Source organism: Desulfosarcina sp., from assembly GCF_046496365.1.
Taxonomy (GTDB): Bacteria; Desulfobacterota; Desulfobacteria; order Desulfobacterales; family Desulfosarcinaceae; genus Desulfosarcina.
The window spans coordinates 1-52068 of record NZ_JAWOHB010000018.1; the positions used below are offsets into that span (position 1 = coordinate 1).

Annotated in this window: 47 protein-coding genes, 1 tRNA gene and 1 other RNA gene; 25 read left to right on the top strand and 24 right to left on the bottom strand. The window is 56.6% G+C overall.

Going from position 1 to position 52068, the window contains the following annotated elements; genetic code table 11:
• Positions 1–223 (top strand): hypothetical protein (locus tag R6V78_RS00965; protein WP_410287447.1); only part of this gene is annotated, 223 nt, incomplete at its 5' end.
• A 67-nt stretch (positions 224–290) separates the two neighbouring features.
• On the opposite strand, the gene R6V78_RS00970 is transcribed toward R6V78_RS00965, so the two are convergent.
• Positions 291–2036, bottom strand: coding sequence for a YcaO-like family protein (locus tag R6V78_RS00970; protein ID WP_410287448.1), 1746 nt, complete (start codon positions 2034–2036; stop codon positions 291–293).
• Positions 2037–2378: 342 nt separating this feature from the next.
• On the opposite strand from R6V78_RS00970, the gene hisB reads away from it, so the two are divergent.
• The 9 genes from hisB (at position 2379) to ispD (ending at position 11712) form a co-directional block, all read left to right on the top strand.
• Positions 2379–2966 carry an imidazoleglycerol-phosphate dehydratase HisB gene (hisB, locus tag R6V78_RS00975; RefSeq protein WP_410287449.1) on the top strand — a complete coding sequence of 196 codons (588 nt, stop codon included), beginning with the start codon at positions 2379–2381 and terminating at the stop codon, positions 2964–2966.
• 276 nt (positions 2967–3242) lie between these two features.
• Positions 3243–5057, top strand: a complete 1815-nt coding sequence (dnaG, locus tag R6V78_RS00980) for a DNA primase (RefSeq protein ID WP_410287450.1) — start codon at positions 3243–3245, stop codon at positions 5055–5057.
• 275 nt (positions 5058–5332) lie between these two features.
• On the top strand, positions 5333–7063 hold the full coding sequence (gene rpoD / locus R6V78_RS00985) for an RNA polymerase sigma factor RpoD (RefSeq protein ID WP_410287493.1): 1731 nt from the start codon (positions 5333–5335) through the stop codon (positions 7061–7063).
• A gap of 79 nt (positions 7064–7142) precedes the next feature.
• Positions 7143–7215 (top strand) — tRNA-Ile (locus R6V78_RS00990).
• Between the two features lie 162 nt (positions 7216–7377).
• Positions 7378–8496: a Nif3-like dinuclear metal center hexameric protein gene (locus R6V78_RS00995; protein WP_410287451.1), complete on the top strand. Its 1119-nt coding sequence runs from the start codon at positions 7378–7380 to the stop codon at positions 8494–8496.
• Between the two features lie 25 nt (positions 8497–8521).
• Positions 8522–9247, top strand: coding sequence for a zinc ribbon domain-containing protein (locus R6V78_RS01000; RefSeq protein ID WP_410287452.1), 726 nt, complete (start codon positions 8522–8524; stop codon positions 9245–9247).
• Between the two features lie 5 nt (positions 9248–9252).
• An RNA gene (gene rnpB / locus R6V78_RS01005) (RNase P RNA component class A) lies at positions 9253–9632 on the top strand.
• A 68-nt stretch (positions 9633–9700) separates the two neighbouring features.
• The gene (locus R6V78_RS01010) at positions 9701–11005 is read left to right on the top strand and encodes an HPr family phosphocarrier protein (protein ID WP_410287453.1); all 1305 of its coding nucleotides are present in this window, start codon (positions 9701–9703) and stop codon (positions 11003–11005) included.
• A complete protein-coding gene (ispD, locus tag R6V78_RS01015) occupies positions 11002–11712 on the top strand; it encodes a 2-C-methyl-D-erythritol 4-phosphate cytidylyltransferase (protein WP_410287454.1) in 711 nt (236 codons plus the stop codon). The genes R6V78_RS01010 and ispD overlap by 4 nt, the downstream gene beginning before the upstream one ends.
• A gap of 41 nt (positions 11713–11753) precedes the next feature.
• Here the strand turns inward: ispD and R6V78_RS01020 are convergent, their stop codons facing one another.
• The 16 genes from R6V78_RS01020 to oah all read right to left on the bottom strand — a co-directional run bounded on the left by R6V78_RS01020 (position 11754) and on the right by oah (position 30340).
• Complete coding sequence (locus R6V78_RS01020; protein WP_410287455.1) at positions 11754–11984, bottom strand: KH domain-containing protein; 231 nt, start codon at positions 11982–11984, stop codon at positions 11754–11756.
• Positions 11985–12210: 226 nt separating this feature from the next.
• Positions 12211–13401, bottom strand: a complete 1191-nt coding sequence (locus R6V78_RS01025) for a thiolase family protein (RefSeq protein ID WP_410287456.1) — start codon at positions 13399–13401, stop codon at positions 12211–12213.
• Between the two features lie 91 nt (positions 13402–13492).
• Entirely contained in the window at positions 13493–15088 is a 1596-nt protein-coding gene (locus tag R6V78_RS01030) for a class I adenylate-forming enzyme family protein (RefSeq protein WP_410287457.1), read from the bottom strand.
• A gap of 156 nt (positions 15089–15244) precedes the next feature.
• Positions 15245–17317 (bottom strand): acetate--CoA ligase family protein, encoded by a 2073-nt coding sequence (locus tag R6V78_RS01035; RefSeq protein ID WP_410287458.1) that lies wholly within the window; start codon positions 17315–17317, stop codon positions 15245–15247.
• A 48-nt stretch (positions 17318–17365) separates the two neighbouring features.
• A complete protein-coding gene (locus R6V78_RS01040) occupies positions 17366–18613 on the bottom strand; it encodes a 2-hydroxyacyl-CoA dehydratase subunit D (protein ID WP_410287459.1) in 1248 nt (415 codons plus the stop codon).
• 108 nt (positions 18614–18721) lie between these two features.
• Entirely contained in the window at positions 18722–19537 is an 816-nt protein-coding gene (locus R6V78_RS01045; RefSeq protein ID WP_410287460.1) for an acyl-CoA dehydratase activase, read from the bottom strand.
• Positions 19538–19602: 65 nt separating this feature from the next.
• On the bottom strand, positions 19603–20550 hold the full coding sequence (locus R6V78_RS01050; RefSeq protein WP_410287461.1) for a ketopantoate reductase family protein: 948 nt from the start codon (positions 20548–20550) through the stop codon (positions 19603–19605).
• Positions 20551–20619: 69 nt separating this feature from the next.
• Complete coding sequence (locus tag R6V78_RS01055; RefSeq protein ID WP_410287462.1) at positions 20620–21927, bottom strand: phenylacetate--CoA ligase family protein; 1308 nt, start codon at positions 21925–21927, stop codon at positions 20620–20622.
• A 186-nt stretch (positions 21928–22113) separates the two neighbouring features.
• Positions 22114–22707 carry an indolepyruvate oxidoreductase subunit beta gene (locus R6V78_RS01060; protein ID WP_410287463.1) on the bottom strand — a complete coding sequence of 198 codons (594 nt, stop codon included), beginning with the start codon at positions 22705–22707 and terminating at the stop codon, positions 22114–22116.
• A gap of 107 nt (positions 22708–22814) precedes the next feature.
• Positions 22815–24677: an indolepyruvate ferredoxin oxidoreductase subunit alpha gene (gene iorA / locus R6V78_RS01065; RefSeq protein ID WP_410287464.1), complete on the bottom strand. Its 1863-nt coding sequence runs from the start codon at positions 24675–24677 to the stop codon at positions 22815–22817.
• Between the two features lie 79 nt (positions 24678–24756).
• Positions 24757–25830 (bottom strand): 6-hydroxycyclohex-1-ene-1-carbonyl-CoA dehydrogenase, encoded by a 1074-nt coding sequence (gene had, locus R6V78_RS01070; RefSeq protein ID WP_410287465.1) that lies wholly within the window; start codon positions 25828–25830, stop codon positions 24757–24759.
• Positions 25831–25909: 79 nt separating this feature from the next.
• Positions 25910–26680: an enoyl-CoA hydratase/isomerase family protein gene (locus tag R6V78_RS01075; protein ID WP_410287466.1), complete on the bottom strand. Its 771-nt coding sequence runs from the start codon at positions 26678–26680 to the stop codon at positions 25910–25912.
• A gap of 65 nt (positions 26681–26745) precedes the next feature.
• Complete coding sequence (locus R6V78_RS01080; protein ID WP_410287467.1) at positions 26746–27177, bottom strand: Zn-ribbon domain-containing OB-fold protein; 432 nt, start codon at positions 27175–27177, stop codon at positions 26746–26748.
• Between the two features lie 37 nt (positions 27178–27214).
• Entirely contained in the window at positions 27215–28381 is a 1167-nt protein-coding gene (locus R6V78_RS01085; protein WP_410287468.1) for a thiolase C-terminal domain-containing protein, read from the bottom strand.
• 62 nt (positions 28382–28443) lie between these two features.
• On the bottom strand, positions 28444–29193 hold the full coding sequence (locus tag R6V78_RS01090) for an SDR family oxidoreductase (RefSeq protein ID WP_410287469.1): 750 nt from the start codon (positions 29191–29193) through the stop codon (positions 28444–28446).
• Between the two features lie 13 nt (positions 29194–29206).
• A complete protein-coding gene (oah, locus tag R6V78_RS01095; RefSeq protein ID WP_410287470.1) occupies positions 29207–30340 on the bottom strand; it encodes a 6-oxocyclohex-1-ene-1-carbonyl-CoA hydratase in 1134 nt (377 codons plus the stop codon).
• A 412-nt stretch (positions 30341–30752) separates the two neighbouring features.
• Between oah and R6V78_RS01100 the strand changes: the two genes are divergently transcribed.
• Together R6V78_RS01100 and R6V78_RS01105 are read left to right on the top strand one after the other, a co-directional pair.
• Positions 30753–31307 (top strand): N-acetyltransferase family protein, encoded by a 555-nt coding sequence (locus R6V78_RS01100; RefSeq protein ID WP_410287471.1) that lies wholly within the window; start codon positions 30753–30755, stop codon positions 31305–31307.
• 83 nt (positions 31308–31390) lie between these two features.
• Complete coding sequence (locus R6V78_RS01105) at positions 31391–32026, top strand: hypothetical protein (protein ID WP_410287472.1); 636 nt, start codon at positions 31391–31393, stop codon at positions 32024–32026.
• Between the two features lie 121 nt (positions 32027–32147).
• On the opposite strand, the gene R6V78_RS01110 is transcribed toward R6V78_RS01105, so the two are convergent.
• Positions 32148–32801 (bottom strand): hypothetical protein, encoded by a 654-nt coding sequence (locus R6V78_RS01110; RefSeq protein ID WP_410287473.1) that lies wholly within the window; start codon positions 32799–32801, stop codon positions 32148–32150.
• Positions 32802–32919: 118 nt separating this feature from the next.
• On the opposite strand from R6V78_RS01110, the gene R6V78_RS01115 reads away from it, so the two are divergent.
• The 10 genes from R6V78_RS01115 to R6V78_RS01160 all read left to right on the top strand — a co-directional run bounded on the left by R6V78_RS01115 (position 32920) and on the right by R6V78_RS01160 (position 42600).
• A complete protein-coding gene (locus R6V78_RS01115; protein WP_410287474.1) occupies positions 32920–33135 on the top strand; it encodes a pentapeptide repeat-containing protein in 216 nt (71 codons plus the stop codon).
• Positions 33136–33258: 123 nt separating this feature from the next.
• A complete protein-coding gene (locus R6V78_RS01120; protein ID WP_410287475.1) occupies positions 33259–33528 on the top strand; it encodes a hypothetical protein in 270 nt (89 codons plus the stop codon).
• Between the two features lie 98 nt (positions 33529–33626).
• Positions 33627–34469: an ATP-dependent sacrificial sulfur transferase LarE gene (larE, locus tag R6V78_RS01125; protein ID WP_410287476.1), complete on the top strand. Its 843-nt coding sequence runs from the start codon at positions 33627–33629 to the stop codon at positions 34467–34469.
• A gap of 22 nt (positions 34470–34491) precedes the next feature.
• Complete coding sequence (locus tag R6V78_RS01130; RefSeq protein ID WP_410287477.1) at positions 34492–34968, top strand: GNAT family N-acetyltransferase; 477 nt, start codon at positions 34492–34494, stop codon at positions 34966–34968.
• Between the two features lie 80 nt (positions 34969–35048).
• Positions 35049–36284, top strand: a complete 1236-nt coding sequence (locus R6V78_RS01135; RefSeq protein ID WP_410287478.1) for a lipoprotein-releasing ABC transporter permease subunit — start codon at positions 35049–35051, stop codon at positions 36282–36284.
• A gap of 118 nt (positions 36285–36402) precedes the next feature.
• Positions 36403–37110: a DUF6901 family protein gene (locus R6V78_RS01140; protein WP_410287479.1), complete on the top strand. Its 708-nt coding sequence runs from the start codon at positions 36403–36405 to the stop codon at positions 37108–37110.
• A complete protein-coding gene (locus R6V78_RS01145) occupies positions 37100–37624 on the top strand; it encodes a C40 family peptidase (RefSeq protein WP_410287480.1) in 525 nt (174 codons plus the stop codon). The genes R6V78_RS01140 and R6V78_RS01145 overlap by 11 nt, the downstream gene beginning before the upstream one ends.
• Positions 37625–38057: 433 nt before the next feature.
• Complete coding sequence (locus tag R6V78_RS01150; RefSeq protein WP_410287481.1) at positions 38058–39395, top strand: DEAD/DEAH box helicase; 1338 nt, start codon at positions 38058–38060, stop codon at positions 39393–39395.
• A gap of 126 nt (positions 39396–39521) precedes the next feature.
• Positions 39522–40661 carry a class I SAM-dependent RNA methyltransferase gene (locus tag R6V78_RS01155; RefSeq protein WP_410287482.1) on the top strand — a complete coding sequence of 380 codons (1140 nt, stop codon included), beginning with the start codon at positions 39522–39524 and terminating at the stop codon, positions 40659–40661.
• A gap of 19 nt (positions 40662–40680) precedes the next feature.
• Complete coding sequence (locus R6V78_RS01160; RefSeq protein WP_410287483.1) at positions 40681–42600, top strand: ATP-binding cassette domain-containing protein; 1920 nt, start codon at positions 40681–40683, stop codon at positions 42598–42600.
• Between the two features lie 96 nt (positions 42601–42696).
• Here the strand turns inward: R6V78_RS01160 and thiL are convergent, their stop codons facing one another.
• On the bottom strand, positions 42697–43674 hold the full coding sequence (gene thiL / locus R6V78_RS01165) for a thiamine-phosphate kinase (protein ID WP_410287484.1): 978 nt from the start codon (positions 43672–43674) through the stop codon (positions 42697–42699).
• Positions 43675–43884: 210 nt separating this feature from the next.
• On the opposite strand from thiL, the gene R6V78_RS01170 reads away from it, so the two are divergent.
• On the top strand, positions 43885–44436 hold the full coding sequence (locus R6V78_RS01170; protein WP_410287485.1) for a gamma carbonic anhydrase family protein: 552 nt from the start codon (positions 43885–43887) through the stop codon (positions 44434–44436).
• 41 nt (positions 44437–44477) lie between these two features.
• Here the strand turns inward: R6V78_RS01170 and R6V78_RS01175 are convergent, their stop codons facing one another.
• On the bottom strand, positions 44478–45290 hold the full coding sequence (locus tag R6V78_RS01175) for an alpha/beta hydrolase (protein ID WP_410287486.1): 813 nt from the start codon (positions 45288–45290) through the stop codon (positions 44478–44480).
• 306 nt (positions 45291–45596) lie between these two features.
• On the opposite strand from R6V78_RS01175, the gene R6V78_RS01180 reads away from it, so the two are divergent.
• Positions 45597–46205, top strand: coding sequence for a metallophosphoesterase (locus tag R6V78_RS01180; RefSeq protein ID WP_410287487.1), 609 nt, complete (start codon positions 45597–45599; stop codon positions 46203–46205).
• Complete coding sequence (locus R6V78_RS01185) at positions 46189–47268, top strand: Lrp/AsnC ligand binding domain-containing protein (protein WP_410287488.1); 1080 nt, start codon at positions 46189–46191, stop codon at positions 47266–47268. Before R6V78_RS01180 ends, R6V78_RS01185 begins: the two co-directional genes overlap by 17 nt.
• 84 nt (positions 47269–47352) lie before the next feature.
• Here the strand turns inward: R6V78_RS01185 and R6V78_RS01190 are convergent, their stop codons facing one another.
• The 4 genes from R6V78_RS01190 to R6V78_RS01205 all read right to left on the bottom strand — a co-directional run.
• A complete protein-coding gene (locus R6V78_RS01190; RefSeq protein ID WP_410287489.1) occupies positions 47353–49605 on the bottom strand; it encodes a GNAT family N-acetyltransferase in 2253 nt (750 codons plus the stop codon).
• Between the two features lie 29 nt (positions 49606–49634).
• Positions 49635–50636, bottom strand: a complete 1002-nt coding sequence (locus tag R6V78_RS01195; RefSeq protein WP_410287490.1) for a D-alanine--D-alanine ligase — start codon at positions 50634–50636, stop codon at positions 49635–49637.
• On the bottom strand, positions 50627–51652 hold the full coding sequence (locus R6V78_RS01200; protein WP_410287491.1) for a D-alanine--D-alanine ligase: 1026 nt from the start codon (positions 51650–51652) through the stop codon (positions 50627–50629). The genes R6V78_RS01195 and R6V78_RS01200 overlap by 10 nt, the downstream gene beginning before the upstream one ends.
• A partial coding sequence (locus R6V78_RS01205; protein ID WP_410287492.1) for a YkgJ family cysteine cluster protein occupies positions 51561–52068 on the bottom strand: 508 nt, incomplete at its 5' end. The genes R6V78_RS01205 and R6V78_RS01200, both read right to left, overlap by 92 nt.

The window sequence follows — 52068 nt, forward strand, 5'->3', positions numbered from 1 at the left end:
CGAAGTCACCGACACCATGGCCGAGCAGCTGTTGAGCGAACTCACTCCCAAGCTGTCGCAGATCATGGAAAAACATGAGTCAGAAATTGCTCAGTTTGAACCGCAACAGCGAGCGCATTCCCCGTCGCTTGCGGCGGGGTTAGCGAGCGAATCTAAAATAGACCGTATCCTTACGGTCGAAGATTCCTCGCCGCTTGCGGCGAGGTTCTTCAATTCAAGTTAAGGGGCCTGCGGCGGCCTGGCAATACACGAGCCGGAAAAGCCCTCCAAAAAAGGGTCAATTTCTTTGGCTACGGGTGACCGTCGCCGGTGAGCCGTTCCAGGTTGTCGCGGGCAAAACCGATGGACGGGTCCAATTCTAAAGCCAGCCGGTAGTAGCGCACTGCATCGGCCTTTTTTCCCATATCCCGGTAGTTGGATGCGATGTTGGCATAGTCGATGGCTGAGCCGGGATCCAGTGCAATGACCTTTTCAAAACGTTGGATGGCCATTTCGTGCTCCTTGCGCATGAAATGGCAAAACCCCATCAGATTGTATATATCCGTTCGTTCGGGATCCAGGGCTTCACCCTTGGCCAGCACGGCCAGGGCTTTTGCATAATCGCCCATCTCCTTGTAGCAGACTCCCATATAGGAGTAGATGCTGGGGATGTCCTGGTCCGTCGGCGACAACCCAAGGGCCCGGTTGAAGTGCAACAAAGCCGTTTGCGGGTCGCTGCGTGCCAGATGGCAGTTGCCCAGGTAAAACTGGATAAAATATTTGCCGGGAAGCAGCCGGTCCATCAGCGCCAGGTGCCGGATGGCTTCGTCCGGTCCAAAGTGCTCCATGGTGAGTTTGGCGGCGAACATGGCTACGCTGGTGCCGGCGGCACGCTCTCTGAAATGGGCGCCGGGAACGAGGGTGTAAAAGGCTGGCATGGCCAGTTTGGGGTGCATGGTGTCAATCACCAGCACATCCAGGCCCCGTTGGGAAAGGGCCTGGATGCAGGCTTCCACCTCGAGGCGGATGTTCGGGTTGGAAATGTCGGGCAACGCGTTCAGACGGATGGGACCGGGGCCATCGATTACGTACGCGGCGTCTGCCAAACGGGTGAATTTAGGCAGGCCCGAAGCCACGTAGTTGGATCCGGAATTGAAATCGCCGGCCAGTTGGGCCGCTTCCGTCAGGGCGCGGCTGAGGGCTTTTTCCGGGCTGGGTGTGGTGCCGGCGGTCCAGACGATTTCACTTCTGCCGGGGAACGTGGCCGGGTCGTATGCCATGACCCCCACGGACGGAATGCCCATGTCCAGGGTAAAGTCGGTGACGAACACCTTGATGCCCGCCTTGGCGTACTTGTCCAGCATCTCTAAAACCAACCGGTCGGTTGCCGAAGCGGGGTCGATCAGCGGTGTGGAGATACGCTGACGGCTGATCAGGGAGGACACGTGACGCTCGACGATTTCACAGATGCCCTGGCACAAGGCCTCTTCAACACAGTTGCCCGCCGATGGGCCGTTGAAGGCGTTGATGGCATAAAACCAGTCCAGGGGGACCAGCACTTCCTTTTCCCGCGTAAGGTTCCAGGCGCCGGTCCATCTCAGGGGCAGGGATTCAAAAATCTTTCTGGAGATGGCAAGGTCCCCGGATTCGTCGTGCACCGACTTGGCGATTTGGTCGAAGGAGATCGCCTCGTCGGCAAACTGGGCGGTCGTACCCAATCGGGTATGCGCCTGGTTTTTGTAAAAGCTGAAAAAACTGAACCGTTCGACCAGTTCCATGACGGCGCTGGCTTCGGCCTGGGCCGGTGTAGCACCCTTGCCCATCTGTTTTTTTGTGCCGATGACGGACTGCGCATCGTGGCCGCAGGTGCTGAAAAACACAGGAATATCCAGCCGGCCATTGTCGATTCGAATCGTCCGGTCCAAGATATTCAGGTCCATGGCTTGCATGTGTTGCCTGACCCTTTCCACGGTTGCTTCCGGCTGCAATATCTTGTCCTGATCGTCGGTCGCCCGTTTGATGGCATCCTTCATTTTAATGCGGCCCGTGCGCTTCATTGTGTCTCCTCGGTTATGTGCCTGTGGTTGGTAATTTAAGCACGCCTTCTACCTGGTGTCCATCCGGGAATGGCGGATTCTGTTTCGAACCCAGGCTGCAAGGGCGTGTGAACGCCCGCCTGGGTCGATGGAGGCCATTTACGGATAGGTTCTACCGATCCGGGCCGGGCTGTTGCAAGCCTTTTTTGCTGCCGGTGCGAATCAGTGGGGCAAAAAGGACGCGTTTGGTCGAAGCACTTGCTTTCATTTGAGTTTCAAGGTAAAAAGGTCGGGACGCAGCATCATTGCGGCGGTCGTGCAGCGCTTGTAAACCCCATCGCAATTGCATGTAGGAGAACTGCCATGGCCCGGACTTGCCGGATTGAACGAAAAACATCGGAAACCCAAGTAAAAGTCGAAATGAATCTGGACGGACGGGGAACGGCCGATATCCATACGGGTATCGGCTTTCTTGATCATATGCTGACCCTGTTCTGCGTTCACGGGCAATTTGATCTGGACATCCGGGCCAACGGCGATCTGGAGGTGGATTATCATCACACCGTTGAAGACGTGGCCCTGGTTCTGGGGGAGTCGGTATCCACGGCCCTGGACAACCGGTTGGGTATTCAACGCTACGGATTTGCCGTGACGCCCATGGACGATGCGTTGGCAGAAGTGGCCATCGATCTGTCTAACCGGCCTTTTTTAATATTCAAACTGCCGCCGGTGCTGGAATCCGTGGGTCGTTTTGACCGGGGACTGGCCAAGGAGTTTTTCAGGGCCTTTGCCTTCAAGGCCGGCATGAATCTTCACATCAATGTGAAATACGGTGAAAACGAACACCATGTGCTGGAGTCGATTTACAAATCGGTGGGACGGGCGCTCAAACAGGCGGTGGTTGTCGACCCCAACCGCTCCGGTGTGCGTTCCTCAAAAGGGGTCCTGTAAACACCGGTTCAATAAGGACTGCGCCCCTCTGCATATCCAGTGTTTTTTTTGAATGCCGCTACAATATATTGACAAAATGCCTCTGGGGATTTAAATTACCCAATTTAATAAAGGTTGATTCCATGCACATAAAAGCTTCAGGTGCTGTCCAGGCGTTCAGGCGCTTTCTCCACCGCCAATCCGGCTCGTGACGTCTTTAGATGTGAGGATGGCCCGGGTCCTGCCGGAAGGGAACATGATTGAACCCGAATCCATTTGAAATGGAGGCGGCTTTTCTTGGCGGCGTACATTCCTGACGACAAAATTTCCGCGATCAAAAATGCCTCCGATATTGTAGACATCGTTTCGGAGATGGTTTCCCTGCGTCGAGCGGGGCGCAACTTCTTGGGATTGTGTCCCTTTCACGCTGAAAAAACCCCATCCTTTACCGTGAGTCCGGACAAACAGATTTTTTACTGTTTTGGATGCGGAGCCGGCGGCAATGTGTTCAGCTTCCTCATGAAACAAGGCGGGCTTACTTTTCCTGAGGCGGCCAGGGCACTGGCGGTACGCTACGCTATAGACCTCCCTACCCGGGATTTATCTCCCCATGAGAAAAAAAAGTTGACGGAACGGGAAACGATACTAACGCTTAACGATGCGGCTGTGTCCTTTTACCGCAACTGCCTGTTCGAAGACGAGCGGGGAAAACAGGCCAAGGCATACTTGTTGAAGCGGGGGATGATCGAAAAAACCATTGATGAATTTAAACTGGGATTTGCCCCGGATGGCTGGGATAATCTGGCGCGGCATTTTCGTGCACGCAGGAAGCCCGTTGAGATGGCTCTTCTGGCGGGACTGGTGGTCCCCCGGAAAAATGGGGATGGCCACTACGACCGGTTCCGCAACCGCATCATATTCCCCATTTTCAATGCGCAGAACCAACCGGCGGGATTTGGCGGCCGGGTGCTGGACGATGCCCTCCCCAAATACCTGAATAGTCCGGAAACGCCGGTGTACAGCAAGAGCCGATCTCTGTACGGACTGGCGCGCGCCCGCCAGAAGTGCAGGGAGATGCAGACGGTATATGTGGTTGAGGGGTATTTTGACCTGCTTGCAATGCACCAGTGCGGCATCACGAACACGGTGGCCACACTGGGTACCTCTCTGACCGATGACCACGTTCAGATCCTCAAGGGATTCGTGGGCGAGGGGGGCAAGGCGGTTTTGGTTTACGATTCCGATCAGGCCGGTATCAAAGCCGCTCAGCGCAGTGTGTCGGTTTTTCAAAAGGGGCTTCTGGAGGCACGCATCCTGGTATTGCCCAAAGGACATGATCCGGATTCATTTCTCATGGCCCACGGTCCCGATGAATTTTTCAAGGCGGCGGGGCAATCCATGGGCATGATTCCATTTATGGTGGAATCGGCCGTCGAGAAATTTGGGTTGAGCATTGACGGCAAAGTTCGCATCGTCAACGATCTGAAGTCGGCCATTGTGGCCATCGGCGATCCGATCGCCCGGTCGCTGCGGATCAAACAACTGGCAGAACGGATCGGCGTTGATGAAACGATTCTCCTGCAGAAGATTCGGCCAAATCCACCGAGGCCCGCCAGGACAGTTTGGCCGCCGGGTGGGCAGGGTCCCGGTAAAGCGCCTGATCCCGACCCGGTTCGGGGTGAAACGTATCGTCTGGAGCGGCAGATGGTAGCGATGATGCTTCAGTTCCCGGAGATGATCGCCCAGATCAAGGGGCGACGGATCATGGACCACTTCACCGATTCGGTCCTGGCAGAGATCGGGCGCGGCATCATCGAACACTTCGCACAAGTCGGCAGCGATATTGCCGGTCTGGTATCTCAGTGGGAGGACTCGGAAAAAAAGGCGATCGTTGTCCGGTTGTCACTGACCGACGAACACTGGGACCGGGATGGCTGCATGAACCTGATCAACCAGTTTGAAGCCAGTATACACCGTCGGGACAAAGGGTTGTTAAGGCGAATTGAAGCTGCAGAAAAAAGTGGTGATGAAAGTTTACTGGCCGAACTGCTGCAGGAAAAGCAGCGGCAGGCCCGCAAGACCATGGAAAAACACAGCGGTGTGAACCATTGACTGCCGCCCAAAATAGTTGACGGCTTTCAACTTGCTCAGACGGGCAAAGGAACAACAAACGCAACACAGGATGCGGCGCGACCCGATGACGGACGACCAACCATCCTGTTTTGGTTCAGGAGGCAATCGGCATGACCAAGAAATCCGATGACAATCGCGACGGGAAGACCCGGCAGACCGAGAAAAAAACGGCTAAAAATAAAACCGAAGCCGTTGTCAGGGCTGCTAAAGATGCCGCTGCACAGGACCTAAAATCGGAAAAAGCAAAGGGCGCGATGAAAAAGAACGACCAGAAGGCGCTTAAGGCCCTTATAGAAAAGGGAAAGGAGCAGGGTTCGCTGACCTACGACGAGATCAACGAAGCCCTTCCCAACGAGATGATGTCTTCGGAAATGATCGACGACACCCTCATGATGTTCGACGATATGGACATTGAGATCATCGAAAATGATGATTCGCTTTCCGACAAGGAAAGCGCCCCCGAAAAGAAGGAGTCGCAGAACAAGGCAATTTCGGTGTCGGATATCGGTTCCGTTACCGACCCGGTGAAGATGTATCTGCGCGAAATGGGCATGGTTACCCTTCTCAGCCGTGAAGGCGAGGTGATTATCGCCAAGAAGATCGAAGAGGGCGAACAGGATGTTCTCAAGGCACTTCTGGAAACCTCTCTGGGCGTCAAATACATCCTTGAATTTGGTGACTTGATCGAGAAAGGAGCTCTCCGACCGAAGCACGTTCTGCGCGATGTGGATGAAGGCGACGCGTACGTGGATGAGATGGTTCAGATTGAAAACTTTCTGGAAACCATTGCAGCCATCCGCAAGGTGAGTGATGAAATCAAGGCATATCGCGAGCGCATGTTTTCCGAGCAGATGGAACCCGACGAGGCGCGCCGGGTCCGGCGCTGCATCATGCGGCGCAACAACAAGATTTTTGAACTGCTCAGGGGGTGGCGACTGGAAGGCGGTGTCATTGACCGCATTGAAGCGCATATTCGCCGGCTGATCGACTGGTTTGATGCACAGAACAAACTGGTGGCCGTTACCGCCGAGGCTTTCGGCGTAACCATTCGGGAGCTTCGCGAACATCTTTCCAACCGGGTCAAATTCATGAAATGGGCCAAAAAACAGTCCCATCTCGATGATGAGGCCCTGGGGCGCATATACGTCCACCTGATATCCGTGACCGATCAGCTGGTGGAAAAGGAGAATGACTTTAAGGCCAACAACCGCAACCTCAAACGGGTAATGGCCAGTGTAGACGAAGGCCGGATGCGGGCAAAGTTCGCCAAAAGCGAACTCATCCGGGCCAATCTGAGGCTGGTGGTCAGCATTGCCAAAAAGTATACCAACCGGGGACTCCAGTTTCTGGATCTTATTCAGGAGGGCAACATCGGGCTGATGAAGGCGGTGGATAAGTTTGAATACCGTCGGGGGTACAAGTTCAGCACCTACGCCACCTGGTGGATCCGGCAGGCCATCACCCGGGCCATCGCCGATCAGGCCCGAACGATACGCATCCCGGTGCACATGATCGAAACCATCAACAAGTTGATCCGTACTTCCCGTTACCTGGTTCAGGAGTTCGGCAGGGAGCCGCGCCCGGAAGAGATCGCCGAAAAGATGGAGATTCCCATCGACAAGGTCCGTAAGGTGCTCAAAATCGCCAGAGAGCCCATCTCGCTGGAGACGCCCATCGGGGAGGAGGAGGACAGCCATCTGGGAGATTTCATCGAAGACAAGAAATTCATGCTGCCGTCCGAGGCGGCGGTGAGCATGAACCTTGCGGAACAGACGCGGAAAGTACTGGCGACCCTGACGCCCAGGGAGGAGAAGGTCCTACGTATGCGCTTCGGTATCGGTGAAAAGGCGGATCACACCTTAGAGGAGGTTGGCCAGGACTTTACCGTTACCCGTGAACGCATCCGGCAGATCGAGGCCAAAGCCCTGAGGAAATTGCGCCACCCCACCCGCAGCCGCAAGCTGAAAAGCTTTATCGACAATTGATCCGATGTGCACTGGGGGTTCCGATGCTTGACAAATCACCATGGCGGGGGTAGTAAAGCTATCGCTGTTAAACTGATACGGGCCCATAGCTCAGCTGGCAGAGCCACCGGCTCATAACCGGTCGGTCCCTGGTTCGATCCCAGGTGGGCCCACTTCAAGAAAACTCCGGCGCCGTTCGTCAATCCCATGATGCCCGGAGGCCTTGACGATTTTGACTGTTGAGGGAAAAAGGCGATTCGGCGTGGTGAGACTCCGGTTACCGCGCCTTTTTTTTGCCCATTGCCCGTAAACGGTTATCTTTTGAGGAAAATGAGATGACAGCGACCGTGGCGCAATTTATCCGTATTCTCGACCGGCTGGCACCTCCCCGGCTGGCGGAATCGTGGGACAATGTCGGCCTGCAGATTGGGAATCCGAACTGGCCGGTTAAAAAAGTGTGGACAGCCCTCGATCCCCTGCCTGAGGTGGTGGCCAGGGCCTGTGAAAATGGTGTGGACTTGCTGGTTACCCATCATCCGCTATTTTTCAAGCCGCTTCAGCGCATCGATTGCCAAACGCCGCTGGGGCGGATTGTGGAAATGGCGTTGTCCAGGCATCTGGCCATTTTCTGCGCCCACACCAACCTGGACAGTGCGCCGGGGGGCGTCAATGATGTTTTAGCGGAGCGGGTCGGACTGCGCAATGTCCGGGTACTTGCCGGTGCAGGCGACGCCGGCATGAGTAAACTGGTGGTGTTTGTCCCCGCGAACCATGTCAAAACCATCCTCGAAACCCTGTTTGCGTTGGACGCCGGCAGGATGAATAATTATTCATGCTGTTCATTTCGATGCGATGGCGTGGGAACCTTCTTGCCGGGTGTGGGCGCATCGCCGGCCATCGGGAAAACCGGAGCCCTTACCGAGGTCCAGGAGAGTCGGATTGAAATTCTTGTGGACAATGCTGAGTTGAGCAGGGTGGTGGATGCAGTCAAAAAGGTACACCCTTATGAATCCATGGCCTATGATGTCTACCCGCTTGGCATGGGTAACCCGCTTTCCGGTTTGGGGCGGGTGGGGGAGCTTCAATCCCCACTGCCACTGGGCGCCTTCTCGGTTGGCCTTAAAGCCTCCTTGAAGCTGGCAACGCTTAAGGTGGCCGGCAATGCGGACATGATGATTGAGACAGTGGCGGTATGTTCGGGAAGTGGCGCCAGCCTGTTGAGCCAAGCGATTGCATCGGGTGCACAGGCCTATGTGAGCGGAGATCTGGGATACCACTCGGCTTTGGATGCCAACCAGGCCGGCATCGCGCTGATCGATGCCGGACACTTCGGTTCGGAGCATTTGATCGTCGATGGTCTGGCATCGACCATCCGTGAGGCCATGAAGGCATTGCGGATGTCGGCGACAGTGGCAGCCGCTGACATGGAAACGGACCCATTTTCTTACCTGTGAACAGCAAGATGCGAGAAAGGCAGGCATGAGCAATATTCAAGAGCAGATCAACATGCTCATCGACGTGCAGGCGGTTGAGATGGAAATCCTTCAAGCCGGTCGGCATATCCATGTGCTCAGCGGCGAGACGGCTGCCCTCGATCAGGCCGTGGTCGAGCGTGAGGCCCTGGTGGCGGCCGAAAAAAAGGCCCTCGAGGGGATGAAAAAATCCTATCGTGAGCTTGAATCCGAATCCAAGATCAACGCCGGCATGATCGCCAAAAGCAACCAAAAGCTCCGCGCGGTGAAAACCAACAAGGAGTACCAGTCCATCCTTAAAGAAATAGATGAAATCCGCAAAAGGAATTCCGCCGTTGAAGACCGAATGCTCGAGTATCTGGAGACGCTTGAGTCCGCTGAGCAGACGGTTGCTGAAAAAGTGACCGAATTGCAGGATTTCATTGAATATTGCCGCAAGAAGCAGGAAACGATTGCCGCCGACGAACAGCGTGAACGCCAGGCGGTTGAGGCGCTGAATGCGAAGAAGACCCGGATCAGTGTCAAGGCTGATCCGAAAATAATCGGTATCCTGGAGGATGTGAAGAGAAAGGTCAGGGGCATGGCTGTGGTTCCGGTCCAGCAGGCCATTTGCATGGGGTGTCACCTGAACATCCCGGCCCAGCTGTTCAATGAGTTGCAGCGACTGGATGAGATCCGGTTATGTCCCCACTGCCACCGGATTATTTATTGGAAAGAAAAGGATAACGAATAGCGGTCGGAGTAGATCAGACGGTCGCTGGTCCCCCGTTTGGGGGACTGGAGGAAAGTCCGAACACCACAGGGCAGGGTGCTCCATAACGTGGAGTCACGGTGACGTGAAGGCAAGTGCAACAGAAAGCAGACCGCCTTGCCGTTTTCGGCAAGGTAAGGGTGAAACGGTGCGGTAAGAGCGCACCAGTTCTTCGGGTGACCGGAGAAGCTAGGTAAACCCCACCCGGTGCAAGACCAAATAGGGGAGCGTCAGAGGGCGGCCCGTCCGAGCTCCCGGGTAGGTTGCTTGAGGTGCCGGGCAATCGGCATCCCAGATGAATGATCGTCGCCTTCGGACCGGGTAACCGGCCGGGGAAACAGAATTCGGCTTATGGGCTGCTCCGACCGCTTTTTCGTATCCATTTCCAACTCCTCAATTGCCACTGTCGATCTCGATTGACAAACGGAGCGCATCTTGAACGAACCCCACTGCGAAATTTCCTTTTTCGACAAGGCCAGAATCTTCTCATCTGATTACCTTAAATGCTGCATCTATATTTCCGACCGGCAGACGCCCGATTACGTATTTACCAAAAAACTCTATTCCAAACTGATCAGCACCTCCCAGGTGCTGGAAGATTTCCTGGACTTTCACGGGGCGAAAAACAGCGAGGACTGGTATCTGTACCGCGAACTGAGTGCCGCTGTCCGGCATCTGAGTCTGGGAGCCTACTGCCAGAAGCATATCTTAAACCGATTGATATTCTATGATATCAATGACATTGATGTTTTTCGGGAGCGGGGCGAAAAATGCCTCGAATTTTTAAATGACACCCTTAGAAAACTCTCCCCCGTGATCATTGATGAGGCTTCACGGCTGAATATCGCCATGCCGGGGGACAGGTTTGGCCCTGAAGATTTTCCCGGCATTACCACCTGCGAAATGCTTAAATATGACATTGACGATGATGCCAAGGATGTTCAAAAGCGCAATATCGTCAAAATTGCCAGCGAATTCCTTTCCATCACCACCAGTTTTGACCCCATGGGGTTTTACGAACCATACAAGAATGAGGAAATGGCGGCGCTGGTTCCCGAAAAGGTCAACGAGGTCGAAATCCGGCGTTTCGAGATGCTGGTGCACAACCTCCAGTCTTCATTTGACACCTACGTGATTCATGGCGGCTTCCGTTTCGGTGACCGGAAGCTCAAGGCCCTTAGAAGTCATTTCTCAATTGTGTTTCACCTGCTGCAGATGATGGGCCGCCTGCTTCATTTTTACGAACGGCATCTGCATGAGGCCGGCTATAAGAATACCTATAAACGGGTCCAGGACAAACTGTCCTGCCTGGTGGACCCGGTGATGTTGCTGGACCGGACCATCAACTACGGGCTTTTCTATGCCTGCCACTACCTCAATGCGGGCAAAAAAGTGGCTCGGGAAATTCTAAATGACAACATCGAGCGATCCAGCATCAGGGTGGGGATTCCGGTCAAGCTGGGATTTCACAGTCGACCCAGTCTCCTTGTGGCCAAGATTGTTCAGCATTTTGGGGGGCAGGTGGAGCTGGTCGTGGGTCAAGACCGATTCGATGCCAGCAGTGTGCTGGACATCCAATGGGCTGGGGGTAAAATCCAGAAGGAGCGGATTGCAGAGGTGGTCTTCGAGGGTGATACCCGGGCGCTGGCCGATATCCAGATCCTGGCCAGTGTCAATTACGGTGAAGACACCATGGGCAAAGGGGTGCCCCTTCCCCGCGAATTGAATTATCTGCGATGAACTGCGCCGTCATCGTTGCCGGGGGAAGCGGCTCGCGCATGAAGGCAGCGGTGAGAAAACAATATCTCATCCTGGCCGGCATACCCATTGTTGTCCATACCCTTATGGCCTTCGACCGATGCTTTGAGCTGGACCGCATGGTTCTCGTTGTGCCTGAAAGTGACCTTGATTGGTGCCGTTCCACCATTTTGGCGCCCTTGGACCTGGCGCACCCTATCTTGCTGGTGGGTGGTGGACGGCGGCGGCAGGAGTCGGTTCTAAATGGATTGAAGGCTGTGGATGCAGCCGACGGAATCGTCATGATCCATGACGGCGTTCGGCCGTTCGTACGCCAATCCCTCATGGGCGCTTGTATAACCGGCGTGAAGCCAACTGGCGCCTGTATTCCCGTGATTCCCGCCACAGATACCTTAAAACGCGTCGATCCGCACGGGGTGGTCCTTCACACCCTGGACAGACAGCAGGTTTGCCTTGCCCAGACACCCCAAACCTTTTCTCTCGACTTGATCCGGCGTGCCCACCAGTTGGCTCAACAGCGCGGTTTCAACGCTACCGATGACGCTTCTGTGGCCGAATTCGCCGGTGAGCGGGTGACCGTGGTGCCCGGTGACCGGGACAACATCAAGATCACCACCCCGCAAGACCTGTTGCTTGCCCAGGCCATCCTGGACAGGTGGCGCATCGAGCCCTGCGGAAAGACCTCCTGAAGTGGTTTGAACCGCGAACTGAAATTGGAAAGGCTCCAATCTTATTCCAGCAATTCGAGGATGATTCGTTTTTTGGTTTTTCCCGAGGCTGCGTTAAGGATGGTGCGGATGGCCTGAACATTCTGGCCCTTTCGGCCGATGATCTTGCCCAAATCCGGTTTGGCCACCGAGAGTTCGATGACGATGCTCTGCTGGCTTTCGATTTCATGAACCGCCACCTGTTCCGGAGCGTCTACAAGTGCCCTTGCAATTTCCTCGACCAGCTTCTTCATGGCGCTTCTCCCTGTGTTAAAATTAGCGTTCTCGCTGTTGTCACTTCTCTCCAGCTCGGCAGGAAATAATAAGCAGGATCAGGTTTGGTCGTTTCATCATCGGCCGAAATTGATGACAAGTCAATCGATTTTGGTTTGGGTAAAATGAAGCCGCAGAACGAAAAAAGCGGACCGGGTGGGCAACCTCCCGGTCCGCTTTTGCGCCCCCTTGGCAAATGGGCTTAGGTCAGCCGATTTTCAAGATCAGGGAGGCCCCGCAGTCGCCGGCCGCACAGCCCGTCCACAGCAGGTATCCGCCGCCTTGCATGACCGTCTCTTCGATGCCTTCGATGATTAACCGGGTGGCCGTGGACCCTTGGGGGTGACCGTAAATCATCGAGGAGCCGTAGTTGTTGAAGCCATCGGCATCGATCTCCATTTTGCGGGCAAAATTGATATCGTTGACCACGAAGGGATTGTGGGTCTTGATGGTTTTGATGTCGCCGATGGTCAGGCCGGCCTTGTTCAGCGCCATGCGGGCTGCCGGTACCGGTGCCGCGGCCATATAGCCTTTTTTTTCCCGGGCATAGCCATAGGAGATGACTTGGATGGAAACGGATGCGTCGGCGCTTAAACCGGCAGCCTTTTCTTTTGTGGTGACCACCAGGGAGGCATTGCCGTCGGCCGGGTGGGTCTGGGCGCCGAAGCTCAATACGCCGCCGGGTACCAACGGTTTGAGCTTGGCCAACCCCTCGGCCGTGGTGGGCATGATGCCCTCGTCTTCTTCAACGAGGATGCTTTTTTTGCGGGAGATTTGAATTTCAGCGGCGAACATGTAGCGCTTTTGAAAGGCCCGGTTGTCGGCCAGGGCCATCTGGTACTGCTCGTAGCGGCGCAAGGCCAGGCTGTCGCACTCCTCTTTGGTGATGCCCTCCTCCTTGGCCACGTTTTCTGCCGTTTCCACCATGCGCAGGCCAACATTGGGATCGGCATTGAAATTGTCCATCAACCAGTTCTCGCTGATTACCTCGCCGCCTGGACCGTTGGGGTTGGGCCAGATGGTGTGCGGGCCGTTGGATGTCCGGTCCGTGGTGAGAACAAAGGCGTTTTCATAAAACCCGGTCTCGATGCCCATGGCCGCTTGAAAGATGCAGGTGGTGCCGGTGGTGCAGGCCTGACTGAGGGCGACGCCGGGGATGCCGCCGCATCCCATCAGGGCGGCGGCCAGGGGCGCGCTGTAGAACTGGTGCAACTGGCCGATGGTGTTGCCAAAGACCAGGTAGTCGAAGATTTTTGGCTCCCAGCCCTTGTCGCCCAGCCACCGCCCGGCGGTCTTGGCGCCCAGGACGATGGCGTTCTCGTTGGCCATGGCACCCTGCCAGCGGCAGAAAGGGGTGGAGTAGTAGCCCTTGTAGGGGATGAACGCTTTTGTCAGCATGTAGAAGACCTCCTCGTTTTAAATGGTTCGTGAACGGATCATTGAAGCCTGTGGTTCCGGGGGACCGATGACGGTTCCCCCGATGCCGTGATTAGGGTTGAGGCGCCGGGCAGCTGTCGGTCTCCGGAAACACCGGTTTGCCTTCAGCGTACTGTTCCCGCAGGATCCGGTGAAGGATTTTTCCGGTGGCCGTGCGGGGCATTTGGTCCGGGGAGATGAAGATCACCTGCTTGGGACGCTTGTAACCGGCCATCCGGTCCCGGCACCAGTCGAAGATGACCGTTTCGGTGAGATCCGCACCGGGTGCGGGGATGACCACCGCCGCCACTTTTTCCCCCCACTTTTCATCGGGCAGACTGATGGCCGCCACGTCGAAAACATCCGGGTGGCCGCCGATGGTCTCTTCCACCTCGCTGGGATAAACATGTTCACCACCGGTGATGATCATGTTATCCTTGCGATCCACGATCTCGTAATAGCCGTCCTCGTCCATGCGGGCCATATCGCCGGCCGAAAACCAGCCGTCCTTGAATGCGGCTGCGGTTTTCTCGGGCAGCTTGTAGTATGCGTCAAATAACATCGGGCCCTTGGAATAGAGTTCACCCACCTCGCAGGGCGGCACTTCATTGCCGTCCGGGCCGAGGATTTTGACCCGTTCGGTCCCCAGGCTTTCCAGGCCGATGGATCCGAGTTTGCGCATCTGGTCCTCGGGGCGCAGGATGGTGACGATGCCCGCCTCCGTTGAACCATACCCCTCGTATAGCTGAACGCCGGGGAAGAACTTCATGATGGCGGTCTTCATGGTTTTTCTCACCGGTGCTGAACTGCAGAGCAGCTTGGTGATCGAGCGGGTATCCCGTTGGCGGCCTTCGTCGCTGACATTTAGGATCAGGTTGTAGTGGGTGGGGATCAGGGATATGAATGTGATTTTCTCCCGCTCCACGATCTCGAGGATTTCTTCGGGCTTGAAGGACCGTGCCGGGTGAATGTAAACCGTGGCACCGATGTAAATGAAGGTGAAGGTAAAGAAAGTCGAGTTGATGTGACAAAGGGGCATGACATTCATGCACACGTCGCGGGGCGCGAATTCGAAATCCACGGCGTTGATCAGGTAGAAGGCGATGTGGGATTCGTGGGAGCGCATCACACCTTTGGGTTTTCCGGTTGTGCCGGAAGTGTAGATGAGAATCCATGTGTCGGAAGGAGCGACCGGCACATCCGGTTCGTCAACGGGTGCATCGGCCAGCATGGATTCGTATTCCCGGTAGCCCGCATTCGGCTGACCCACCACGATGAAATTGTCGGTTGGGATTTGTTTCAGCCGATCCTTGATGCCATCAACGCAAGGGGTAAATTCGTGGTGCACGGCCATGGCTTTGGCATCGGCATTGTCCACGATGTAGGCCACCTCGCGTCCCACCAGACGGAAATTGACCGGTACGATGATGATGCCGGTTTTGGCAGTGGCCAGATAGAGCTCAATGATTTCGATGCTGTTCTCCATGAGCACGGCCAGTTTGTCCCCCTTTTCCAGGCCCATCTCCATGAGGCGGTGCGCCAGGCGATTGACCCGGCGGTTCACTTCGGGATAGGTGAACCGCCGTCGGGCATCGCACAACGCCACGGTGCGAGGGTACTTCCTGGCGTTCATCTTGAGCTGCTGTCCCAGGTTCATCCAGTGGGCCATGAATTTTTCCTCCCAATGCGATCAGGTGAGTGATCTAAACGGTGAAAGTTGTCTGGCAATACGAATCCCGCTGGACGCGATGACCCCTCCCGAGGTCTTCCGGGTTCAAGGGGAAAAATTCCCGATCAGCTATTCCAGCGAACGCAGCGAACACCTTCACAAGGCGATGCGTGCATCAACGGCCACAGCACCATTTTCGAAGGCCATAACCGGATTCAGGTCCAGTTCCTTGATTTGGGGAAAGTCGGTGACCAGCCGGGACAGTCGCTGTATCAGCACGATCAGCGCTGCTTTGTCGACTGCCTTCTCACCGCGCACCCCGTCGAGCAGGGCGCATGCCTGGATGCCGTCCACCATCTCCCGGGCTTCGGCATCCGTCACCGGCGTCAGGTTGAATACCACATCTTTGAGCACCTCGACGAATATGCCGCCAAGGCCGAACATGATTAGATGGCCCACGCCGGGCTCGGCTTTGGCGCCCAGGATCACTTCCCGTCCGCCGGGGACATATTGCTGGACAAAAAACCGCAGGTTGGGGACATCTATCCGTTCGATCATGCCGGCCACCGCCCTTTTCAGTGCATCGGCGTCGAGCAGGTTCACGGCAACACCGCCCATGTCGCTCTTGTGGACCACGGCTTCGGCATCGGCCTTCACCACCACCGGATAGCCGATGGCCTCGGCGGCGGCCAGCGCGCCATCGATATCGTCCGCCATGCGCCAGTCGGGTACGTCGATGCCGTAGGACTCGAGGAGCGCATAAACCTGGTCGGCAGCCAGTATCTTCCGGGCGGCAGCCCTGGATAGAATCGCCCGGGCGCCATCGGCATCCACATCGCCGAAGGTGCGAACCCGTCCGGCCTTGCGGTCCAAAATACGGCGATAGCGCACAAGGGCCCCCAGGGCGCGGGCCGCGTCACTGGGCAAAGCAAAGCAGGGCACGCCAGCGGATTTGAGAATGGCCACGGTGGAAGCCCACTGTCGTCGGTCGGTCATCAAATTGCAGACCATGGGTTTGATCTGCCGCAGGTTCACCTGGGCAATGGCCCTGGCGATGCTTTCGGTGTCAACGAAGAACGGGGTGACAAAGTTCACCAGGACGCAGTCGAAACTGTCGTCAGCCATCATGGCTTCCAGACAGGCCAGGTAGTGGTCGGCCGTACCGGTGGCCAGCACGTCAACCGGGTTGCTGACCGTCGCCTCGGGGTAGAGCTTCCCGGACAGCATGGTTTTGATATTTTCGGACAGGGGAGGCAGCATCAGGCCGGCATCCACCAGAATGTCGGTGGCGATCACTGCCGGCCCCCCCGTGTTGGTAATGATGCCCACCCGGTTGCCTTTAGGCACCGGCTGTGAGCCGAAAACCGCGGCGGCGTTGATCAGGTGGCCTTCGTCCCGGAAGTCGACGATGCCCGCCTTTTTGAAGATCAGGTCCGTGGCCATGTCCTCCCTGGCCAGACCGCCGGTGTGGGAGGCGGCCGCCTTGGCGCCTTCCATGGTCCGGCCGGCCTTCATGGCCAGCACGGGTTTTTTTGCCGTGGCTTCCCGGGCGGCCTCGAAAAATCCCAAGGGATCCTTGAGGCCCTCAACGTAGGTGACGATGACCCGGGTGCCGTCGTCGTCGGCCAGATAGCGGATGATCTCCGGAATGGAGATGTCGCAGGCGTTGCCGTTGGAGGCGTAAATGCGGGTGCCGACGTCCATGGCGGAAAATCCCTGATGGATCACCTCGGCGACCCCGCCCGATAGGGCTACGATGGAAATATGTCCCGCCTCGGGAAAGGTAAAGGTGAAGTTGCAGTAGGCGCGGACGGCAGGGTCGGAATTGATGATCCCCTGGCAGTTGGGACCGAAAATGCGGATGCCGTACGCCCGGGCCTTTTCCAGAAAGGCGGTTTCAATTTCGGCACCTTCCGGGCCGGTTTCTGAAAACCCGCCGGAGTTGATGATGATATGCCTGACGCCTTTCTTTCCGCACTCTTCCACGGCCATGGGTACGAACTTGGCCGGGATCACCATGTGAGCCACGTCGACCTGCCCGGGAACATCGAGAATGGACGGGTAGGCCTTGATTCCACGGATTTCGTCGGCCTTGGGATTGATGGGGTAGATACCCCCTTTGTAACCGAAATCCAGCAGGTTCTTGATGACCCGGTTGCCGATGTGCAGTTCTTTTCCCGACGCGCCGATGACCGCCACGCCAACGGGATTGAATAGGCTATCAAGCATGGTCTTTGCTCCTTCTTCTTTAGGCGCTGATCCTGATTTAAAAAACCATCATTTATTTTCTGCCAGCTGTTCGATGAAGGCTTCCACGTTGGTTTTGGTCTGTTCGTCGGAAATCAGCCGCAGGTCATTCAGGTCGCCGTTGATGGTCAGGCTGGGGATGCCGGTCTGCCGTTCGATACGCTGGGGCATGCCGTAGCGGCAGTTTGAGTTGTTGGGACAGGTTTTGGCATCATGATAGATGATACCGTCCACCTTGAAGAACTCAAGCATATCGCGGATGTAGGCTTCTTTGGGCGCATCGGCCCTCACGATGAAAAGTTCCGTATAGGCCCTGGCCATGGAGTTGAAAGGATCGTCCGGGTCCAGGGCGGAAAAGATCCAGGAGTTGCAGTAAGTGGATGCCAAAACGTTGGTTTTCAGCCCGGCGAACATTTTGGCATGGGCTGACAGACGGCCCCATACGGGCATGCCGTCCCAGTAAATCCGGAATCGTTCGTCTTCAACGGCACCCTCCTTGTCGGCGATACGCTGATTCAGCTCCGCCAGCAGGGTACGATAGCAGTCGTTGGCCCGTTGGGTTCCGCGGCCCACCACGGCGGCGCCCATGAGGGTGGTCCCGTCGAAGAAGGTGATGGGGGAGGGCACGGCGGCGGCAGTATCCAGCACCTGCTTCCACAGTTCCGAACACTCCCGCGACAGGGACACGGTCTCTTTCAGGCGGTCCATGTCGAACTTGTTTCCGATGATGCGCTCTAAGGGCGGAATCAGATCTTCCATCTGCCGGGCAATGGATGCCACGTGGGATGCTTCCACTTCCAGAACGCCCACATAGGAGTGTACGCCCACCACCGGTACGTCGTACTGCTCACTGTAAAAATTGAACCAGTCCTGTACGTCGCGGCACTGGTTGGTGTTGAACACCAGCACGTCTGGTTTGGGGGGGCCTTGAATGCCCTCAAAAATTTTTGAAAGCGGTGAGACCTTCTCCAGATAGGCACCGACGTCCGCGGTAAGATAAGAGCAGATGTCCGGTGAATAACCGATGGCGTTTGCCTTGGGAATAAGGTCCGTAGCCATGCGTGAGGAGCCCAGCATGGCTGAGTGGGTTTCAGGAAAATAGACCAAAAACCCCAAGGCGCGCAGGATCTCCGCCGGACCCACGCTGGTGCACCAGGCAATTTTTTTCTCACCGGTCTTGGCTGCATTGTCCAACTCGTAGTAGTAATCGGCCATGAATTTACCCAGCACCTTGGACGATTCCAGCCGTTTCAGCTTGATCGTTTTCTCTTCAGACATGCTTAACCTCCGGTCTAAGGATAGCGGAATTGAAAATTAGGGGATTGAGAAACATTTGGATTCAAGATGTTTCAATCAGCAATCTCAAAATTCCCAATGCCTTGATTTTCAATCGCCATGGGTTTCCCTTGCATACAGTGCCGCCCCGAGGGCGCCGGTGAACTGGGGCAGCACCGGCACCAGGATCGGACGATTGATCAGTTCCTGCGTCATCTCCACCAGGTAGGGATTGTGGGCCACGACCCCACCGGTCATCACCACTTTTTCGGTAAAGGCGTCCATCTCCTTGATCCTTGAAATCACCGAGAAGAAAAGCCCCTTGACGATGTCTTCCACCCGTTTGCCCCGCCGGATGTTTTCAAGCACTTCGGTGGCCGAGAAGACCGTGCAGAAGCTGCCCAGCTTGACCATGTCCGTGGACGCCGCTGCAAGGTCGTTCATTTCCGACAGGGGAATGTCCAGGCGGGGAGACATCTCCTCCAGAAACGCCCCGGTGCCGGCAGCGCATTTGCGGTTCATTTTAAATGCAGTCCGCCTGCCGGTGTCATCCAGTTTGATGATTTTGTTGTCCTGGCCGCCGATATCGATGATGGTGATGGCAAAGGGATAATAGTGGAAGCAGCCTTTGCCGTGGCAGCTGATTTCGGTGCGGTGATCGTGGGCATAGGAGACATTCTTGCGGCCGTATCCGGTGGAGATGGTCCGCAAAATCTGATCTTTTTCTATGTTAGCCATGGCCAGTGCCTCGGCCAGGCAGTGGTCTGCCGTCGCCGTGAAATCCGTCCCTGACCGGTCTACATGATAGCCGACCATAAAACCCTCGGCATCGATTATCACCACCTTGGTTCGGGAGGCCCCCACGTCGGCACCCGCGAAATAGGCTGAATTACTGTTGTGAGAAGCTGATCGTTGAGCTGTCGTCATAATCGATTCTTGGTTTGTCTGTTGCCCAGTTCCCTGATGATTGAGCCCACCCATTTCGATTCATATCATAGCCTTGACTCCAACCCCTTCACCAGACTCTGCAGGGTGATGTTATAGGGGGTTTCAATTCCGGCCCGGCGGCCGTATTCCACGAATTTACCGTTGATATAGTCGATCTCCGTGCGGCGGCCGTTTTCGATGTCCATGAGCATGGAGGGTTTGTGGTTGCCGGCGTTGCGCATGTATTCAATGGCGTTTGGGTAATACTCCCAGCCCAGCAGGATTTCATTCGCCCGGGCCACCTTGACGCACTCTTTGACCAGGGCGTCGACGATGTTGAAAATGATCGGGTCGTTCATCGCCTGGGACATGGTCAAGCCGGTGACGGCGCAGACCGGGTTCATGCAGGCGTTGAGCACCCCTTTGCGCCACACCATGGCAACGATTTTTTCCGTGTGGCGGGTGGGCAGTCCGCTGACGGTCAGGGCTTGGGCAATTGCTTCTGCGGCGAATTTCGCTTCCGGGTCGAGCTCCTGGATGTAGTGGGGCGGGTGATGAAAAGGGATGGTCACGTGGGCCGGGCCCACAAGCCCGCAGCCATAGTTGACCACCGCCCGCATCACCGACGGTCTGCCCAGACTGTTGGCCAGCACCAGTTCGGTATCGATACCATTTTGCCAACTCACCACATAAAGGCCTTTTTTATGAAAACCTTCGATGGCCGAAGCGATCAACGGCAGGGCATTGGCCTTGGCGGTGACCATGATGACGTCGGGGTTGTAGTCAGGCAGTGAATCGATGCTGGTGCAGGTGTGGCTGACCTTCTGCGTCAGGGTCTCGGCTCCTTCGATGATGATCCCGCGCTTAGAGGCGGGTTCAAGGAGGTCAGGGACCACGTCGCAGAGGATGACCTGGTGGCCGCCTTTTTCCAGGAATGCAGACACGATACAGCCCACGGGCCCCGCACCGATGACGGCAAAGGTCTTGGGGACAAAGGCTTTGTTATCTGTCATAGTTACTCCTTCCGGCTTTGCGGTGGTTGTCGGGCACCGCCATTGGTGCAGTGGACTTTTTGTGTCTGATCAACGGAACTGTTTGGGGCGTTCATCAACCACACGAAGGGCTTTGCCTTCGCTTCGAGCGATAAATTTGGGTTCCACGAGGTTCACTTCCACGCTGATTCCCATATTGCCGCGGATGTGGGCCATGATTTTGGCCTCCACTTCAAATTTCTTGCGGTCACCGGCCGTATACACGTCCGGTTTCGCTTCGACCTGCACCACCAGTTGATCCAGGTAGCCTTTTTTGCGGACCAGCATGCGGTACTGCGGCTCTACTTCCTCGATATCCAGCAGCAGCGATTCGATTTGAGACGGGAAAACATTAACGCCGCTGATGATCAGCATGTCGTCGGTGCGTCCGAAGATTTTTTCCATTTTGACAAAGGTTCTGCCGCAGACGCATTTCTCGCGGTAGAGGCGGGTGATGTCCTTGGTACGGTAGCGGATCATGGGCATGGCCCGGCGCTGCAGAGAAGTAAAGACCAGTTCACCTTTTTCCCCCAGTGGGACCGGCTCCAGCGTGATGGGGTCAACCACCTCGGCCAAAAAGTGGTCTTCGTTGATATGGATGCCGCTTTGAGCCTCGCAGTCGAAGCCCACGCCGGGGCCGCCCAGCTCGGTTAGCCCGTATGCTTCCATGGCTTTGATCCCCATGCGCGCTTCGATCTCCTCGCGCATGCCCATGGTCCAGGGTTCTGCGCCGAAAATGCCAATTGACAGGGGCAGGCGCTTCATATCCACCTTGAGTTCTTCGGCCCGCTCGGCGATGGTCAGGGCGTAAGAGGGGGTGCTGCATAGCACATGGGTGCCAAAGTCTTTCAGCAGCGTGATCTGGCGTTCGGTGAGGCCTGAACTGGTGGGCACGACGGTGCATCCCAGAGCCGTTGCCCCCTGGTGAAATCCCAGACCGCCAGTGAACAGGCCGTAGCCGTAGGCGTTCTGGACCACATGTTCGGGGCGGGCGCCGGCGGCATAGAAATTTCTCACCATGCACTCGGTCCACTGGGCCAGGTCGTCGGCGGTATATGGGCCGGTGATGGGCTTGCCCGTGGTTCCGGATGAAGCGTGGACCCGAACCACCTCCTTTAACGGAACGGCGCACAAACCGAAGGGGTAGTTGTCCCGCAGGTCGTTTTTTTCTGTGAATGGAAGTTTGGCCAGATCCTCGATGCCTTTGATGTCGCTGGCCTTGACGCCGGCTTCCTTGAGTTTCTTTTTATAAAAGGGGACGCGTTTGGCCACCCAATCCAGGGTTTCCTGGAGCTTTTCCAACTGAAACTGCCGGATTTTGTCCGTCGGCATGCATTCGAACGCTTCATTCCAGGGCATCGTTTACCTCCTTCTCAGTGGTCGGTTTCCCCGGCAAGAAGCCAATGGTCTGCCGGGGGGCACATTCACAGTATACGCAGCCTGGCAACGAAACCAACTTCCGTCTCCAGGCCCGGTGATCATGGATGGTACCGAAAACGGATTAAAAACCGTTTTCGGTATACCATGGGACAATCGAATAGGGTTTCAGGCGTTGCCTGCTGCGCTGAAGCCCATTTCAAAGGCTTTGAGGTTGGCATCTACAAAGGCCTTTTTGGTCGTGGTGCGAATGGCTTGTTCCAGATTCTCCCTGGGGATGGGCAACAGGTTCGTTTGGATCAGTGCACCCAAAAGGACAATGTTGACGGCCATGACGCTGCCTGCCGATCTGGCCAGTTCCACCGCATCGAAGGCGATCAGTCGCTTGGTTTTGGTTTTGATCAGCGTGCGGACCCGGTCCAGGTCCGGATAGGTACCCCTGCCGATGGCAACGGTATAGGGGGGCAGGGGAGCCATATTCGTAATGACGGTGGTGTCCGCATTGCATTTATTCAGCGCCCGCAGGGTTTCCGAGGGTTCAAAACCCACCAGCACATCGGCCTCCCCGTTGGAAATAATGGTGCTTTTCGCATCTCCGAAGACGATGGCGGATTCGACAACCCCGCCCCGCTGGGCCATGCCGTGAATCTCACTCATGCGCACCGGCACGCCTGAAAGCAGGGCTGCTTCACCCAGCACCTTGGAGGCCAGAAGGTTGCCCTGGCCGCCCACCGCCACGATAATCAGTCTTTTTGTCTGCATGATTGTATCCTGTATGCTCGGGGCTGTCGGTTCGCTCGTCCGGTTGCATGAATCTTCCGGATTCACGTCGGCCGCAGCCGCAGGTTCGTGTCTTTCAATTCAGGCGTTCAGCCGGCTTGTTTGGCCTTGACCGGTGTGATGGCATTTTCCGGGCAGATCTGGGCGCAGACGGCGCAACCCACGCAGGTGTTGGGGTTGATCTGAACCCGTTCACCGTCGAGGTAAAATGCCGGACAGCCAATCTGGCTGATGCAGTCCCGGTGGTTTTTACATTTGTCCGTCACCTGGAAGGCCCGCACGTTGAGCTGTTTCAAGCTGCGGGCGTAAAGGGTGCACATCTCCTGGGAAATGATCACCGAAACCCCCTTGTAGTCCAGGGCCGACTTGACCGCTTCAATGCTTTTTTTGACCTTGTAGGGCGAGATGACGGTGACATGTTCCACACCGATTGCCCGCACCAGCGCTTCAATGGAGATGCGGCCGTAACCCGACAGGTTCAAATTGCTCATGTCCACGCCGGGATTGGGCTGGTGGCCTGTCATTGCGGTCGTTCCGTTGTCCAGGATGACCAGGGTGAAGTTGTGATTGTTGTGAACGGCGTTGACCAGGCCGGTCAGTCCTGAATGGAAGAACGTCGAATCGCCGATAAAGGCGATCACTTTCTTGTCCGTGGCTTTGGAGAATCCGCAGGCGGTGCTGACCGACGAGCCCATGCAGATGAGAAAATCACCCATGGACAGCGGCGGCAGAAACCCAAGCGTGTAGCAGCCGATGTCCGTGGGGTAGATGGTTTCTATGCCCTCGGCGGCCTTTTTGACCGCATAGTAGGTGGCCCGGTGGGAGCATCCGGCGCAAAGGTTGGGCGGCCGCTGGGGAATTTCCGGCAGGTCCGACAGATCGGGCGGCTGGCTGTCTGTGTAAGGCACACCGAAATACCCGGCCATCACCCGGCGAACCATGGCCGGGTCGAATTCATACAACCTGGAGAACCGATTTTCACCCTTGCCAACGATGGGCAGGATCAGTCCCGCCTCCTGGGCAATGGCCTTGACGGCCTCTTCCATGACCGCTTCACCCTCTTCAGCGACCAGCACTTTATCGCATCCGTTCAGGAAGGTTCTGATCATTTCAGGCGGCATGGGATGGGAAAAACCCAGGCGTAGGATTCGGGTTTTGTCGGCGATGCCCAACTCCTTCACCGCGTCGGAAACATAGTTGTAACTGACGCCATTGCAGATGATGCCCCAAGAGCCGTTGCCCTCGGTGAAATTGTAGGTCGATGTCTCCGCCAAGGCCTGGGCCTTGTCCCAGTTTTGCAGCAGCCGTACGTGCAGGCGACGGGATACGGCCGGCACCGTGACCAGGTTGAAGGGATCTTTTTTAAAGTCGCCCCTGGTTTTGCGGGGCGTCAATTTACCCAGTTCCACGAAGGCGCTGGAATGGTTGACGCGGGTGGTGGTGCGCAGGATCACCGGTTCACCCAGCCGTTCAGACAGGTCAAAGGCCTCGGCAGTCATTTGGCGGGCCTCTTCCACCGATGATGGTTCAAGTATGGGCAACCCGGACAGCTTGCCATAGTAGCGGTTGTCCTGCTCGTTCTGACTGGAGAACATGAATGGATCATCGGCTGTGAGTATGACCAGTCCGCCGGTCACGCCCACGTAGGCCAGCGTCATCAACGGGTCGGCGGCCACGTTCAGACCCACGTGCTTCATCATGCAGAACGTGCGCAGGCCGCTGTTGGCTGCTGCTGCTGCCACTTCCAGAGCCACCTTTTCATTGGTGCTGTATTCAAAATATAGATCGCTCTGTTGGGAAATCTGGAACAGATTAAGAGAAATTTCCGACGAGGGTGTGCCCGGATAAGTGGTGGCAAACGCAACGCCGGCTTCTATGGCGCCGCGGGCGATAGCCTCATTGCCCAAAAGCAGCATCTTTTTGCCCGGGCTGTCTGCAAGTAATTTGTGCATTGTGGTTTCCTGTAGCGTTATGCTGCAGCAATCTAATTCTTGGCGGCAGCTGCAGCGGCGGTTGTTGTCAACGAATGAGTCAGGGCACCATGATCGCCCGCTGAACGATCTTTTTACTGTGCACCATGTCGAAGACCCTATTGATGTCCGACAGCGGAAACGTTTTGACAAATGGTGCCATGCTTACCTTGCCTGACAGGACCAGGTCCCGTACCGGCGGGTAGTACCGGGTCAGACAGCCCCAGTTCCCGCGGGCGGTGGCGTGAAAGGCCATCAGATTGGAAAGGCGGATATCCACCGTGTCCATGGTAAAGCCGACCACGGAGAGATATCCCCCAAAGTTTATCAGGCCGAAGGCGGTTTTCTGGCCTGCAGCGGTACCGGAGGTTTCGAAAATCTTCCATTCGGTCGGACGCTTGCCGTGCTCCCTGACAAAGGCGGAAACCGCCTTGCGAAGATCCTTGAACGCCATTTCTGCGGCGTTGAAGGTTTTGTCTACATAGGGTGCCAGTGCATCCAGCTTGACCGGGTCGACATCGATGGCAACGACCAGCGCCCCGAAGGCCTTGGCGATTTGAGCGCCGAAGCCACCCACGCCACCGACGCCCACGAAAATGGCCGTGTCATCGGCAGTCAATCCGGCATCGACGATGGCCTGATAGGGGGTGGTCAGCGCATCGGCCACCACGGAGAGTTGGGCCAGGGAAACCGTTGCCTCACCAACGGGCTGGTATTGGTCGTCCACCGGAACCTGGCACAGTTGTCTGGCCGGGACGACGATGTGGCTTGCAAATCCCCCCTGGATATCGTTGCCGGGCATCTTCTGCAGCGTGCAGATGTTGCCCAGATCCCGGTTGCATACATCGCAGTCTCCGCAGGGCATGACTGCGGGGATGATCACCGCCTTGCCTTCCCACTGTCGGGCATCCGGTCCGGCGGCGGTTACGATGCCGCTGATTTCATGGCCCAGGGTCAGGGGCAACGGGGATTTGGTTCTCACACCATTGTAGTAAAAACCAAGGTCGGTGTGGCACACGCCGCAACCGGCCACCTTGACCAGGACTTCGCCGGGACCGGGTTCTGGAATTGGCGTTTCCACTTTAACCAGAGGTTTTCCGGGTTCCGCCATCTGCCAGGATATCATGGATGCCATTGCTGGTTCTCCTATGGGTTAAGGGTCAGTGATGAATTTTCAATCGTCCAATGCCTAAGGTCGCTCATGGGCCTCTTGACTACCTGTTTTTCCATGCCGGGGGACGTTTTTCCTCAAAACTTTTTATACCTTCCAGGGTGTCCTCGGTTTTCATCAGGGTGTTGAGGAACAGGTCGCTGACGTTGGAAAGCGCCCGATTGAAATCCATTCCTATATGGGCGTTGACGGCCTGTTTGTTGAGCCGGATGATCAGCGGACTGCAGGCCTTGATTTCTCCCACGATTTTGCCCACCGTTTCCGAAAAGTCCGTCTCCCCGGAAAGGTGGCTCACCAAGCCCATGCGGTGTGCCGATTCAGCCGGGTAGCGACGGCCTGTGGTGCATATCTCCACGGCCCTGGCCGGACCCACCAACTGAGGCAGCCTTATGGCTGCGTAAGGCGGAAAGAATCCCAGCTTGATCTCGGGCTGACCGAACACGGCCTTGGGTGATGCCACGATGATGTCACAGGCCATGGCAACTTCCATGCCGCCTCCCAGGCAGGTGCCGTGAACCGCTGCGATGGTGGGCACCGCCATACGATGAATCAGCTCGAAGATGCGGTTGAAGGTGGCGATCATGTCGTCCACCATTTCCGGTTTGTGGTCGGCCACCTCTACGCCGGCGCACCAACTGGGGCCGTTGGCAGCCAGGACCACACACTTGAGCGAGCCGTCGTTGGCCAGCATTTCCAGCTGACCGTTGAGTTCGTTCATCATATCGATATTGAGTACATTATGCTTGGGCCGGTCGAAGGTCAGGGTGGCTACACCTTCAGTGATTTCATGCGCAATGAATTTCAGATGTGACATTTCTTTTTCCTTGCCGGTAAGTTCTCCCGTCCTCTCAAGGGCGGGGAAGGTGGGTGGAAAAATTATCAGGGCTTATGAAACACGTAATTGAAACGTCCGTCGTTCAGGGGGTTGGCTTTGGCCGCCAAAACCATGCCGATGGACAGTTCGGATTCGGCGATGCCGCCGGCGATGCGTCCGAAAACCTTGTACGACCCAAAATCGACCAGGGCAATGGTGTAGGGCAGATCCCCCTCGAAGCCCTTGGGGCCGAAGGAGAGCGTACTGTAGGTGATCAAACTGCCTGTTCCCTGGACATCGAACCATTCCATTTGCGATGACCGGCAGGCGTTGCAATCTGCGCGGGGCGGGAAAAATGATTTCCCGCAGGACCGGCAACGGGTGCCGGTAACCCTGCCCTGCTCGAGATGGTCGATGAAGTCGTTGACCCGGGTGGTGCCGGTAAAGCTCACCGTGCCGAATTTCCTGAATCGTTCGTCCTTTTCCTTCTTTCCCATGAATTGATTTCCTTTTGCAGACGTGGCTGGAATAATCTTATCTGGCCAGAATGGTTACATTTCCGTATAGTCCCACACCACCGATGTTGTGCACCAGACCCATGCATGCATCGGGCACCTGGATCTGACCGGCTTCACCGCGCAGTTGAAGCACGATGGTGCGGATCTGGCTCCCGCCGGTGGCACCGATGGGATGGCCTTTGGAGAGCAATCCGCCGTCGACGTTGATCGGAATGCTTCCTCCCAGATAGGTTTCCTTAGCCTGGATCAGGTGGCGGCCTTCACCGGGATCGGCGAATCCTAAATCTTCGTAGGCCATCATCTCGGCAATGGTAAAACAGTCGTGGACTTCGGCCACGTCGATATCCTGGGGGCCGACACCGGCCATTTTGTAGGCCTGTGCGGCGGCCTGCCGGGCCACGGCCAGGCCGGAGAAGAGATCCCGGCCGGCCAAGTTAACCGGTGCGGATGCCGATCCGATACCACGGATCCACACGGGCTTGTCACACAGTGATTTTGCCCTTGCGGCGCTGGCCACGATGATACAGGAGCTGCCGTCGGCATTGGCGCAGCAGTCCCCCACCCGCAGGGGGGAGGCCACGGATCCGCTCATCATGTTTTCAGGGTCTGCGAACATCTCGGCGGTAACGGCTTTGCGGTAGACGGCACGATCGTTGAGTTGGCCGTAGGTGGAGGCTTTGACCCGGATGGCAGCCAGATCTTCGGGCGTGGTGCCATGGGCGTTCATGTGGGCGCGGGCGTACATGGCGTAGTAGGCGGGCATCATGGTACCGAAGGGACTTTCCCACTGGATGTCCGCACCCCGGCCCATGCGCTCCTGGGTTTCCGCTGAGGAGATCTCCGACATCTTCTGGAAACCGACCACGGCGACGACATCGTGCAGCCCCGATTTGATCAGACTGTAGGCCAGCTTCAAGCCCGTACTGCCCGATGAGCACAGGGTTTCCACATAAAAGGTCGGTCCCGGGTTGAGTCCCAGGTATTCCGCGAACACCCCGGCCGGCGACCGCTGCAGGTCGTATTCCGGAGCTGAACAGACCACCGATGCATCGATGTCGGCGGCGGTGATGCCGGCATGTCCCAGTGCATCGGAAAAGCCTTCGAAGGCCAGTTCACGTACCGATCCCGGATAGAATCGTACGAAGCTGCTTTGTCCCGCGCCGATAATGGCAACGTCATTCATTGGGAAATCCTCGGTGATTTTGTTGGTGTTAATTTATTTGGGCAGTCATTGGACTAGCGAAACTATATATATTGCCCGCCGTCCACCTTGATTATTTCACCGGTGATGTGGCGGGCTTTGTCCGATGCCAAAAAGGCGATCACCGCTGCCAGGTCTTCTGGCTGGCCCACCCGCTTCAACACGATTTCGGCCATGGCCAGGTCGACAATTTTATCACGGGCATCCGATTCCTTGAGCATGGCGGTTTCGATCAAGCCCGGGGCTACGGCGTTGACATTGACCCCAAAGGCGCCCAGTTCCTTGGCCACGGCTTTGGTGTAACCGATGATACCGGCTTTGGAAGCCGAGTAATTGGTCTGCCCGAATTTTCCTCGCATGCCGTTAATGGAAGTGACATTGACGATCTTTCCATACTTCTGTTCTTTGAGCAAGGGTGCCACATGACGGGTGAAGTTGAAATATCCCTTCAGGTTTACAGCGATTACCCGGTCCCACTGCTCCTCGGACATTTTCCAGCAGACCCCGTCCCAGTTCATGCCGGCGTTGTTAACCAGGATGTCAATGCGTCCAAAGGCCTCAACGGCTGCTTTGACCGCATTTTCGGCTTCGGCAAAGACGGCGATATCGCAGGCCACGCAGATCGCCCTGCGCCCCATTTTTTCGATCTGGTCCACGACGGCTTTGGCTTCATCCGCATGACGGCGGTAGGTCAGGCAAACGTTGGCGCCCTCAGCAGCCAGCTCTATACTGGCGGCCGTGCCGATACCCTGTGAGCCGCCGGTGACAATGGCATTTTTCCCTTCGAGCAGCATATGTGATTCTCCTTTATGTCGTTGGGCGGCCAAGCACGGCTGCCATAAAGTCCACATCGAAAGCATCGCCTGCGGCCTGGCGTCGGCGATACGCGATGAAGTCGATGGTATCCTGGCCGGTGAGCTTTTTGGTGTTAAAGGCGTTGAATCCCAGGTAGGCTTCGTGGTTCATGTTGGCGGCCAGCCAGTGGCGGTTGATGACCTTGGCCTGGTCCCAGAAGAATTTCTTTTTCAGCCGGATGCCTTCCACGCTTTTGATCAGACAACCGGGGAATAGGTTGGTGTAGGTCCACAAAATCTGGTTGACTTCATTGTCAAGCAGCAAGAAATCGGTTTGGGCCGATTTTACATAGGCGCGGGCCTTTTTGGCGGCCTCGCCGGTCTTGTATTCGCCGTAGACGATTTCACCGTCGGATAGGTAGTGATCCGTCTCGATGGCGGGGTTGCGCACCCAGCCATCGGCATCCTTGATGACGGGGACACACTTGGATATCAGACCCAATCGTTTCATTTTGTAGGCGCTCCACATTTCACAGGAGACGCAGTTCCACATGGCCAGTTCCATGGGCAGCATCCAGGGCAGAAAATCGGTGCTGCCGCCGTCCGGTGCGCTGCCATGCCGGGGACCGGCCTGGCCGAAGATGGCCAGGTCACTTGACAGGGTCAGGTCGCAGGCCATGCCGATTTCCTGGCCGCCGGCCACCCGCATGCCGTTGACCCTGCAGATGGTGGGTTTCTTACAGCCGAGAATGGCATCCACCATGGCATTGAAAAGATCCATGTACAGCCCGTATTCGTTGGGCCGATTGGCATAATACTCGGCATACTCTTTGGTGTTGCCGCCGGTGCAGAAGGCTTTGTCTCCCATGGCGGTGAAGACGGCTGCCACAACCGAACTGTCCGCCGAGGCACGCTGGAATCCGGCGATGACGCCCTTGACCATCTCGGTGGTGTAGGAATTGTACTGCGTCGGATTGTTGAGGATGATCCAGGCGGAAAACAGGCCGTCAACCTGGCTCCCCGACGGATCCAGAATGGGACGCTTTTCAAACATGACTCCCGGCGCGTCAACGGAAAAGTGTTCCTCACCCCACAGGTGATGGTTCTTCAGGCCGGATTCTCTCGGCAGCCAACTCAGGTCGCTCATCATTGCCTCCCTTTTGGCGGCGCGCAAGCGTGCCGCGGGTTTAGGAATGTCTTTTTCCGGTAAAGCCGGGGCCGGTTTTTCAATTCCAGGCGGGACATTCTTCAGCATGAAACAAAAGTCAAAAAATGGACAAAATTCATTTGCTATAAGGTTACATATTAGCTATATATTAGCTACGAATGGGGTTAGTCAAGAAAAAAAACCAGCCTGTACAATATCCTGATTTGACGGCACGCGGTTTCCTTGATCGCCCCGCCTGGGGGCCGCGTTGCCCGTCGGTTGCTATGACCGGCGGTTCTCCTCAGGAGATCCGTGTACGAAGACCCTTGAAACCTTGACAGCGTCGCTCCGGAACGGAAGGTGACCACCCTTTTCGGAGCCGGCTGACACCACCGGCAAGGAGGTCGAGACTGTGAGATACCCGAAAGAGTGCGTCCTTAAGGAGTGCGTTGAGGCAGTGATCCGCCCGCTGGAGCCCGGCGACCGGCCGCTGCTGGACGCCTTCTACCAGCAGATTCCCGAATCGGACCGCTGGTTCATGAACTACGATGTGATGGACCCGGCCATCATGGACAAATGGTTCGAAGCCGTTGAAAAGGGCAGCGTCCGCTCCATCCTGGCCTTGTGCGCGGAGACGGTCGTGGGTCAGGGGAGTCTGTATATACGCGGTTTCGGAGCCACCAGCCATGTGGGCCGATTCCGCATCGTGGTGCTGCCCGAATTCAGACAGAAGCGGCTGGGAACCTGGCTGCTGCTGGACCTGATTCAACTGGCCATGGATCAAGGGCTGGAGACGCTCCGGGCGGATCTGGTAACCGGCGTCGAAGACGGCGCCATCGAAGCCGTCCAAAAGTTTGACTTTTTCAAATTTGCCGAACTCAAAGAATATGTGAAGGATATCAACGGCAATCGCCAGGACCTGGTGATCATGATTAAACGGCTGCACAAAGGGTGGAGTGATTTCTGACGGGAATCCGGTCAAAACTGCCAAAACATCAAAGCCGTCGAAATCTGCCCTGATTCAAATCACCCCGGAGAAGGCAGACACTTTTGAACGACCCAATCCCAAAGCAGGTTGTCAGGCACACGCCTGCCGGACTGATCCATATCCGGTCTTTCTGCACGCCCGGTGAGATTCAATCCTATCGCTTTGACGATCAGTTCGGCATCCACGCACAGTACAAATCCATCTATACCAAAAGGGAAACCCTGGAAAAGCATGCCGGGAAAGCGGATGCCAATGTGGTACTCGCTCTGACGGAGAATCAACAGATTGTGGGGTTCGGCGTCTTCAGCCATCCGGATGCCGATGAGCGCTGGACCGGATTGGGGCCGGGTATGATGATGGAAGTAAAAGCGGTGGAAGTCAGCAGAAACCTGCGGTCCTGCAAGCTTGCCGGCGATTTGGTCCGTCTCATGCTGGCCCATCCGAGGATCGAACAGATGATTGCCTACATGGTCGGATATTCATGGACCTGGGATCTGGACGGGTCGGGCATGAACGCCCAACAGTATCGCAACATGCTCATCCGCCTGTTCTACCCCCACGGGTTTATCGAACTGCAGACCAACGAACCGAATATCTGCCTGAAACCCGAAAACCTCTTCATGGCGCGTATCGGCAGTGCGGTTTCAGACCCGGTGCGCCAGAATTTCAAGTGGCTTCGGTTCGGCATTACTCCTTGAGCTGCGGCGGACCCCACCGGCTGCCGACCCGCTTTACATACAGAAAACTTAAAAAATCAGAGGGAATCGCCGACACGCATCCGACGATTCCCCCCTGGGTTGGTTCAAATCCTGAAACCGATTAGTGGTTTGAGGTGTCTGGCGCAACGGTTTGCCCGGTCTCCGGGGGCACTTCAGATTCCGAATTGGACGTTTCAGCGGTGATCGCTTCGGCTTCGGCCTGTTCAGCGGCAGCCTGCTCTTCCAGTAGTACGGCAATCGCGGCTTCATGGCCTTCAATTTTCTGGGCGATCAGGGTTTCCTGAGCCGTATCCGTGGTTAACCGGTCGGCTTCTTTGAGCAAGCCGATGGCGGAGGTCAAGTCGTCGATGCTTCCTCGACTGGCGGCGACATCGGCTTTATAGATGAGAATCAAGCGGTCGATATTATCGAGGCGTGTGTAGGCGATTTCACGCAGGGTATTGGTTGATCCATATTCAAGTGCGGCTTGCAGGGCCTTTTTGATACCTTCGAAGTCCGGTATTCCAGGTACGTCCAACAGCGCGTCTGCCTTGTCAATGTAGTACTGAAATATCAGGGGGTAGACGTCACCGGCACTGTATGTGGCTTTGCTTGTTTGGGGCGCAGGGGTGCCGGGCAGGGCGATGACCATTTTTTTACCCATGGGGGCGAACTTGCCTTTCCAGATCTCCAGGGCACCCTGGTGTTCCGTCAGATAATACTTGAATGAATTTGATGCGCTCGCACCGACAACCAGCAGAATAAGAAAAGCCAAACCGGCAGCAATGAGTTTGATGGTGTTGTCAACAGGGTCGGATGGTTTTTTAACCGCCTTTTTTACGGGAGGTGGTTCATAGGCAACTGTTACCTCTGATTTCTGGGCGGCGGCTCTCTTGATCGCTTCAGCCTTTTCGGCGGCGGCCTTTTCAGCGGCGGCCTTTTCAGCGGCGGCCTTTTCAGCGGCGGCCTTTTCAGCGGCGGCCTTTTCGGCGGCGGCCTTTTCAGCGGCGGCCTTTTCGGCGGCGGCCTTTTCAGCGGCGGCCTTTTCGGCGGCGGCCTTTTCGGCGGCGGCTTTTTCAGCGGCGGCCTTTAATTCTTTCTCACCATAGACATTGAACAGCAGCCCTTTAATGCGTTGGACATCTTTTGAATCAAAGCCGGCGAGGCGTTCCGGTGCTGCGAATAAAGGCTTTCCAACCATTTTTGCGGGAACGGTGTAGCGCACTTCAGGGGTGACAATCTCAAACTTCCGCCACAAAAGATCTTTGATCGAAACCGGTGTTGGATTGGATGTCGGCGCTGTATTCTTAGGCGGTGTCGATTTGGGTGCAGGTTTTTTAGTGGGTGCAGCCTTATTTGCAGCAGCCTTTTTTGTCGTCTCGACCGCAGATGCGGCTTTTTTCGGCGCACTCTTCTTGGAAGTCGATTTGATAAGACTTTTTTTCCCCATGAAAAACCCCTTTGAATTTGAATTTGGATTGGCCTATAATAAAATGGAGTGACAACCATGGCTTATAATGGATTACGTGTTGATTGTAAATAATTTTTTAGAAGCCTTTGGCACAGTTGAACATCTATCCGAACCGGGGAAGCGTTTTCTATGCAGATATCACTCAAAACCAAAACAAAGTGCCTGGCAAGGATTCTCAGGCAATACGATCATCTTGCGGTTGCACTTTCGGGGGGGGTGGACAGCGCCGTTCTGCTGGCCGAAGCCCATGCTGTAATGGGAAACCGGGTGACTGCCGTGACCGCGCGATCCCCGATTCATCCGCACCGGGAAGTCGCCGACGCGATAAAGATCGCCAACACAATAGGCGTTCCCCATTTGATCGTCGACTCCAGTGAAATCGAGCAGCCCGATTTTCTTGCTAATACCCCCCAGCGATGCTACATCTGCAAAAAAGCTGTATTTGGGCACCTGTTGGCCCGGGTAAGGGAGAAGGGAATCCAGCACCTGGCCCATGGTGCCAATCTTGATGACCTTGGGGACTATCGCCCCGGCCTGGAAGCCGCCCGGGAACTGGGCGTGGCCGCGCCGCTTATGGATGCGGGTTTTACCAAGGAGGATATCAGGCAGGTCGCCAGGGATAGGGGCTTGTTCGTCTGGGACAAGCCTGCCATGGCCTGTATCGCCACCCGATTTCCCTACGGCATGCCCATCAGCCTGGCCAAGGTCGAACAGGTCAAAAAAGCCGAGGAGGTGCTTGCTGCGGCAGGACTCGTCGGTTGCCGTGTGCGTCATCATGGGGATGTCGCCCGAATCGAAGTGCCAGTGGACAAGCTGCGGAATCTGGTGGCCGATCCGTTGCGCAGCCGCATCGTTGATCAATTGAAAGACATCGGTTTTCTGCATGTCTGCACGGATCTGGAAGGCTATGTTTCCGGCAGCCTGAACCGCGCCCTTGACATCGGCAATGGCCGCGGCAGTTCCAACCCTTGAAAATTCATCGTGGATGATGATCATGACTGACCTGCTTGTAAAGCTTTATGATCTGCCAGACCCGGGGGCCGATTTGGCCGCGTTGGCCGCCAATGAAATTGTTGTGCGCCGGTCCATGGCCAGTGAGAAGCGTCAGGTTGTCGGATGGGTGCAGAACCGGTTTGGAGACGGGTGGGCTGCCGAGTGTGACGTGGCCTTTGCCCGCCAGCCCATTGCCTGCCTGCTTGCGGTCTCCGGCGGCCGGTTGGCGGGGTTTGCCTGTCACGACAGCACCTGTCGAAATTTTTTCGGGCCCATCGGTATCGATCCCACTATTCGCCTCAGGGGCGTTGGCCGGGCGCTGCTTTTGGCGACTTTGAATGCCATGGCCCATTGCGGCTATGCCTATGCCATTATCGGCGGTGTCGGACCGATGGTTTTTTTCGAGAAATGTGTGGGCGCCTTTCCCATACCCGGATCGACACCGGGTATCTACCGGCCACCCATCAATAAATATTGAGGCCGGGCGATCAACCGCCCTTTGCAGGATTCGTGTTTATGCACCATCCATTTCGTGCGCCCGCATGAGGAAACGCCCAAATGTCCTTTACATGGTTTGTTGGCACCCGCTATTTCAAATCCCGTCAGAAACAGGCATTCATTTCGCTGATCACTTTTCTGGCCACTGCGGGTATCGCCGTGGGTGTAATGGCGCTGATTGTTGTTATCGCCGTGATGACCGGGTTCGAATCAGAACTGCAGAACCGCATTCTAGGCATCGAATCCCACGTTCTGGTGATGCGCTACGGGGAATCGGTTGCCGACATCGCGGCGACGGTGGATAAGGTGGAATCTATTGACGGGGTCCAGTCGGCCGCTCCGTTCATCTATTCGCAGGTGATGCTGAGAAGCTCCCATGGGGTGACGGGGGCGGTTTTAAAGGCACTTGATCCATCCCGACCGGGGCCGCCCATTTTTGTCGCCAAAACGCTTTCGCTCAGCGATGCGCTCGCTGGCGCTGCTCCTGACGATGCCGCCGGCAAAGCACCTGGTTTGATTCTCGGGCAGGTGACGGCTGAAAAATTGAAGGTCACGGTTGGCGATCCCATCTATCTCATCTCGCCTCTGGGAAAAGGTTCAGCCGGCAACCAGATGCCTACGGTAATGCGATTTTCCGTGAGCGGAATTTTCCAAACCGGAATGAACGAATACGACGGCGCCATGTCCTTCATCCGGCTGGATGTCGCCCAGCACCTGCTCCAGATGCCGGGTCAAGCCAGCGGCCTGGAAGTGCGTGTCGCCGATATTTACCGTGCCAAACAGATTGCCGATGCCATTGTCGGCCGCCTCGGATTTCCCTTCTGGGCGAGGGACTGGATGCAGATGAACCGCAACCTGTTTTCCATGCTGCGGCTTCAAAAAACAGTGATGTTCATCATTTTGACCCTCATTGTGCTCGTGGCCGCTTTTAATATTGCCAGCGCCCTGATCATGATGGTGATGGAAAAGACCAAGGATATTGCTATTTTAAAGACAATGGGGGCCACCAATCGACATATCCGGAGAATTTTTGTGTTCAAAGGGCTGGTGATCGGATGCCTGGGTACGGCGGTTGGCGGTATTCTGGGCTTTATCCTGTGCGCTATTTTAAAACGTTATCCGTTCATTAAATTGCCCGGAGATGTCTACTTTTTGACTACATTGCCGGTGAGCCTGCGAGCCGTTGATGTGGCGACCATCGGCCTGTCTACGGTGGTGATCTGCTTTGTGGCCACCCTTTACCCGGCGGCCAGCGCGTCAACCCTCGATCCGGTGGACGGGCTCCGTTATGGTTAAGCGCCAAGTGGCGCGTATTTTGCTGAAAACATTCCCATGATCAAAAAATCGGTTGGCTGGTTTTTGCGCCGCATGGTCATGCGAAATCGCGCTTCAACATCTGGATCGAGAGACGCCCATGAGTGAAAATGCATATTGGTTCGACTATCATATTGAACTGGAAGACGGGCAAATAACCCGCTTTCACATCGCACTGGACCCGGCAACCCTGACCATGCTGCCGGCCTCCCCAGAGCCCTATCCACCCTGGACGCAACTTTCCTTCAAGCAATGCAAAAGCTGCCCCCTTTCGCCCAAAACCAATCTTTACTGTCCCATCGCCGTGAACATCACGGAACTGGTGGACCGGTTCAAGGACATTCTGTCGCATAAAAACTGTATGGTCGTCTGTGAAACCGTCGATCGCACCTATTCAAAAAAAACTTCGGCCATGGAGGGCTTGACCTCGGTATTCGGCATTATCATGGCTACCAGCAACTGCCCGGTGATGAACTTTCTAAAGCCCATGGCCCGCTTTCATCTGCCATTTTCATCCGTTGAAGAGACCACGGCCCGCAGCACCTCTCTTTTTCTCCTGGGCCAGTATTTCGAGTACAAAAAAGGCCGGGTAAGCGGCTTTGACTTCGATCAGCTTGAAAAAAGTTATGCCCGGGTTCAATGGGTCAATGAGGGACTGCTGTCGCGCATCCGCAGCCTGGGCAACCAGGATGCGGATAAAAATGCCATCATTACCCTGCACTCCCTATCCCAGTTTCTCTCCATGGAGATGGACTTCAGCCTGACAACCATTGCCCATCTGTTCGAAGGGAGGACCGATGGCGGCTGACAGCGCCATCCACAACGGCGTTTACCGATCCACGAACAACTGGTGCACAGGTTGCCTGACACTGGTCGTGATCTCGCTGCTGACCGCAGGGTGTGTCACCACGACAGTTCCGGACGCTGAACCGGAACGGTCGGTGGTCGCTGGTGGACAGACCGATCAGATGCTGCGCGCCGAAATCCGGTTCTGGTTGGGCACCCCCCACCGGATGGGTGGCATGAGTCCGCGCGGGATCGACTGCTCCGGGCTGGTGGTGGTTGTGTTTGCCGATCTGTTCGACATCCGCCTTCCCAGAACCACGACTGAATTGATGCGCACCGGTCGACGGGTGGAAAAAAACAACCTGACTGCCGGGGATCTTGTTTTTTTCAGGCCTGACCATAAAACCCATCACGTGGGCATATACCTGGATCGCGGTGAGTTCGTCCACGCCTCCACCAGGCACGGGGTGATAATATCGCGGATGGACGATGACTTCTGGCATCGCTGCTATCTGACCAGCCGGCGATTCCTGTAGATCGATTGGGCAATAGCCCTTGCAATTCATTGTCGATATTCGTATATTGCGGCGGGCCTCAATCTCAGGCCCGCTTTTTTTGGGTGTGCGGCCAAAGGTCCCCGCAAACGGGTCAACCCGCCGCCAACAGACATGAAAGGAATTGCAGGTTAACTGAATTTTGATAGGAAAACTGATTCAAGCCATACGGAGCAGGCTATTCAATCCAAAGGACTCCGACGCAACCGACCCGACCGATATCACCGGTCCAAGGAGATCCGCTGACGGTTCAAGCCGTCAAGCGGTTTCGAAAAAAGCTAACCCACCCCGGCGTAAAACCGAAGCCCAGGAAATCAAACGCCATCCGGTTTTGGCTGATCCTCTGCAGGGCGGAGTCTTACCATCCAGCGACCCGTCTGCAGCGCGGCAGTCGGGAGCCCGTCAGGTTGCGGCGGTGTCGGGAAAGACCCGGTTCCAGGATCTTGGCCTTCCGGATACGATCCTGCATGCCATCGCAGATGCAGGATTTCAATACTGCACGCCTATCCAGGCCGAGATTCTGCCGGCGACCTTAAGGGGCAGGGATGCATTCGGACGCGCTCAGACCGGTACCGGCAAGACCGCCGCTTTTTTAATTACGGTGCTGACCCGCATGTTGGCCAACCCTCGCATGGGTAAAACGCCTGCCGGCACACCCCGGGTGTTGATTATCGCACCAACCCGTGAATTGGTGCTGCAGATCGCCGACGAAGCCAATCTGCTGGCGGCTTATTGTCCTTTTTCCATTGTCAGCATATTTGGTGGGATGGATTATGAAAAACAGCGGCGGCAGCTTCATGGCAAACCGGTGGACATCGTGGTGGCCACACCGGGACGACTGCTCGATTTCAAGCGCCGCAAGGATCTGGACTTGAAGCAAGTGGAAATCCTGATATTAGACGAAGCGGATCGCATGCTCGACATGGGATTCATTCCCGATGTTCGCCAGATCGTGTTCAGCACACCCCAAAAAGACAAGCGTCAAACTCTTTTTTTCAGCGCCACGCTTACACCGGAAGTCACCCGGCTGAGTGCCAGTTGGACCCGGGACCCACTCTCTGTAGAGATCGAACCGGAACAGGTCGCGGTGGACACGGTGGACCAGGTGGTCTACATTATTACCACGGACAAAAAATTCGCCCTGACCTATAATATCATCACCCAGCAAAACCTGGAGCGGGTGCTGGTATTTTGCAACCGGCGGGATGAGACCCGTCGGCTGGCGGAAATGCTGGAGCGGCGCCAGATAAACTGTGCCGTTTTGTCCGGTGAGGTTCCGCAAAACAAACGGATTCGAACGCTGGAAGCCTTCAAAGCCGGTAAAATCCGCGTACTGGTGGCTACGGATGTGGCCGGCCGCGGCATTCACATTGAAGGCATGGACTACGTCATCAATTTCACGCTGCCCCACGACCCGGAGGATTACGTTCACCGCATTGGCCGCACCGGCCGTGCCGGAGCAGCCGGCACCTCCATCAGCTTTGCCTGCGAAGATGACTCTTTTTACCTGCCCGCTATAGAAGAGTTCATCGGTCGTCCGCTGCACTGCATTCAACCGGAGGAAAAATTGCTGGAAATGCCGCCCGCGCCGCGTCGGCGCCGTGCTGCACCCGATGCACGCCCCGACGGGGAAGCCCAGGGACGACGGCGTCGGCCGCGCCAGGGTGAGAGGCCCAAGCGGCCCTACCGCAAGCGCAGCGATCGTTCCAGCCGCCCAGGATCCGCAAGACCCAGAAAGACAGTGTCTTCATGAAGCCGTGGGAATGCGTGATCAATGCGGTCAAAGCCCGGCTTCCATCTCAAAACCAGTGGCACGGTTGATCTTCATCACCGGTCTGATCGATCAGTTGCAACGACCGGCCCCGCAGGTGGCCCATCCATGACCGACTATCAGAAAAGCGGGACCTATTTCGCTCAGATTGCCGATGGCCTCGAGGAGGCCGGGATTGCCGAACTGACTGAACTGGGTGCGGTCTCTACCCGCGCGGTTCGCCGGGGCATCCATTTCAAGGCGGATCGTTCAGCGCTTTACCGCATCAATTACTGTACCCGGCTGTGCACCCGCGTCCTTGCACCGGTTAAGTCGTTTGCCTGCCCTGACCCAGAGGCCATCTATCGGGCGGCCCGAAGCATCGACTGGACGCGGTTTTTCGGCCTGGATCAGACGTTTGCCGTTTTTGCCAGCACAGCCGGTAGTCGTGTGCCCCATTCTCAGTTCGCGGGGCTGAAGCTCAAGGATGCGGTGGTTGATCAATTCCGGGCCGATTTCGCAAGGCGGCCCAACGTTGACCCCCGGACCCCCGACCTTTGGATCAATCTTTATGTGGAAAAGGACAGGGGCACCATCAGCATCGACACCTCCGGAGGCAGCCTGCACCGCCGGGGATACCGCATCCGCAGTGTTGACGCACCCATGCAGGAGACGGTGGCAGCAGCAATGGTGCGCCTGTCCGGATGGGACGGACGGGTGCCACTGGCGGACCCCATGTGCGGCTCCGGTACCCTGATTATCGAAGCAGTGATGGCCTACTGCCGAACTCCCGCCGGTTATCTGCGCACCGGCTTTGGTTTTCAGCAGCTTCCCGATTATGACCCGCAGGTGTGGAAAACAGTAAAGGACGAGGTGGACAGTCGGATTCAAAAACTGCCCGAAGGTCTCATCGATGCCAGCGATATCGATTCCCAGGCCGTCGCGGCGACCCGGGCCAATTGCAAACAGGTTCCCGGTGCAGGCCAGGTAAACGTCATGCGAATGGATTTCACTCAAATTGACAGCCTGGACAACCGGATCATCCTTTGCAACCCACCCTATGGCATCCGCCTGAACGGTCATGAACGCCTCGACGACCTCTACAGACAGTTGGGCGACTTTTTAAAACAACGCTGCAAAGGTTCGGAGGCGTATATCTATTTTGGCAACCGGGATATGATCAAGCGCATCGGCTTGAAGCCTGCGTGGAAAAAACCGTTGAGAAATGGCGGTTTGGATGGACGGGTGGTGAAGTATGAACTTTATTGAGCGATTGAGGCGTTGAGCGATGAGCGGCAATCCGACGGCATTGATTACCTTACGCGATGTCTGCATGCGCTTCGGTGCGGAACCCTTGCTGGACCGCATTAACCTGACCGTTGCGTCCGGGGAAAGGATCTGCCTGGTGGGCAGAAACGGCGTGGGCAAATCCACCCTCATGGGCATTATCGGCGGCACGGTGTCTCCGGACGGCGGTGATGTGATGCGATCCCAGGGCGTCACGGTGAGCAGCCTGACGCAGGGGGTTCCCGACAACCTGCAAGGGACGGTTTTCGATGTGGTGTGCCGTGGAATGGGCCAACGTGGTGAGCGCCTCGTCGAATACCGCCGGCTGATCGATACCAACGCCTCCGAAGGCGGGGAGGTCGCAGACAGCGTTAGAAAACTGATGACCCTGCAACAGGCCATCGACAGCGAAGACGGCTGGCAAATTCAGCAGCAGGCGGCGCACATCCTATCGCTGATGAACCTGACGGCTGCCGGTGAGGTGAGCACCTTCTCCGCCGGGATGAAGCGACGGGTGCTGCTGGCCGCAACCCTGGCGTCCCGTGCGGACATCATGCTGCTGGACGAGCCTACCAACCACCTGGACATGGCGGCGATCGACTGGCTGGAGAATTTTCTGCAAAAATGGAGTGGGACCCTGATTCTGATTACCCATGATCGCATGATGATTCGCCGCCTGGCCACCCGCATCGTGGAAATCGATCGCGGAATGCTGCATTCCTGGCAATGCGGTTACGACACCTATCTGCAGCGCAGCCAGGAGCGCCTGGAGGCCGAAGAGAAGGGCGAGCTCCGGTTCGATAAAAAGCTGTCCGCCGAGGAAACCTGGATCAGGCAGGGCATCAAGGCCCGTCGGACCCGCAACGAAGGGCGGGTCAGGGTGCTGGAGCAGCTGCGTGAGATTCGACGCAGCCGACGGGACCGCACCGGCAGGGTCCGCATGGTCCTGGACGAAGCCGAACGAAGCGGCAAGGTGGTCGTTGAGGCAACGGATCTGACGTTTGCCTATGGGGAGCGGACCATTCTCGAGAATTTTTCATGCACCATCATGCGCGGAGACCGCATCGGCATCCTGGGGGCAAATGGTGCCGGTAAGTCCACGCTGATCCGTCTGCTGCTGGGCGACCTTCGCCCCCAAAAAGGACGTGTTAAACATGGTACCAACCTGGAAGTGCTGTATTTTGACCAGCTGCGCCGGCAACTGGATGAGAATAAGACGGTTCAAGAGAACATCTCCCCGGACAGCGACATGATGGATGTGGGGGCAACAAGGCGCCATGTCATTGGCTATCTGAAGGATTTTCTCTTTTCTCCTCAAAGAGCCCGAACTCCCGTGTGGGTGCTTTCGGGGGGTGAGAAGAATCGTCTGCTGCTGGCAAAACTCTTCGCCCGGCCAGCCAATGTCCTGGTATTAGACGAACCCACCAACGACCTGGATGTGGAAACCCTGGAACTCCTTGAAGAATTGCTTTTGAACTACACCGGGACGGTGTTGCTGGTCAGTCATGACCGGACATTTGTCAATAATGTGGTTACCAGCACCCTGGTCTTCGAAGCGCCCGGTCAGATTGAAGGCTACGCCGGTGGGTATGACGACTGGCTGACCCAGCGATCGGTGGAAGATGCCCCAAAGGCGGTAAAACCGTTACCCGGAAAGGATCGGAGAAACGGTCTGGCAACCACAGCCATGTCCAAAAAGCTCGGGTACATGGAAAAACGCGAACTCGAGTCTTTGCCCGCCCGGATCGAATCACTGGAGGCCCGCCAGCAGGAACTCTTTCAGATGATGTCCGCTCCGGATTTTTTCCGGCGGGATGGTGAATATCTGTCCGCTGTAAAACTGGAATTGAAACAAATTGAACAAAATTTGGAAAGCGCTTTCAGCCGTTGGGAAATGCTGGAATCCCGCGGGTCATCCTAAAAAACAGAGGCTGATCCGATGTTTCTCAACCGCGACAGCGAGCGCATTCCCCGTCGCCTGCCGCGGGGAGGGCGCAATGAGCCTGGATGAACGGGTTCAGGAAAAATGGTTGTATCCGCCGGAAAGAGGCGTTCGCTTACCGTCGGGAAATTTTAGGCTGCACGCTGACATCGCTTCGGTCAGTCGTCCGACCACGGTAGCCTGAATGCCTTTGTTTAACAGTCGGCGCAGGTTTTGGGCTGAAATGGAGAAAAGCAGTTCGAAATCCTCGCCACCTGACAATGCAAAATCAAAAGCGTTGTTTCCGGTCAACTGGGCGGCGTGGTGCACCGATGGGTGAATGGGAATGTCCGCAACAATGATTTCAGCGCCGATGCCGCTTTGCTCGCAGATATGATTGACTTCCGCAGCCAGGCCGTCGCTGATGTCGATCATGGCTCCGGCCAGGGTTGCGATGATCGGTGAGACGTCCAGCCTGCATGCGGGAGCCAGGTGTTTTTCCTTTAGGTCCGCAAGGGGTTCCAGAGCGGCCGAAAGCATGGCCAGACCGGCGGCGGAGCCCCCCAATGGACCGGTGACGCACAAGAGTTCTCCGGGGCTGGCGTGGCTTCTCAGACACAGGTTTTGCGGTGACACCCGGCCCAACAAGGCGATGCTGATGGTGATGCGCTCACCATGGGTGGTGTCACCCCCGGCAATCACCACACCGTAGCGACGACAGGCATCGGTCATGCCTTGGTAAAGCGCCTCCACCCAGGCCACTTCGGTTTCCGGCGGCAGCGCCAATGAAACGAACATGAGCGTCGGGCTGCCGCCCATGGCGGCGATGTCGCTGACATTGCAGGCTACGGATTTGATGCCGATCTGCACCGGCGTCGCCCAGTCGCGCCTGAAGTGACTACCCTCCACCAGCATGTCCGTGGTAACCAGCAGATAATCCCCATCCGCAAACGTTCCGCCGATGACGGCCGCATCGTCGCCGATTCCAGCCACCAAGTCGGGATGGGTGGTTAAAGATTGGCGGGCCAGGCGCTTGATCAGGGCGAATTCGCCGCCGATGTCATGGATTTTCATCTTCTGCGGTTCCCGACCGTTCACAGATTCGATTCATGTGTGCATCAACTGCCGTTGCCGGTCGACCCATGATACACGGATCCGGCTCATGCGCAAAGGTTTTTCACTTGCGCAACCGTGTGACGCAAGGGTAAAATGGCAGCCGCCCATTCAAATGGCCCCTCATCTTAGCGAACAACAGCCACTGTCAACAGGGATTTGGACGAAACCATGATTATCGAATACAACCGCATCGCTCCCACCATCGGAAAGAATGTGTTTATTGCGCCCACCGCTGTCGTCATCGGCGATGTGAACATCGGTGACGGGGCCAGCATCTGGTTCAATGCAGTGCTTCGGGGTGACATGGCATCGATTACTATTGGTGCCAACTCGAACATCCAGGACAATTGTACGGTTCACACCGATTTCGGCAAACCGGCCATCATTGGGGACCATGTCACCGTAGGGCACAATGCAGTGGTTCACGGGTGCACCATCGATACAGGCAGCCTGATCGGTATCGGGGCCATCGTGCTCAACGATGCCCATGTGCGGGAACAGACCGTTGTGGCAGCCGGCGCCGTTGTTCGGGAAGGCGCCCGGTTCGGTCCCCGACAGCTGGTCGCCGGCATGCCGGCGACTGTGAAAAAAGAGCTGGCCGGTCTGCCTATGGATCGGTTTAAACGATCGGTTGAGCAATATTTGAAGCTCGCCGGCACCTACCTGGAAAATAACATGGTCATCCAAACAGAGCTTGGCAGCCGCGCTGAACCCTCCTAGAATCAGCCAGACCTTATTTATTGCCGCCCACGCCGACTTTTTCAGGAATGGCTAGGATTGAGCGTTTCCGTCAGATCGACGATCGCATCCAGGTAGCGATCCAGTCCGCGCATGAAAATGTCATTATGGTTGGCGCCGGGTATTTTTAACAGGATTTTGTGCATGGCACCGCTGGCGTTGTAAAGTGCCTTGCCATCGTCAAAAGGGATGATATGGTCGAACTCGGCGTGGATGATCAGCGTCGGTTGGGTGTACCTTTGAATCTTGTCCAGGTTGGCAAATCCGCTCGACTCATCAAACCCGATGCGGTCCGGATCGACGCCTAACAGCCGCAACAGCGGCCCTGCCCATGCAAATCCACTTTCAATTACCAGTCCGTCAATCCGATTTCCGCAAGCCGCGGCCAGTTCCAGTGCAGGGGCGCTGCCCAGGGATCTGCCCATGACGATGAGCGGACCGCTGAACCCGTTGCCGATTTTCCATTTTTCGGTGAAATCAAGAAGCCTGTGGCAATCGGCCATCATGGCCGATACAGTCGGATTGCCGTCGGAAAAGCCGTAGCCCCGGTAATCCACGGCCATGAAATTGATGCCCTTCCGATTGAACAGCGGGGCGATGTCGTCGTAATCGGAAACGATTTCGCCATTGCCGTGGAAAAAGAGAATGCATGGGCTGTTGGCGTGGGCCATGTGAAACCGGGCTCCCACACGGATATTGTCTTCAACCGGAATCATCAATTCATGGAAACGCCCGCCGCCATCGGTATGTCCGGCCTCTTTGCGTGGATGGAAGAGGTGCACCAAAACATCGGGTCTGTCCAGGACTGCATAGGTGGTGGTCGATTTTTGGGGCATGGCTCTCCTCCTGGCCGGCTGTCAGCCGGCAACGGTGATTGGATGTGCGCATTTACGCGTTCGCTCCCATTGCGGTGGGCACCCTGCGGGGGCAATAGGGCCGGCGTCGCTGCATGCGTCGCCATGGGTACAGAATCGGTTTGCAGGCCCGGCAATAAAGAGAACCCGTTGGGGACATTATCACCAATAGGCCGATGGTGCGTCAAGGGCCGTTTACAACCCATGCCGAAAAAGGTAAAGAGGATCTGTGTGCCGGCAAGGGGGGGGCGTGATTGCGCCGGATCGGTGAATATGGTTTGAAAATTCATGAAGATTCTATCAATTTCCGATATTGTGGTGCCCGAACTTTCCGATCGGTTCGATGGCCGACGATTTGACGGCATCGACCTGATCCTGAGCTGCGGGGATATACCGCCTGAATATCTCGCTTGTATTCGCGAACAGTTAAATGTTCCGCTTTACTACGTGCGCGGTAACCACGACATCCGCTATAAAAATTCGCCGCCGGCGGGCTGTGTGAATATTCATCAACGCTGCATCGCCTTTAAACGTTTTCGAATCATGGGACTGGAGGGGTCGCGCTGGTACAACGGTGGACCGATCCAGTACCGGGAGTACCAGATGCGGCAAATGATCTGGCGCATGATGCCGGGGTTGTGGCTCAACGGCGGGGTGGATATCGTGGTCACCCATGCACCGCCGCGGCATGTCCACGATGCGGAAGACTGCTGTCACCGCGGCTTCGAGAGCTTTTTAAAACTCATCAGCCGATTCAAGCCGCGATATTTCATCCACGGCCACATTCACGCTCACTTTACCGACTCCTCCCAGCGTGTGACCCTTGTGGGCAATACGCATGTAATTAACACCTTTGGTTTCCATCTTCTGGAGGTGGATCATGGGCAGGCTGACTGATCTATTTGTAAAACTGTGGCATGGGGACCGCAACAGCGAGGCCAAATGCTTTAGGGAAAACCAGGCCTGTGAAGGTGCCTTCGACCACGTCGACCGGGGCATATGCAATGTCCCCCTCGAGCAGATCGTCGGCAGCGTGGGGCGCTACCATGACTTCGACAACCAGTTCAAACTTAAGGAGCATGTTCCGCCGGACCGGCTGATCAGCGTCAAGCAGGCCATGCGGGAAGGCAAATCCCTGCCGCCGGTCAAACTCTACAAGATCAAGGATGAGTATTACGTTCTGGACGGAAACCACCGCATCGCCGCGGCCAAGGAGTTCGGCCGTTCGGATATAATGGCCAAAATCGTCGAATTCATCCCTTCCAGCAATACCCTGGAAAACATCATTTACCGGGAAAAAAGCGAGTTCATGGAACAGACCGGGTTGACCCATGCCATTGAGATCTCAGAAGTGGGCCAGTTTCCCTACCTGCTCGAGCAGGTTGAATTTCATCGGGCCTTTCTTGCAAGCGGAGAAATCCCCGGGGCAACGCTGAAACAGGCTGCTGAAGACTGGCATCGTACCATCTACCTGCCCATGACCGCTATTATCGAAAAGGGCAACCTGCTGGCGTCCTTTCCCGGGCGCACCCTGGACGATCTGTATGCCTATATCTCGTTTCACCAGTGGGAAAAGGGGCGTACGCGCCATTACGGCATCGGCATCGACAAGCTCATTCCTAAAGACATGGAGGCGTTTCGAGAGAAGATGGGCAACATAAACAAAGCAGAGTACCCGGAGATGCTGCGCAGCATCACGGCGTTTATCAGCATGAATGTGGAAGCCAAACGTGAGCTCAAAATCGTTGACAAGCTCTTCGCACTGCCCGAAGTCAGGGAGGTACACTCCATTCATGGAAGCATCGACATCCTGGTGAAGATCGCACTGACCCGGGACCTGCTATCCTCAGACGCCGAGGTCATCGGTCAATTTGTCCATGAAAAGGTGCGCCAGATCGACGGCATCATCTCCACCCAGACATTGATTCCGGGGTCGTCCAGAATAAAAAATCAAGCTTGACGGCTGCCGGGGTCAGCGCACGCCCCATGCGTGGCTTGGTATTCGCTAAAAACCTCACAGGCCTCCAGCCAGCAGCTTCGGTTATTAAATCAGTGATTTGCAGTAAATAGCCTTGCCATCGCCTGCGGCGTAAAAATCTTTGAGCACGGTCTCCAGGCGGTAGCCGCAGTTCTCATAAAAGGCGCGTGTGCTGGCGTATTGAACCCGCTGGGAGGTGTCTACGTAGATTCGGCTTCCGCCGGCTGCCTTGATGCGGCGTTCGGATTCCACCAGCAGTCGACGACCCAGTCCGCGTCCTTGGAAGTCCGGGTGAACGGCGATCCAGTAGAGGTCATAGCTGGAAGTCGTGCAGGGGACAGGACCGAAACAGGTATAGCCGACCAGTCGGCCGTAGTGGTCGCCCATGATGAAGTGGTACCCGCTGGCTGCGCCCTTTTCAAGGCGTTCAACGACCAGCTCTTCGGCCACAGCCACTTCTTCGGGATGGAAAAAACCTGTGATTTCAATCAGGCGGCGGACCCGTTGACCGTCCTCGGGAACGATCGTATCCCTGAAGGTCACCCCGTGAACCCGATGATTGGACGCGTGGCGGCTGTCGGCCCACCGACCGGCACCCTCGACCAACCCGCGAAAGAATGCGAGCGAGTTTTTTCCCAGGGTCTGTGTGCGGTATCCGCCTTCCTGAATCACCACCATGGGCAGGCCCAGCGATCCGATCATGCGACCATTTGCGGAAAAGTCTTTGACCGACAGGGACCAGGTACCCGTGGGGTCGCCCCTGGCCGTGTCCAGTCCCAGGCCTATGATCAAAAATTGGGGTTGGTACTCCTCGATCCGGCGCAGGCCGCGGGTCAGGGCCTTGCGGTAACGCTCACCATCCACCGCCTCGGGCAGGGGAAGGTTGAGGTTGAATCCTTCGCCATCGCCTTCGCCGTGTTCATCCTCGAATCCACAAAAATAGGGGTAGGCGAACTTGGGGTGACCGTGAATGGAGACGGTAAGTACATCACTACGGCGGTAAAAGATGTCCTGTCCGCCGTTGCCGTGGTGGTAGTCCACATCCAAAATAGCCACCTTGCCATGGGCGCAAAGGTACTGGGCAGCAATGCTGTTGTTGTTGAAGTAGCAGAATCCGCCGAAGGACCGGCGCTCAGCGTGGTGGCCGGGGGGACGGATCAGGGCGTAGGCGATGCGGCGGCCGTCCAATATCTCACGGGAGGCTGTCAGGGCGCAGTCCACACTGCGCCGGGCGGCCAGGTAGGCGTTGGCGTTGATTGGTGTGAAGGTATCGATGCAGTAGTAGCCGGACAGCACGGACGGCTCCTTTGGAGGCCGGGTTTTGTTGCGAATGGGGAAGATATAGGGATAGAGGGATTTTCCGGCAGGCACTTCGGCGCAGGCCCGTTTGAGATAACTTACGAAGTCCGCATCGTGAACGGCATGAAGGTGCTTGTCCGGAAATGGCCGTGGTTTAATGGTGGTGAACATGCCGCTGGGTTCGATGGCACTTAAGATGCTTTTTACCCGCACCGGAGACTCTACATAGCCCCGTTCGTTCACATGGTGGATATCGTGCCGATCGTTGATGATCAGTGCGATCTGTTCTTCCGAACGGCCTTCGACGGCGGTAACGACGGCTTCAGGCTTGACATAGCGAAAATCCCGCAGTCGGATCGGGTCTTCCCGAAAACTCGCCACCACCTTCTCCACATAGTCGGCGGGGCAGTAATCGGCATACTTGCGTTCCAGGATGGCCCTTACCACCTGCCGGGCAAATTTTTTTTTCAACGCCTTGGCGGTGCCCAGATCGTCGTAGATCAGATGGGGCATGCATGAATCCTCCGTCTTTACGGGGGATTCGTATGCGGTATTCACGATTGGGCGGGCCCCGTAACGCTCATAAAAACGCAGACGGGCCCGGTTCTGCTTGAGTTGGGTCGCATCCGGGCAGGCATTGGCGTCATCGGGGAGACACTCGAAAAAAAGGCCCTGCACCTTCAGTGCCGTTGCTTCCCGTCGGATGCGATCATACAGTGCGCCGCCGATGCCGCCACCGGCCCGGCCTGCGGCGGCGGCGATCCAGTCCAGGTAGGCGAAGTGCAGCTCCGGTTCGTGAAGCAGCATGGCGAACCCGCGAACTCTGGCCTTGATACTCTCGGCCACGAAGAGGATGGTGCGGAAACGCTGTTTAAAGGGATTCCGCAACTTTTCGGCGATGTGTTCGATTTCTTTTTCATCCGCGCCGGAAAACTGGCTGCGCAGGATCTCCTGAACCTGGTTCAGGGTACTTTTATTTACCGGAAGCACATTGTCATAAATGCGGCGGATGCGGAGCATGGGACTACTTTCCATTGGTTATCATGATTTCATGTCCACGAACAGGCGTCGGTCAGAATGCGTCGAACAGCATCTGCATGGGCGATGTCGGCACGTTCCAGGGCCGCCGTGAACCCAGCATCCGGAGAAAGGCAGGGATTGGCGTTTACCTCCAGTATCCATGGGGCTCCGGTGGGGTCTACGCGGAAGTCAACCCGTGCATAGCCGTTGAGACCGAACCGCTGCCAGCAGAGGATGGACAGCTCCTCCAGGCGGTGCAGCAGATTATGATCCGCAGCGCTGAAATCGAAACGCCGGGGGGTGTGGTGGTATTCGAAGGCATCCTCATCCCATTTGGCCCGATAATCCACAATCCGGGGCATGGCGTTCGTATAACCTTCAAAAATTATCTCAGCCGGTGGAAGCACTTCCGGACCATGGGGACCGGCAAGCAGCGACAGGTTGAATTCCCTGCCCGCGATGAACCGTTCGGCAAAGCAGGCGCCGCCCAGGGTATGGGCCCTGGCGCGCAGCAGGGGGAAAACGGTTTCGGGACCCGCATCCGTGATGATGCTGTTTTCGTCCAGACCGATGGAGGCGTGTTCCCAGACCGATTTGATTATCCAATTACCCGTTCCCGTACGCTTTCCATGTACGCCAGCGTCACCACCGGGCCAGGGACCGATCCAGGCTGGCGTGGGGATGCCGGCGCCGGTCATCCAGGTTTTGGCCAGCACCTTTCCGGAACTGAGCATCATGGCCTCAGCCCGGGCACCGGTATAAGGCATTGCCATTGCGTCCAGGCAGAATGGCAGCAGGTGAATAAGCCGCCCCTGGCCACCGATGGATTCCACCAGGTTGAACACGAGGTCCACCTGCCGGCGCTGCAGCTCAACCTTAACAGCCAGCAGGTTCAGGCTGCAGTCGATACGGCAGGATGAATGCCCCAGGGTCTCCAGGGCATGGGCCACTGCATCGGCTTGGGCAATGACGTCACGTGCGTCAGGCGCATCGGCATCGCAAACGGTGTCGTGAACGATGGCTATATGCATCCGGCGGCACTTTGCAGGTGGTTGGTCATCTCAATTCGAGTGGCGGCCGATTCGATGATCCAGCCGATCAGGTCCCCATAGGGAATCTTCAGGAGGTTGCAGATGATGGGCAGATCCGAATGCTCGGGATGGATGCCGGCCAGGGGATTGACCTCAATAAACAACGGATGGCCGTATCGGTCGCAGCGCAGATCCAGTCGTCCTGCATCGCGGCAACCCAGGGCCCGCCAGGCGGAGAGTGCCACCTGCTCGGCCTCGGCAACCACTGGATCGTTTTCGGCGCGCCTCAGGGAGTATTGAACCCTGGATTCACACTCCTCCTTGTTGACGTAAGAGTAAACACCCTGTTCCGCCGTGTCCAGCAGATGAACCTCGATGGTGCCCAGGACCCGGGCCTTGGGTCCGGTGCCCACGATGCCCGTGGTGAATTCACGTCCGGGCAGATAGGGCTCGATGATTACCGCCTGCCGGAATGTGTCCATCAAGCGTCTGCAGGTGGCTTCCAGGTCGGTTTTTTTGTGCACGATGGATTGCGGTGTGACGCCCTTGCCGGTTCCTTCGGCCACGGGTTTTACGAAATAGGGTGGGGCAAAGGTTACCGACAGGGCCTCCGCGGGCCTCTCCACCACCTTGAAATCGGAAGTCGGCACACCGGCGTCGCGGATTACCCGCTTGGTCATTCCCTTGTGCAGGCTGAGGCTCATGACCAGCGGATCCGAAAATGTGTAAGGAATCCGGTACATGTCCAACAGCGCCGGCACCTGCGCTTCCCGACCGATGCCGTGCATGCCTTCAGCGATATTGAACACCAGGTCCCAGCGACGGCCGGCAACCAGTGCGGCTGCCAGTTGACGGCTGTGGCCGATTCGTTCGGTGCGGTGACCTAACCTCTGGATGGTTGATTCGATCGCGGTTACGGTGTCATCACGGTCGAACTCGGCGGTCTCTTCTTCTGAAAAACCTTCCGCCAGGTACTCGGAGCGAAGGTCGTAAGTCAGTCCGATTGTCATTGCCATCGGCTATTATCTCCTCGTAGAGTTGACGGTGCCACTGCCGCGCAAGTTCCATGGATGTGTGGATGGCCCCGAACACCGACTCGCCGGCAACGAGAAGATGCCTCGGGCAATCCCCATCCGGCTCGTTGTCGATTTGGTCTGCCGTGTAGGTAAACGGGTGCAGGCGGCACAACAGGGGACGCACCTCCATGGCAAGAAGGCACCCGTGGGGAGTTAGGAAGATGCAGTCCCCATTGGGGCGGCGTTTCAGGATCCGCCGACTGCCGTCGCGGCGAAACACATGCTGCCGCCACACCGGATCGTCGACCTGATCCAGGTAGGCCGGGTCGCTTGTTCGGGAAAATTCCGCAAATTGAACCGCGATAGCGAGCGCATTCCCCGCCGCTTGCGGCGGGGTGAACGAGCGAACGGGGAAG

Bases quoted from the DNA above. Each gene is read 5' to 3' on its own strand.
- R6V78_RS01130 (WP_410287477.1), top strand. From the start codon at position 34,492: ATGACTGACCTGCTTGTAAAGCTTTATGATCTGCCAGACCCGGGGGCC.
- thiL (WP_410287484.1), bottom strand. From the start codon at position 43,674: ATGAAAATCCATGACATCGGCGGCGAATTCGCCCTGATCAAGCGCCTG.
- R6V78_RS01160 (WP_410287483.1), top strand. From the start codon at position 40,681: ATGAGCGGCAATCCGACGGCATTGATTACCTTACGCGATGTCTGCATG.
- R6V78_RS01055 (WP_410287462.1), bottom strand. From the start codon at position 21,927: ATGCCCTGGAATGAAGCGTTCGAATGCATGCCGACGGACAAAATCCGG.
- larE (WP_410287476.1), top strand. From the start codon at position 33,627: ATGCAGATATCACTCAAAACCAAAACAAAGTGCCTGGCAAGGATTCTC.
- R6V78_RS01155 (WP_410287482.1), top strand. From the start codon at position 39,522: ATGACCGACTATCAGAAAAGCGGGACCTATTTCGCTCAGATTGCCGAT.
- had (WP_410287465.1), bottom strand. From the start codon at position 25,830: ATGGCATCCATGATATCCTGGCAGATGGCGGAACCCGGAAAACCTCTG.
- R6V78_RS01020 (WP_410287455.1), bottom strand. From the start codon at position 11,984: ATGAAGAAGCTGGTCGAGGAAATTGCAAGGGCACTTGTAGACGCTCCG.
- iorA (WP_410287464.1), bottom strand. From the start codon at position 24,677: ATGCACAAATTACTTGCAGACAGCCCGGGCAAAAAGATGCTGCTTTTG.
- R6V78_RS01090 (WP_410287469.1), bottom strand. From the start codon at position 29,193: ATGCTGCTCGAAGGGAAAAATGCCATTGTCACCGGCGGCTCACAGGGT.
- R6V78_RS01050 (WP_410287461.1), bottom strand. From the start codon at position 20,550: ATGACAGATAACAAAGCCTTTGTCCCCAAGACCTTTGCCGTCATCGGT.
- R6V78_RS00995 (WP_410287451.1), top strand. From the start codon at position 7,378: ATGACAGCGACCGTGGCGCAATTTATCCGTATTCTCGACCGGCTGGCA.
- hisB (WP_410287449.1), top strand. From the start codon at position 2,379: ATGGCCCGGACTTGCCGGATTGAACGAAAAACATCGGAAACCCAAGTA.
- R6V78_RS01180 (WP_410287487.1), top strand. From the start codon at position 45,597: ATGAAGATTCTATCAATTTCCGATATTGTGGTGCCCGAACTTTCCGAT.
- oah (WP_410287470.1), bottom strand. From the start codon at position 30,340: ATGAGCGACCTGAGTTGGCTGCCGAGAGAATCCGGCCTGAAGAACCAT.
- R6V78_RS01040 (WP_410287459.1), bottom strand. From the start codon at position 18,613: ATGTCTGAAGAGAAAACGATCAAGCTGAAACGGCTGGAATCGTCCAAG.
- ispD (WP_410287454.1), top strand. From the start codon at position 11,002: ATGAACTGCGCCGTCATCGTTGCCGGGGGAAGCGGCTCGCGCATGAAG.
- R6V78_RS01190 (WP_410287489.1), bottom strand. From the start codon at position 49,605: ATGCTCCGCATCCGCCGCATTTATGACAATGTGCTTCCGGTAAATAAA.
- R6V78_RS01075 (WP_410287466.1), bottom strand. From the start codon at position 26,680: ATGTCACATCTGAAATTCATTGCGCATGAAATCACTGAAGGTGTAGCC.
- R6V78_RS01045 (WP_410287460.1), bottom strand. From the start codon at position 19,537: ATGACGACAGCTCAACGATCAGCTTCTCACAACAGTAATTCAGCCTAT.
- R6V78_RS01060 (WP_410287463.1), bottom strand. From the start codon at position 22,707: ATGCAGACAAAAAGACTGATTATCGTGGCGGTGGGCGGCCAGGGCAAC.
- R6V78_RS01025 (WP_410287456.1), bottom strand. From the start codon at position 13,401: ATGCTGACAAAAGCGTTCATCCCCTACAAGGGCTACTACTCCACCCCT.
- R6V78_RS01170 (WP_410287485.1), top strand. From the start codon at position 43,885: ATGATTATCGAATACAACCGCATCGCTCCCACCATCGGAAAGAATGTG.
- R6V78_RS01140 (WP_410287479.1), top strand. From the start codon at position 36,403: ATGAGTGAAAATGCATATTGGTTCGACTATCATATTGAACTGGAAGAC.
- R6V78_RS01135 (WP_410287478.1), top strand. From the start codon at position 35,049: ATGTCCTTTACATGGTTTGTTGGCACCCGCTATTTCAAATCCCGTCAG.
- R6V78_RS01195 (WP_410287490.1), bottom strand. From the start codon at position 50,636: ATGCATATAGCCATCGTTCACGACACCGTTTGCGATGCCGATGCGCCT.
- R6V78_RS01185 (WP_410287488.1), top strand. From the start codon at position 46,189: ATGGGCAGGCTGACTGATCTATTTGTAAAACTGTGGCATGGGGACCGC.
- R6V78_RS01035 (WP_410287458.1), bottom strand. From the start codon at position 17,317: ATGCTTGATAGCCTATTCAATCCCGTTGGCGTGGCGGTCATCGGCGCG.
- R6V78_RS01085 (WP_410287468.1), bottom strand. From the start codon at position 28,381: ATGAATGACGTTGCCATTATCGGCGCGGGACAAAGCAGCTTCGTACGA.
- R6V78_RS01080 (WP_410287467.1), bottom strand. From the start codon at position 27,177: ATGGGAAAGAAGGAAAAGGACGAACGATTCAGGAAATTCGGCACGGTG.
- R6V78_RS01175 (WP_410287486.1), bottom strand. From the start codon at position 45,290: ATGCCCCAAAAATCGACCACCACCTATGCAGTCCTGGACAGACCCGAT.
- R6V78_RS01200 (WP_410287491.1), bottom strand. From the start codon at position 51,652: ATGGCAATGACAATCGGACTGACTTACGACCTTCGCTCCGAGTACCTG.
- rpoD (WP_410287493.1), top strand. From the start codon at position 5,333: ATGAAAAAGAACGACCAGAAGGCGCTTAAGGCCCTTATAGAAAAGGGA.
- R6V78_RS00970 (WP_410287448.1), bottom strand. From the start codon at position 2,036: ATGAAGCGCACGGGCCGCATTAAAATGAAGGATGCCATCAAACGGGCG.
- R6V78_RS01030 (WP_410287457.1), bottom strand. From the start codon at position 15,088: ATGGCCCACTGGATGAACCTGGGACAGCAGCTCAAGATGAACGCCAGG.
- R6V78_RS01145 (WP_410287480.1), top strand. From the start codon at position 37,100: ATGGCGGCTGACAGCGCCATCCACAACGGCGTTTACCGATCCACGAAC.
- R6V78_RS01000 (WP_410287452.1), top strand. From the start codon at position 8,522: ATGAGCAATATTCAAGAGCAGATCAACATGCTCATCGACGTGCAGGCG.